The sequence below is a fragment of the Burkholderia lata genome, assembly GCF_902499335.1.
Lineage (GTDB): Bacteria > Pseudomonadota > Gammaproteobacteria > Burkholderiales > Burkholderiaceae > Burkholderia > Burkholderia lata_B.
Window position 1 is genome coordinate 1 of sequence record NZ_CABVQK010000013.1, and the last position, 55778, is coordinate 55778.

Annotated in this window: 54 protein-coding genes, 1 tRNA gene and 1 pseudogene (1 of these 56 running past the window's edge); 21 read left to right on the forward strand and 35 right to left on the reverse strand. The window is 67.4% G+C overall.

What is annotated here, in order from left to right; translation table 11 throughout:
• The 3 genes and pseudogenes from BCO18175_RS28510 to BCO18175_RS28520 form a co-directional block, all read right to left on the reverse strand.
• Positions 1–239: pseudogene (locus BCO18175_RS28510) on the reverse strand (multidrug transporter); the annotation flags it as partial.
• Positions 239–3439 carry an efflux RND transporter permease BpeB gene (bpeB, locus tag BCO18175_RS28515; protein ID WP_174986004.1) on the reverse strand — a complete coding sequence of 1067 codons (3201 nt, stop codon included), beginning with the start codon at positions 3437–3439 and terminating at the stop codon, positions 239–241. The pseudogene BCO18175_RS28510 and the gene bpeB, both read right to left, overlap by 1 nt.
• A 15-nt stretch (positions 3440–3454) precedes the next feature.
• On the reverse strand, positions 3455–4732 hold the full coding sequence (locus BCO18175_RS28520) for an efflux RND transporter periplasmic adaptor subunit (RefSeq protein ID WP_174915319.1): 1278 nt from the start codon (positions 4730–4732) through the stop codon (positions 3455–3457).
• A 403-nt stretch (positions 4733–5135) separates the two neighbouring features.
• Between BCO18175_RS28520 and BCO18175_RS28525 the strand changes: the two genes are divergently transcribed.
• Positions 5136–5777, forward strand: coding sequence for a TetR family transcriptional regulator (locus BCO18175_RS28525; RefSeq protein WP_174967600.1), 642 nt, complete (start codon positions 5136–5138; stop codon positions 5775–5777).
• Between the two features lie 106 nt (positions 5778–5883).
• Here the strand turns inward: BCO18175_RS28525 and BCO18175_RS28530 are convergent, their stop codons facing one another.
• Positions 5884–6561, reverse strand: a complete 678-nt coding sequence (locus BCO18175_RS28530) for a cysteine hydrolase family protein (RefSeq protein ID WP_174986006.1) — start codon at positions 6559–6561, stop codon at positions 5884–5886.
• Between the two features lie 152 nt (positions 6562–6713).
• On the opposite strand from BCO18175_RS28530, the gene BCO18175_RS28535 reads away from it, so the two are divergent.
• A complete protein-coding gene (locus BCO18175_RS28535) occupies positions 6714–7727 on the forward strand; it encodes a helix-turn-helix domain-containing protein (RefSeq protein WP_174986008.1) in 1014 nt (337 codons plus the stop codon).
• A 42-nt stretch (positions 7728–7769) separates the two neighbouring features.
• On the opposite strand, the gene BCO18175_RS28540 is transcribed toward BCO18175_RS28535, so the two are convergent.
• The 6 genes from BCO18175_RS28540 to BCO18175_RS28565 form a co-directional block, all read right to left on the reverse strand.
• Positions 7770–8477, reverse strand: a complete 708-nt coding sequence (locus BCO18175_RS28540) for a CoxG family protein (RefSeq protein WP_174986010.1) — start codon at positions 8475–8477, stop codon at positions 7770–7772.
• 28 nt (positions 8478–8505) lie between these two features.
• Positions 8506–8865: a DUF427 domain-containing protein gene (locus BCO18175_RS28545; protein ID WP_174986012.1), complete on the reverse strand. Its 360-nt coding sequence runs from the start codon at positions 8863–8865 to the stop codon at positions 8506–8508.
• Positions 8866–8997: 132 nt separating this feature from the next.
• Entirely contained in the window at positions 8998–9435 is a 438-nt protein-coding gene (locus BCO18175_RS28550; RefSeq protein ID WP_174986013.1) for a carboxypeptidase-like regulatory domain-containing protein, read from the reverse strand.
• Between the two features lie 104 nt (positions 9436–9539).
• A complete protein-coding gene (locus BCO18175_RS28555) occupies positions 9540–11024 on the reverse strand; it encodes a DegQ family serine endoprotease (RefSeq protein ID WP_174986015.1) in 1485 nt (494 codons plus the stop codon).
• A 100-nt stretch (positions 11025–11124) separates the two neighbouring features.
• Positions 11125–12471, reverse strand: coding sequence for an ATP-binding protein (locus tag BCO18175_RS28560; RefSeq protein WP_174986017.1), 1347 nt, complete (start codon positions 12469–12471; stop codon positions 11125–11127).
• A 3-nt stretch (positions 12472–12474) separates the two neighbouring features.
• Positions 12475–13137 (reverse strand): response regulator, encoded by a 663-nt coding sequence (locus BCO18175_RS28565; RefSeq protein ID WP_039360640.1) that lies wholly within the window; start codon positions 13135–13137, stop codon positions 12475–12477.
• A gap of 186 nt (positions 13138–13323) precedes the next feature.
• Here BCO18175_RS28565 and dacB point away from each other — a divergent pair, with 186 nt between their 5' ends.
• From dacB to BCO18175_RS28580, 3 genes are all read left to right on the forward strand, one after another.
• Complete coding sequence (gene dacB, locus BCO18175_RS28570; protein ID WP_174986019.1) at positions 13324–14856, forward strand: D-alanyl-D-alanine carboxypeptidase/D-alanyl-D-alanine endopeptidase; 1533 nt, start codon at positions 13324–13326, stop codon at positions 14854–14856.
• Between the two features lie 398 nt (positions 14857–15254).
• Positions 15255–16169 carry a sterol desaturase family protein gene (locus BCO18175_RS28575; protein WP_174986021.1) on the forward strand — a complete coding sequence of 305 codons (915 nt, stop codon included), beginning with the start codon at positions 15255–15257 and terminating at the stop codon, positions 16167–16169.
• Positions 16170–16264: 95 nt separating this feature from the next.
• A complete protein-coding gene (locus BCO18175_RS28580; RefSeq protein ID WP_174986023.1) occupies positions 16265–17395 on the forward strand; it encodes an SGNH/GDSL hydrolase family protein in 1131 nt (376 codons plus the stop codon).
• Between the two features lie 81 nt (positions 17396–17476).
• Here the strand turns inward: BCO18175_RS28580 and BCO18175_RS28585 are convergent, their stop codons facing one another.
• From BCO18175_RS28585 to pyk, 6 genes are all read right to left on the reverse strand, one after another.
• A complete protein-coding gene (locus BCO18175_RS28585) occupies positions 17477–18505 on the reverse strand; it encodes an L-threonylcarbamoyladenylate synthase (protein WP_011353063.1) in 1029 nt (342 codons plus the stop codon).
• A gap of 11 nt (positions 18506–18516) precedes the next feature.
• Positions 18517–19713 (reverse strand): 5-(carboxyamino)imidazole ribonucleotide synthase, encoded by a 1197-nt coding sequence (locus tag BCO18175_RS28590; protein ID WP_174986024.1) that lies wholly within the window; start codon positions 19711–19713, stop codon positions 18517–18519.
• A gap of 81 nt (positions 19714–19794) precedes the next feature.
• Complete coding sequence (purE, locus tag BCO18175_RS28595) at positions 19795–20316, reverse strand: 5-(carboxyamino)imidazole ribonucleotide mutase (RefSeq protein WP_006481724.1); 522 nt, start codon at positions 20314–20316, stop codon at positions 19795–19797.
• Positions 20317–20381: 65 nt separating this feature from the next.
• Complete coding sequence (locus BCO18175_RS28600; protein WP_174967591.1) at positions 20382–21272, reverse strand: phosphoribosylaminoimidazolesuccinocarboxamide synthase; 891 nt, start codon at positions 21270–21272, stop codon at positions 20382–20384.
• A gap of 221 nt (positions 21273–21493) precedes the next feature.
• Complete coding sequence (gene fba / locus BCO18175_RS28605) at positions 21494–22558, reverse strand: class II fructose-bisphosphate aldolase (protein ID WP_174967590.1); 1065 nt, start codon at positions 22556–22558, stop codon at positions 21494–21496.
• A 317-nt stretch (positions 22559–22875) separates the two neighbouring features.
• A complete protein-coding gene (gene pyk / locus BCO18175_RS28610) occupies positions 22876–24312 on the reverse strand; it encodes a pyruvate kinase (RefSeq protein WP_011353067.1) in 1437 nt (478 codons plus the stop codon).
• On the opposite strand from pyk, the gene BCO18175_RS40900 reads away from it, so the two are divergent.
• On the forward strand, positions 24311–24439 hold the full coding sequence (locus BCO18175_RS40900) for a hypothetical protein (RefSeq protein ID WP_021164118.1): 129 nt from the start codon (positions 24311–24313) through the stop codon (positions 24437–24439). The genes pyk and BCO18175_RS40900 overlap by 2 nt on opposite strands.
• A 157-nt stretch (positions 24440–24596) precedes the next feature.
• Here the strand turns inward: BCO18175_RS40900 and BCO18175_RS28615 are convergent, their stop codons facing one another.
• From BCO18175_RS28615 to BCO18175_RS28625, 3 genes are all read right to left on the reverse strand, one after another.
• Positions 24597–25793: a phosphoglycerate kinase gene (locus tag BCO18175_RS28615; RefSeq protein WP_174915333.1), complete on the reverse strand. Its 1197-nt coding sequence runs from the start codon at positions 25791–25793 to the stop codon at positions 24597–24599.
• Between the two features lie 279 nt (positions 25794–26072).
• On the reverse strand, positions 26073–26396 hold the full coding sequence (locus BCO18175_RS28620) for an AzlD domain-containing protein (RefSeq protein WP_059523415.1): 324 nt from the start codon (positions 26394–26396) through the stop codon (positions 26073–26075).
• Complete coding sequence (locus tag BCO18175_RS28625) at positions 26393–27148, reverse strand: AzlC family ABC transporter permease (RefSeq protein ID WP_174915334.1); 756 nt, start codon at positions 27146–27148, stop codon at positions 26393–26395. Before BCO18175_RS28625 ends, BCO18175_RS28620 begins: the two co-directional genes overlap by 4 nt.
• Before the next feature lie 193 nt (positions 27149–27341).
• Here BCO18175_RS28625 and BCO18175_RS28630 point away from each other — a divergent pair, with 193 nt between their 5' ends.
• The 6 genes from BCO18175_RS28630 (at position 27342) to BCO18175_RS28655 (ending at position 31912) form a co-directional block, all read left to right on the forward strand.
• Positions 27342–28265: a branched-chain amino acid transaminase gene (locus tag BCO18175_RS28630; protein ID WP_174915335.1), complete on the forward strand. Its 924-nt coding sequence runs from the start codon at positions 27342–27344 to the stop codon at positions 28263–28265.
• 50 nt (positions 28266–28315) lie between these two features.
• Positions 28316–28510 carry a zinc-finger domain-containing protein gene (locus BCO18175_RS28635; RefSeq protein WP_006749970.1) on the forward strand — a complete coding sequence of 65 codons (195 nt, stop codon included), beginning with the start codon at positions 28316–28318 and terminating at the stop codon, positions 28508–28510.
• A 150-nt stretch (positions 28511–28660) separates the two neighbouring features.
• Positions 28661–29698 (forward strand): lipopolysaccharide heptosyltransferase II, encoded by a 1038-nt coding sequence (waaF, locus tag BCO18175_RS28640; RefSeq protein ID WP_174915336.1) that lies wholly within the window; start codon positions 28661–28663, stop codon positions 29696–29698.
• A 115-nt stretch (positions 29699–29813) separates the two neighbouring features.
• Complete coding sequence (locus BCO18175_RS28645) at positions 29814–30260, forward strand: nuclear transport factor 2 family protein (RefSeq protein WP_006749968.1); 447 nt, start codon at positions 29814–29816, stop codon at positions 30258–30260.
• 34 nt (positions 30261–30294) lie between these two features.
• Positions 30295–31332 (forward strand): hydrolase, encoded by a 1038-nt coding sequence (locus BCO18175_RS28650; RefSeq protein WP_174986026.1) that lies wholly within the window; start codon positions 30295–30297, stop codon positions 31330–31332.
• Positions 31325–31912 carry a DUF2946 family protein gene (locus tag BCO18175_RS28655; RefSeq protein WP_174986028.1) on the forward strand — a complete coding sequence of 196 codons (588 nt, stop codon included), beginning with the start codon at positions 31325–31327 and terminating at the stop codon, positions 31910–31912. The genes BCO18175_RS28650 and BCO18175_RS28655 overlap by 8 nt, the downstream gene beginning before the upstream one ends.
• A gap of 39 nt (positions 31913–31951) precedes the next feature.
• Here the strand turns inward: BCO18175_RS28655 and BCO18175_RS28660 are convergent, their stop codons facing one another.
• Positions 31952–33646, reverse strand: a complete 1695-nt coding sequence (locus BCO18175_RS28660) for a M48 family metalloprotease (RefSeq protein ID WP_174986030.1) — start codon at positions 33644–33646, stop codon at positions 31952–31954.
• Positions 33647–33914: 268 nt separating this feature from the next.
• On the opposite strand from BCO18175_RS28660, the gene moaC reads away from it, so the two are divergent.
• Positions 33915–34403 (forward strand): cyclic pyranopterin monophosphate synthase MoaC, encoded by a 489-nt coding sequence (gene moaC, locus BCO18175_RS28665; RefSeq protein ID WP_174986033.1) that lies wholly within the window; start codon positions 33915–33917, stop codon positions 34401–34403.
• Between the two features lie 91 nt (positions 34404–34494).
• A complete protein-coding gene (locus BCO18175_RS28670) occupies positions 34495–35700 on the forward strand; it encodes a hypothetical protein (RefSeq protein WP_174986035.1) in 1206 nt (401 codons plus the stop codon).
• Positions 35701–35821: 121 nt separating this feature from the next.
• Here BCO18175_RS28670 and BCO18175_RS28675 read toward each other — a convergent pair whose 3' ends face one another.
• The 10 genes from BCO18175_RS28675 to BCO18175_RS28720 form a co-directional block, all read right to left on the reverse strand.
• Positions 35822–36172 carry a TonB family protein gene (locus BCO18175_RS28675; RefSeq protein ID WP_089426248.1) on the reverse strand — a complete coding sequence of 117 codons (351 nt, stop codon included), beginning with the start codon at positions 36170–36172 and terminating at the stop codon, positions 35822–35824.
• Between the two features lie 463 nt (positions 36173–36635).
• Positions 36636–38414: a PglL family O-oligosaccharyltransferase gene (locus BCO18175_RS28680; protein ID WP_174986037.1), complete on the reverse strand. Its 1779-nt coding sequence runs from the start codon at positions 38412–38414 to the stop codon at positions 36636–36638.
• A gap of 153 nt (positions 38415–38567) precedes the next feature.
• Positions 38568–39164 carry a pilin gene (locus BCO18175_RS28685; RefSeq protein WP_174967564.1) on the reverse strand — a complete coding sequence of 199 codons (597 nt, stop codon included), beginning with the start codon at positions 39162–39164 and terminating at the stop codon, positions 38568–38570.
• A 97-nt stretch (positions 39165–39261) separates the two neighbouring features.
• Positions 39262–39966 (reverse strand): TerC family protein, encoded by a 705-nt coding sequence (locus BCO18175_RS28690; protein ID WP_174986039.1) that lies wholly within the window; start codon positions 39964–39966, stop codon positions 39262–39264.
• 156 nt (positions 39967–40122) lie between these two features.
• Positions 40123–41004, reverse strand: coding sequence for a succinate--CoA ligase subunit alpha (gene sucD / locus BCO18175_RS28695; protein WP_006477916.1), 882 nt, complete (start codon positions 41002–41004; stop codon positions 40123–40125).
• A gap of 69 nt (positions 41005–41073) precedes the next feature.
• Positions 41074–42240, reverse strand: a complete 1167-nt coding sequence (gene sucC, locus BCO18175_RS28700) for an ADP-forming succinate--CoA ligase subunit beta (protein WP_132022571.1) — start codon at positions 42238–42240, stop codon at positions 41074–41076.
• Between the two features lie 68 nt (positions 42241–42308).
• Positions 42309–42917 (reverse strand): DUF2889 domain-containing protein, encoded by a 609-nt coding sequence (locus tag BCO18175_RS28705; RefSeq protein ID WP_174986041.1) that lies wholly within the window; start codon positions 42915–42917, stop codon positions 42309–42311.
• A gap of 146 nt (positions 42918–43063) precedes the next feature.
• Complete coding sequence (recX, locus tag BCO18175_RS28710) at positions 43064–43933, reverse strand: recombination regulator RecX (protein WP_174986043.1); 870 nt, start codon at positions 43931–43933, stop codon at positions 43064–43066.
• Positions 43933–45006, reverse strand: a complete 1074-nt coding sequence (gene recA, locus BCO18175_RS28715) for a recombinase RecA (protein WP_041492942.1) — start codon at positions 45004–45006, stop codon at positions 43933–43935. The genes recX and recA overlap by 1 nt, the downstream gene beginning before the upstream one ends.
• A 50-nt stretch (positions 45007–45056) precedes the next feature.
• Positions 45057–45197 (reverse strand): hypothetical protein, encoded by a 141-nt coding sequence (locus BCO18175_RS28720; RefSeq protein WP_153488778.1) that lies wholly within the window; start codon positions 45195–45197, stop codon positions 45057–45059.
• On the opposite strand from BCO18175_RS28720, the gene BCO18175_RS28725 reads away from it, so the two are divergent.
• The 4 genes from BCO18175_RS28725 to BCO18175_RS28740 all read left to right on the forward strand — a co-directional run bounded on the left by BCO18175_RS28725 (position 45196) and on the right by BCO18175_RS28740 (position 49594).
• The gene (locus tag BCO18175_RS28725; protein WP_174986045.1) at positions 45196–45924 is read left to right on the forward strand and encodes a response regulator transcription factor; all 729 of its coding nucleotides are present in this window, start codon (positions 45196–45198) and stop codon (positions 45922–45924) included. The genes BCO18175_RS28720 and BCO18175_RS28725 overlap by 2 nt on opposite strands.
• Positions 45925–45941: 17 nt before the next feature.
• Positions 45942–47489 (forward strand): sensor histidine kinase, encoded by a 1548-nt coding sequence (locus BCO18175_RS28730; RefSeq protein ID WP_174915347.1) that lies wholly within the window; start codon positions 45942–45944, stop codon positions 47487–47489.
• A 235-nt stretch (positions 47490–47724) separates the two neighbouring features.
• Positions 47725–49383 carry an MFS transporter gene (locus tag BCO18175_RS28735; RefSeq protein ID WP_174986047.1) on the forward strand — a complete coding sequence of 553 codons (1659 nt, stop codon included), beginning with the start codon at positions 47725–47727 and terminating at the stop codon, positions 49381–49383.
• A gap of 134 nt (positions 49384–49517) precedes the next feature.
• Positions 49518–49594 (forward strand) — tRNA-Met (locus BCO18175_RS28740).
• A gap of 536 nt (positions 49595–50130) precedes the next feature.
• On the opposite strand, the gene BCO18175_RS28745 is transcribed toward BCO18175_RS28740, so the two are convergent.
• Complete coding sequence (locus BCO18175_RS28745; protein WP_174986049.1) at positions 50131–50508, reverse strand: c-type cytochrome; 378 nt, start codon at positions 50506–50508, stop codon at positions 50131–50133.
• 89 nt (positions 50509–50597) lie between these two features.
• On the opposite strand from BCO18175_RS28745, the gene BCO18175_RS28750 reads away from it, so the two are divergent.
• A complete protein-coding gene (locus tag BCO18175_RS28750; RefSeq protein ID WP_174986051.1) occupies positions 50598–50939 on the forward strand; it encodes a hypothetical protein in 342 nt (113 codons plus the stop codon).
• A 2-nt stretch (positions 50940–50941) separates the two neighbouring features.
• On the opposite strand, the gene BCO18175_RS28755 is transcribed toward BCO18175_RS28750, so the two are convergent.
• Together BCO18175_RS28755 and BCO18175_RS28760 are read right to left on the reverse strand one after the other, a co-directional pair.
• Positions 50942–51916 (reverse strand): LysR family transcriptional regulator, encoded by a 975-nt coding sequence (locus BCO18175_RS28755; RefSeq protein WP_174986053.1) that lies wholly within the window; start codon positions 51914–51916, stop codon positions 50942–50944.
• Between the two features lie 181 nt (positions 51917–52097).
• Entirely contained in the window at positions 52098–53069 is a 972-nt protein-coding gene (locus tag BCO18175_RS28760; protein ID WP_174986055.1) for a GlxA family transcriptional regulator, read from the reverse strand.
• A gap of 117 nt (positions 53070–53186) precedes the next feature.
• Between BCO18175_RS28760 and BCO18175_RS28765 the strand changes: the two genes are divergently transcribed.
• On the forward strand, positions 53187–53870 hold the full coding sequence (locus tag BCO18175_RS28765; RefSeq protein WP_174986057.1) for a DJ-1/PfpI family protein: 684 nt from the start codon (positions 53187–53189) through the stop codon (positions 53868–53870).
• Between the two features lie 67 nt (positions 53871–53937).
• Positions 53938–54249, forward strand: a complete 312-nt coding sequence (locus BCO18175_RS28770) for a cupin domain-containing protein (protein WP_174986059.1) — start codon at positions 53938–53940, stop codon at positions 54247–54249.
• Positions 54250–54443: 194 nt separating this feature from the next.
• On the opposite strand, the gene BCO18175_RS28780 is transcribed toward BCO18175_RS28770, so the two are convergent.
• Together BCO18175_RS28780 and BCO18175_RS28785 are read right to left on the reverse strand one after the other, a co-directional pair.
• Positions 54444–55646 (reverse strand): porin, encoded by a 1203-nt coding sequence (locus BCO18175_RS28780; protein ID WP_174986061.1) that lies wholly within the window; start codon positions 55644–55646, stop codon positions 54444–54446.
• 116 nt (positions 55647–55762) lie between these two features.
• On the reverse strand, positions 55763–55778 hold the 3' end of the coding sequence (locus tag BCO18175_RS28785; RefSeq protein WP_254608185.1) for an amidase. 1463 nt of this gene lie beyond the right edge of the window; only the last 16 of its 1479 coding nucleotides appear in the window; its start codon lies off the right edge, out of view; the stop codon is at positions 55763–55765.

Here is a 55778-nt window from a genome sequence, read left to right on the forward strand (position 1 = left end):
GCGATCTCGATCAGCCGCTGCAGGCGCGGATCGACGAAGAACTCGCGCCAGCCGATGGCGGTCGCCGCCTGGCCGTTCGCGCTGCGCGCGCCGGCCGCCCCCGGCTGCGTCGCGTAGACGCCGCCGGCCGGGTACGCCTGTGCGACGGGCGCATCGGGCCGCTTGTAATGCGGCGCCATCGTGCAGCCCGTGGCAAAGAGCGCGACCGCGATTGCAGTCAAAGCGTGTTTTTGCATCATCACTGTCCCTTGTTGCCTTCGTCGCCGTTGCCCGGCTTCTCTTCGTGGTGCGAGTGCTCCTGAGCCAGGCGCAGCGCCTCGTCGACGTCTTCCTTCTCGCCGCTGAAGATCGCGCGGATCTTCACGAAGAACATCGGGATCATGAAGATCGCGAGGAACGTCGCCGTGATCATCCCGCCGATCACGCCCGTACCGATTGCGTGCTGGCTGGCCGAACCCGCGCCGTTGGAGATCGCGAGCGGCATCACGCCGAGAATGAACGCGAGCGACGTCATCAGGATCGGACGCAGCCGCAGGCGCGCCGCTTCCAGCGCGGCCTCGATCGGCCCCATCTTCTCCGTCACCTGGAGTTCGCGCGCGAACTCCACGATCAGGATCGCGTTCTTCGCGGACAAGCCCACGGTAGTCAGCAGGCCGACCTGGAAGAACACGTCGTTCTCGAGGCCGCGCATCGTTGCCGCAAGCAGTGCACCGATCACGCCGAGCGGCACCACCATGATCACCGAGAACGGGATCGACCAGCTTTCATACAGCGCCGCGAGACACAGGAACACGACGAGGATCGAGATCGCGTACAGGATCGGCGCCTGCGAGCCGGACTGGATTTCCTGGAACGACAGGCCGGTCCACGAGTAGCCGATACCGACCGGCAGCTTCTTCGCGAGCCCTTCCATCGCAGTCATCGCCTGACCGGTCGACTTGCCCGGTGCGGCCTGACCCTGGATTTCCATCGCCGACACACCGTTGTAGCGCTCGAGCTTCGGCGAACCGTACGTCCAGTGACCGGTCGCGAACGAACTGAACGGCACCATCCCGCCCGACCCGTTGCGCACGTACCAGATGTTCAGGTCTTCCGGCGTCATCCGGAACGGTGCGTCCGCCTGCACGTAGACCTTCTTGATCCGGCCGTCAGTATCCAGGAAGTTGTTCACGTACTTCGACGCCCAAGCGATCGAGAACGTCTGGTCGATCGCATCCGCCGTCACGCCGAGCGCGTTCGCCTTCTCGCGATCGATGTCGACCTTGTACTGCGGCGTATCGTTCAGGCCGTTCGGACGCACGCCCTGCAGCGTCGGATCCTTCGAGGCCATCCCGAGCAGCTGGTTACGCGCGGCCATCAGTGCATCGTGGCCGAGACCCGCGTTGTCCGTCAGCTCGAAGTCGAAGCCGGCAGCCGTACCGAGTTCAGGAATCGACGGCGGGTTGAACGGGATCACGATCGCGTCCTTGTAGCCCGCGTAGCGCCCGAACATCCGGCCGATCAGTGCCTGCACCTTCTGGTTCGCATGCTGACGCTGCGAGTAGTCCTTCAGGCGCACGAACACGAGACCGGAGTTCTGGCCGCGGCCCGCGAAGCTGAAGCCGTTGACCGTGAACGCCGATTCGACGATTTCCTTCTCGTCCTTCAGCAGGTAGTCGGAAATGTTCGCGAGCGTCTTCGCGGTCGTTTCCTGCGTCGAGCCCGACGGCGTCTGCACGATCACGAACATCAGGCCCTGGTCTTCATCCGGCAGGAACGACTTCGGCAGGCGCACGAACAGCAGGCCAACCGCGACGATCACGACCAGGTAGATGATGAGCCAGCGGCCCGAGCGCTTGATCACGTGGTGCACGCCGACGTGGTACTTGTCGCGGCTGTTGTTGAACGTGCGGTTGAACCAGCCGAAGAAGCCCTTCTTCTCTTCGTGATGCCCTTGCGGGATCGGCTTGAGGATCGTCGCGCACAGTGCCGGCGTCAGAATCAACGCGACGAGCACCGACAGCACCATCGCCGACACGATCGTCAGCGAGAACTGACGATAGATCGCGCCGACCGAGCCACCCGAGAACGCCACCGGGACGAACACCGCCGACAGCACGAGCGCCACGCCGACGAGTGCGCCGGTGATCTGGCCCATCGCCTTGCGAGTCGCCTCCTTCGGTGACAGCCCTTCTTCCGCCATCACGCGCTCGACGTTCTCCACCACCACGATCGCATCGTCCACCAGCAGGCCGATTGCGAGCACGAGGCCGAACATCGACAGCGTGTTGATCGAGAAGCCCACCATCGACATGATCGCGAACGTACCGAGCAGCACGACCGGCACCGCGATCGTCGGGATGATCGTCGCCCGCAGGTTCTGCAGGAACAGATACATCACGAGGAACACGAGCACGATACCTTCGAGCAGCGTCTTGACCACTTCCTCGATCGACAGCTTCACGAACGGCGTCGTGTCGTACGGGTACTTCACGACGAGGCCGTGCGGGAAGAACGGTGCCAGTTCGTCGATCTTCGCGCGCACGGCCTTCGCGGTCGCGAGCGCGTTCGCGTTGGTCGCGAGCTGGATACCGAGTGCCGCGGTCGGCTGACCGTTGTACTTCGTGTCGAAGTTGTAGTTTTCGCCGCCGAGTTCAATCTTCGCGACATCCTTCAGGCGAACCTGCGAGCCGTCCTGGTTGACCTTCAGCAGGATGTTGCCGAACTGCGCGGGCGTCTGCAGCAGCGTCGATTCGGTGATCGTCGCCTGCAGCATCGTGCCCGGCGTGGACGGCGTGCCGCCGATCTGGCCGCCTGCGATCTGCACGTTCTGTGCGGAGATCGCGGTCGACACGTCGACCGGCGTGAGGCCGTAGTTCGTCAGGCGATTCGCATCGAGCCAGATCCGCATCGCGTACTGCGAGCCGAACAGCGTGACGGTACCGACGCCGTTCAACCGGCTGATCGGGTCCTTCACGTGCGACGCCACGAAGTTCGCGAGGTCGTACTTGTTCATGCTGCCGTCTTCGGAGTTGAAGGCGAGCACCAGCAGGAAGCTGCTGCTCGACTTCGTCACCGAAAGGCCGAGCTGCTGCACGACCTGCGGCAGAATCGGCGTCGCGAGCGACAGCTTGTTCTGCACCTGGACCTGTGCAATGTCGGCGTTGGTGCCCGGCGCGAAGGTCAGCGTGATCGTCGCGTTGCCCGAGTCATCGCTGGTCGACGACATGTACAGGAAATTGTCGAGGCCGCTCATCTGCTGCTCGATCACCTGCGTCACCGTGTCTTCCACCGTCTTCGCGGAAGCGCCCGGGTAGTTCGCGGTGATCTGGATCGATGGCGGCGCGATCGTCGGATACTGCGAGATCGGCAGCGTGAAGATCGCTGCAACCCCGGCCAGCATCAGGATGATGGCGATCACCCACGCGAAGATCGGGCGATCGATAAAAAACTTTGCCATGAAACAGGCTCCCTGTTATTGCGCGCTCGAAGCAGCGGCAGCACTCGCCGGCGCAGCGCCCGATGCGGCAGCACCGGAAGCGGCAGCGGCGCCGGAACCGGCGGCAGCCGGCGCGGCGGTGGTGGCGGCGGCGCCCGATGCGGCATCGGCCGCCGGTGCGAGCTGCGCCGGTACCGACTTCACGGTCGCACCCGGGCGCACCTTCTCGCCGCCCTGCACGATCACGTGGTCGCCCGCCTGCAGACCGCCTTCGACGATCCAGTTCTGGCCCTGCATGCCGGTGGTCTTCAGCGGACGCGGCTCGACCTTGTTGCCGGCGTTCACCACCATCGCGATCGCCTGCCCCTTCTGGTCATGCGTGACGCCGATCTGCGGCACCAGGAACGCGTTCTCGTTCACGCCTTCCTCGATCCGTGCGCGCACGAACATGCCCGGCAGCAGCACGCGGCCCGGGTTCGGGAAGACCGCGCGGATCGTCACCGAACCGGTGGCCTGGTCGACCGTCACGTCCGAGAACTGCAGCTTGCCGGCTTCCGAGTAGGTCTTGCCGTCTTCCAGGATCAGCGACACCTTCGCGGCGCCAGGGCCGCTCGTCTTCAGGCGGCCGCTTTGCACGTCCTGACGCAGCTTCAGGCCTTCGAGGCTCGACTGCGTGAGGTCCACATACACCGGGTCGAGCTGCTGCACCGTCGACATCAGCGTCGCCTGGCTCGCCTGCACGTAGGCGCCCGGCGTCACTTGCGAGATGCCGACGCGGCCGGTGATCGGCGAGACGACATCGGTATAGCCGAGGTTGATCTGCGCGGTGTCGACCGCCGCCTTGCCGGCCGCGACGTCCGCCGCGGCCTGGCCCTGCGTGGCCACCGCGTTGTCGTAGTCCTGCTTGCTGACCGCGTTCGCGGCCACCAGCACCTTGTAGCGTGCGACGAGAGCGTTCTGCGTGACGAGGTTCGCCTGCGCCTTCGCGAGCGTTGCCTTCGCGCTGTTCAAGGCGGCGACATACGGCGCCGGATCGATCTTGTACAGACGCTGGCCGGCCTTGACGTCGGTACCTTCGGTGAATTCACGGCGCAGCACGATGCCGTCCACCCGTGCACGCACTTGCGCGACGAGGAATGCGCTGGTGCGGCCCGGCAGTTCGCTGAAGACTGGTACGGCTTGCGGCTGGACGGTGACGACGCCGACTTCCGGCGTTTGCGGCGGCGGTGCCGATTCTTTTTTCCCGCACGCGGCCAGGAAAACGGCGGCCGTCGCGACAGTGATTAAGCGGTATGGAACCCGTTCGACGCGCATGGAGCGACCTCTGTGTATAACCAATGGAATAAGTGCCGCACCCGACCGGAGGGAGCGCAACACGGATGCGCCTCACGGCGCAGATCGAACACCTGAATTACTGGACTGCTAGATACAGCAAGCGGCACGAAACCTCCGTGCCGACAGGTTGCCCCGCAACTGCGGACTGGTACTTTGGCGGGAATCAGCAGAGTGGGATATTAACTGATTGCCACTTGGGTCATTCGATCGTAGGGTGGTATTGTATATACATTCATGAATGTATGTAAAAAGCCCGTTTATGCCCGGCCGGCTGTCCAGTCTTACGAATTGTTACCAGTCGCAAGCATAGCCCGTCTCCACGACGGCGACGAGGGTTGCCGACCCTATATTCACCTACGATCGATTCCAATCAGGCCTGCACATGGTCAGACGTACCAAGGAGGAGGCGCTCGAGACGCGCAATCGCATTCTCGACGCCGCCGAACACGTGTTCTTCGAGAAGGGGGTGTCGCACACGTCGCTCGCCGACATCGCGCAGCATGCCGGCGTGACGCGCGGCGCAATCTACTGGCACTTCGCGAACAAGAGCGACCTGTTCGACGCGATGTTCGACCGCGTGTTTCTGCCGATCGACGAGTTGAAGCGGATGCCGCTCGACGCGCCGGGCGGCAATCCGCTCGAGAAGATCCGTCAGATCCTGATCTGGTGCCTGCTCGGCGTGCAGCGCGACGCGCAGTTGCGCCGCGTGTTCAGCATCCTGTTCATGAAGTGCGAATACGTCGCGGACCTGGAGCCGCTGCTGCAGCGCAACCGCGCGGGGATGAGCGAGGCGCTGCATGCGATCGACGCCGATCTCGCGGGCGCGGTGCGGCTCAAGCTGCTGCCCGAGCGGCTCGATACGTGGCGCGCGACGCTGATGCTGCACACACTCGTCAGCGGTTTCGTGCGTGACATGCTGATGCTGCCCGACGAGGTCGACGCCGAGCAGCATGCGGAAAAGCTCGTCGACGGCTGTTTCGACATGCTGCGCTACAGCCCGGCGATGCTGAAGGACGGCGACTGACCGCGCGGCGAACGCTCGCCCGCGGTTTTCGTTTCATCGGTCGGTGCGCCGGGCCTCGCGCCGACCTTGCCAACGCCCCGCCCGCGCCCTGTTCTCCCCTCCCCGTTCAGGCCGCCTTCGCGCGCTGCGCGCGGGCCCGCTGGTTCGACGCGGCAACCGAATCGCGCTTCGGCATCGGCGCACCGGCGAGTCCCGCGATCCATGCATCAGTCGACATCACGGCCGCGAAATTCGACTGGAACACGACCGCGTACGCGCGGTGAATCTCCTCGGCGCTCACCGCGCCCGCTTCGTTCTCGTACGGCAGCGTGCCCGTCGCGTCATTGAGGTACTCGACATTCAGCCCCGCGTGCGCCGCGTGATAGACCGTCGACGCATTGCAGTTGTGCGTCATGTAGCCGGCCACCGCGAGCGTGTCGATCCCGTGCGCCTCGAGCCACGCGGCGAGATCGGTCCCGGCAAACGAGCTTGCCTGCTTCTTCTCGATCAGGTGCGCATACGGCCGGCCGGCAACGACCGCGTGCAGCGCGACGCCGTCGGAGCCGGGTGCGAAGATCGGCGCGCCGGCCGGCGCGACGTGCTGGACGACGACCACCGGCACGCCGGCCGCATGCGCGGCATCGATCGCGCGGCCGATGTTCGCGAGCGACACGTCGAGCGGCGGATACTCGATCGGCAGGTTGCCCGTCACGTACTCGTTCTGGACGTCGATCACGATCAGCGCGCGGCGGGAAGCCGGCCGGGAAACGGAAGGGGAAGCGGATTGCGGGACGGCGTTCGACATGGCGGGCTCCTGGTCCGGGGGCGCTGCCCCGCCCCCGGATGGGACGGCCAGCGGCGCGATGCGATGCATTGTCGGCGCGCCTCGCTCACGCGGACAGTGGCCCGATAGCCATTCTTCGATAGAATCGGGCCATCGCCATTCCGGAGCCCGCCATGACTGCCGTTGCGCTCACCCGACCCGCCCCGCCCGCGCCGACCGTCGTTGCCGTGATCGCATACGACGGCATCAGCCCGTTCCATCTGTCGGTGCCATCCGTCGTGTTCGGCAAGGAACGCGATGCCGCCGCGTCGCCCGCGTTCGAGTTTCGCGTCTGCTCGGCCGAGCGCGGCCCGCTGTCGACGACGGGCGGCTTCACGATCACCGCGCCGTACGGACTCGACGGGCTCGACGACGCGGACATCGTCATCGTGCCGGCATGGCGCGACCCGGACGAAGCGCCGCCCGACGTGCTGGTCGACGCCGTCCGCGCGGTCGCCGCGCGTGGCGCGCAGCTCGTCGGGCTGTGTCTCGGCGCCTACGTGCTCGCCGCGGCCGGCCTGCTCGACGGCCGCCCGGCCACCACGCACTGGGCATGGGCCGACGACTTCGCGCAACGCTTTCCACGCGTGAAGCTCGATCCGGACGTGCTGTACGTGGACGACGGCAATCTGATGACGTCGGCCGGCACGGCCGCGGGGCTCGACTGCTGCCTGCACGTCGTGCGGCGGCGTTTCGGCTCGGACGCCGCGAATCAGATCGCGCGCCGCCTCGTGATCCCGCCGCACCGCCAGGGCGGGCAGGCGCAATACGTGCCGCAGCCGGTCGCCGCACACCCGCGCGATGCGCGGCTCGCGGGCCTGCTCGACTGGGTGCGCGCGCACCTCGACACCGCGCACAGCGTCGATTCGCTCGCCGAACGCGTGCTGATGAGCCGGCGCACGTTCACGCGCCACTTCCGCCAGGCGACCGGCACGACCGTCACCGCGTGGCTGCAGGCCGAGCGGCTCGCGCGCGCGCAGCATCTGCTGGAAACCACCGGGCAGTCGATCGATGCGATCGCGCAGGCGGCCGGCTACGGATCGAGCGTGTCGCTGCGCCAGCATTTCGCGGGCGCGCTCGGCACCTCGCCGTCCGCGTATCGAAGGGAATTTCGCGGCGCCGGAGCCGGCGCCGATGCCGCGCGGTAACGCGCGCGGCGGGCGGGCCTTGCAGCGGAACCGGCCCGCCGCTCAGCCGCCGTTGATCCAGCGCGCCGCGTAAAGCAGCAGCGCGACGAAGACGATCATCGCGGCCCACGCCCAGACCGGCACCGTGCCGGAGCCGCGATGCGGGAGCGCGCTGGCGGCACGCCCGGTCAGCGCGCCGCCGAGGTGCGGCGGCAGCGAACGCTTCGTCGCGGCCACCAGCGCCGCCGGACGCAGGAACACATGCTGGCGCCGCGGCGCGGCCGAGCGCGCGCGATTCGGTGCGAGACCGTGCTTCGCCTGGACGACCGCGCAGAATTCACGGAAGAAATCGTCGGTCCATTCGCGCAGCGTATTTTCGATCTGCCGCCCCGGCAGTTCGGTGAGCGGGCCGCTCGCCGTCGCCCAGACCACGTACTCGATGCGCGTGGCGTTCGCGTCGTCATCCGGCATCAGCACGAGTTCGACCTGGCCGCGCAGTGCACCGAGCCCGTCGGCCCGCGCCTTGAAGTTGAGCACGCGGCGCGGTTGCCCTTCCGCGTCGCCCTGCTCGGCGGCCACATGCGCACGCACGTCGTAGCGGGCGCGCAGCGGGCCGAGCGGCACCGTGATCGTCAGCGCGAACTCGCCGTCCGCGAGCTTCACGAAGGATTCGCAATGGTCGAAGCTCGCGCGCAGCAACGCGAGATCCTCGAACGCCTCCCGCACGACAAGCGGCGCGAGCGGTACGCGTAATGTGTCGTTCAGTTCCATGACGCCTCCCCGATGAACACGCGCCGCATCAGGACGTCTCGACGAGACTGTCGATCCGCGCGGCGTCGAAGGCGACGTAGTGCGCGAGCCCCAACGCAGCCGCCTTCGGTTCCTCGTAACTCCATGCGGCGTTCTCGATCACGCCGTCTTCCGTCTGCAAGTCGAAGTGCACGGCCTCGCCCCTGAACGGGCAAGCGGACGTGACGCCCGATTTCACGAGCCGGCGCATGTTGACGTCGCCGCGCGGCAGGTAGTGGGTGTCCGGCAGGCCCGTTTCGCGCACGGTCAGCGCGCCGTGCGAATCGGCGTACGTGATGCCGCGATGGATCACGCGCACGCGATGGCGGTTCGGCACGATTTCGAGACGAGGGTCGGCTGCGTCGGACATCGTTTCTCCTTGGGGCGGCCCGGCCAGGCCGGACTCAGGAAACGAAAAAGCCACGGCACGGGTGCCGTGGCTTTCATTATGGGCGAAACCGCAGCCGAATGCGCGACCCCGGCCGGGGCCGCGCGCGGCGCGCTACTGCGCGCTCCACTGGAATGCGGTTTTCGCGCCGCCTTTCGCGCCGACCGTGATGGCGCGGGATTCCTCGTTGCCCTGGTACGACGCGTAAACCGTATAGCGGCCCGGCGGCACCTTCACGAGCATGTACGGCCCGCGCGCGTCGGTCTTCAGCACTTCGGTGCCCTTGCCGTCGACGATCCGCACATGGACGTCGGCCAGGAACTCGCCACCCTTGCCGGTGAACCGCAGCGCCAGCGGCCAGCTCGGCTCGTTGCGCTGGAACGCCGTCGATTCGTCCTGCCCGACGCCGCCGGACACGAAGGTGACGTCGCCCTGCTGGCGCGCGGCGGGCAAGCCGTCCGACTGCGCGTACGCGCCGGTCGCTCCGGCTGCGAGGCCGGCGGCCAGCGCCGCGGCGACGGCAAATCGGGACACGTTGCGTAGATATTGCATGGCTCTCTCCTTGGGGTCGGAACACATACAGGGCGCGGCGTCACGCGTTCGAACGGCGGCGGCGCCCGCCGCGGCCGGCCTGGCCGGCCGTCGGCCGTGGCCGGTCAGCTCAGGTCGACCGGCACGAAGATCTGTGCATTATCGCGCTGGATCAGCAGAGCAAGACTGTTGCCCGCGCCCTTGACCGCGTCGCGCAACTGCTCGGGGCTCGTGACCGGGCGGCCGTTGACCGCGAGGATCACGTCGCCGGGCTGGATGCCCGCGTTGGCGGCCGGTCCGCCGGCCTGCTGCACGATCAGGCCGTGCGACACGTTGTCGGCACTGCGCTCCTGCGGCGACAGCGGACGCACCGCGACACCCAGGCGCCCTTGCTCGACCGGGCCGCCGTCGTTCGACGCGAGCTTCGCGTCGGCCATCGCGCCGAGCGTCACGCTGATCGACTTCTTCGACTTGTCGCGCCAGATCTGCAGGTCGGCCTTCGAACCCGGCTTCAGGTTCGCGATCTGCGCGGGCAGCGACGTCGAATCGGCAACCGGCGAGCCGTTGACCGACAGGATCACGTCACCCGGCTGCAGGCCGGCCTTCGCGGCCGGGCCGTTCGGGTCGACCGAGCTGACGAGCGCGCCATCCGGTTTCTGCAGTCCGAACGAGCTCGCGAGCGTCTGGTTCAGCCCCTGCACGGCGACGCCGAGACGGCCGCGGCTCACGTGGCCCGTCTTCACGAGTTCGTCCTTCACCTTGATCGCCTCGTTGATCGGGATCGCGAACGACAGGCCCTGGAAGCCGCCCGTCTGCGAGTAGATCATCGAGTTGATGCCGATCACCTCGCCCTGCAGGTTGAACAGCGGGCCGCCCGAGTTGCCGGGGTTCACCGGCACGTCGGTCTGGATGAACGGCGTGTAGTTCTCGTCCGGCAACGCGCGCGACTTCGCGCTGATGATGCCCGACGTGACCGTGTTGTCGAAGCCGTACGGCGAACCGATCGCGACGACCCACTGACCGACCTTGCTCTGCGCCGGATCGCCGATCTTCACGGTCGGCAGGCCGCTCGCGTCGATCTTCAGCACCGCGACGTCGGACTGCTTGTCCGCGCCGACGACCTTCGCCCGGTATTCGCGCTTGTCGGTCAGCTTGACCGTGACGACGTTCGCGCCGTCGATCACGTGCGCGTTGGTCAGGATGTACCCGTCGGAGCTGATGACGAACCCGGAACCGAGGCTCGCGCTCGGCTGGTCGTCCGGCTGCGCGTCACCGCCCATGCCCGGCACCTGGCCATAGAAGTGCTTGAAGAACTGGTAGAACGGGTCGCTCGGATCGATCGGCAGCTGCGGCTGCGGCACGCGCCGCGATACCTGCTTCACGACGTGCTTCGCGCTGATGTTCACGACCGCGGGGCCGTAGGTCTCGACGAGCCCGGAGAAATCGGGGATGCCGGTCTTGGCGGCGGCTTCGGCCGGCATCAGCGCGGCAGCCTGCGCGGGCGTAATGATCTGCGGATCGGCGCGGCGGGTGCCGGCGACATAACCGGCGGACAGGGCGGCCGCCACGGCGACCGCGACGGCGCCGCGCGCAAGGAATCGGGTGTTCATCGTAGGACCTCCTCTTTGTTAGGACGCAGCGTAACGACCCTGACTTAAAGGAGGCTTAATCAGCCCTAAGCGGCCGCCGGCGCCCGCCCGGCGCCGTTCTTCACACGGATTCGGACGGTTGCGGCGCCTCGGCCGGCATCTCGGCGCCGCGGAACACGACGCTGACGAGCAGGCCGCCCGCGGCCGCGTCGCCGAGCGACACCGTCGCGCCCTGCTGCGCGGCCACGCGCTTGACGATCGCAAGCCCGAGCCCGCTGCCCGCCACGTCGGTGCGCGCCCGCGCGGAGCTGTCGCGGTAGAAGCGGTCGAACACGCGCTCGCGCTCGTCGGCCGGAATGCCGGGCCCGCTGTCGCCGATCTGCACGCACGCGCGGCCGGCTGCGTCGCGGATCAGCGACACGTCGATGCGGCCGCCGTCCGGCGTGTACTTCACCGCGTTGTCGAGCAGGTTGCCGAACATCACGCGCAGCGCGCCGACGTCCGCGACGACGCTCGCCGCGCGCGTCTCCTCGAAGCCGAGATCGATGTCGCGCCGCTGCGCGAGCGGCGCAAGCGCGGCCACGCATTCGGCGAGCAACGCCTGCAGGTCGACCGGCTCGCGCATCGTCGCGCCGTCCGGTTCGGCGCGTGCGAGCGCGAGCAGTTGCTCCGTGAGACGTGTCGCACGCGACACGCCATCCTGGAGATCCGCGACCGCCTCGCGGCGCGATGCGTCGTCCTTCGCGCGGGCGACGAGCTGCGCCTGGATCTGCACGGCCGCGAGCGGCGTGCGCAGTTCGTGCGCGGCGTCGGCCACGAAGGCCTTCTGCGTATCGAGCGCGGCCGACAACCGCGCGAGCAGCCCGTTCAGCGCCCGCACGAGCGGCTGCACCTCGAGCGGCAGGCGCCCATCAGGCAGCGGATCGAGCGCTTCCGGCCGGCGCGCCTCGACCGCGCGCGTCACGCGGCCGAGCGGCGCGAGCCCGCGCCCGACGATCACCCACACGGCCGCGCCGAGGAACGGCAGCAGCACGATCAGCGGCCACAGCGTGCGCAGCGCGACGTTCGCCGCGAGCCGGTTGCGCACCGACAGCGGCTGCGCGAGCTGCACGACGTTGTCGCCGACGATCGCGCCGTACACGCGCCATTCGCCGCGATCGGTGCGTTCGGTCGAGAAGCCGAGCTCGGCACGCGGCGCGATCGGCGCACGCGGATGCGAGAAGTACATCAGCACGCCGTTGCGGTTCCAGATCTGGATCACGATGCCTTCGTCGCCGTTGGTGCGCGAGCCGAACACCTGCGAGAACGGCTCGGACGGCAAGGCCGCCGCGATTTCCTGCAACTGGTAGTCGAACAGTTCGTTCGCTTCGGCGAGCGCCTGCCGGTAGATGAGCCAGCCCGCGATGCCCACGCCCGCGACGACGATCGCGAGCAGCCAGATCAGCAATTGATGACGAATCGACCTCACGCGTCAGCTTTCCTTGACGACCATGTAGCCGAGCCCGCGCACGTTGCGGATCAGGTCCGAGCCGAGCTTCTTGCGCAGCGCGTGGATGTAGACCTCGACCGTGTTGCTGCCGATCTCCTCGCCCCAGCCGTACATCTTCTCCTCGAGCTGGCTCTTCGACAGCACCGCGCCGGGCCGCGCGAGCAGCGCCTCGAGCAGGGCGAACTCGCGCGCGGACAGCGCGACGGGCACGCCGTCGAGCGTCACCTGATGCGAAGCGGGATCGAGCGTCAGCGCGCCGTGGCGGATCAGCGATTCGCTGCGCCCGGCCTGGCGGCGGATCAGCGCGCGCATCCGCGCGCCCAGTTCATCGAGATCGAACGGCTTGACGAGGTAGTCGTCGGCGCCCGCGTCGAGCCCCTTCACGCGATCGGCCACCGCGTCGCGCGCGGTGACGATCAGCACCGGCAGCGCCAGCCCGCGCGCGCGCAACGTGCGCAGCACGTCGATGCCGTCGCGCTTCGGCAGGCCGAGATCGAGCAGCAGCAGGTCGTACGTCTCGCCGCCGAGCGCCGTCAGTGCGGCATCGCCGTCCTGCACCCAGTCGACCGCAAAGCCGTCCGAGCGCAGCGCCTTGCGCACGCCTTCGGCAATCATTCGATCATCTTCGACAAGCAGAATCCGCATCGGGACAGGTATCCATGGGGCGAGTCAAACACGCCGACCATTGTAGCGCCGCGAACCGGGCGCGCGGCACCGTGCAATGCAACAGAAAGGCGGATTGCAAGGGGGCTGTCCGGACTTGTCTCTACAATGTGCGCTTTCGCGCCGCGCGCGCCCTGCCCGAACGTCGTGCTTCTCCCGTATTCGCTCATGCCGATTTCCGATCTTTCCACCCGGTTCGCCCCCCGCGCCCGCGTCTGCCTGCGGGCAGCCGCCATCGTCGCCACCTGCACTGCCCTCGCCTTCGCGCCTGCCGCGCAGGCCCGCAAGAAATCCCACAAGGAAGCGCGCAAGACCACGGTCGTGTCGCCCGCCGCGCGCGCGGCCGGCCTGCCGGCGTCCGTGCTCGTCGCACTGCAGCGCGCGAAGGTGCCGGCGTCGGCGATGAGCGTCGTCATCGAGCGCGTCGGCGATCCGGAGCCGCTGATCTCGTGGAATGCGAGCCGGCCGATGCTGCCCGCCTCGACGATGAAGCTCGTGACGACCTTCTCGGGCCTGTCGATCCTCGGCCCCGACTACCGCTGGCGCACGACCGCCTACACGGACGGCACGATCGACCCCGACGGCACGCTGCAGGGCAACCTGTACATCAAGGGCACCGGCGATCCGAAGCTCGTGCCCGAAGAGCTGATCGACCTCGTCGACAAGCTCCGCAAGGCCGGCGTCAAGCGCGTGGCCGGCGGCCTCGTGCTCGACAAGAGCTACTTCGCGGCGTCGACGCGCGATCTCCCTTCGTTCGACGATGACGCGAGCGCGCCGTACAACGTCGGCCCCGATCCGCTGCTGTACGCGTTCAAGGCCGTGTCGTTTACGGTCACGCCGGGCGACGACGGCAAGGTGGCCGTCGACGTGCTGCCGCCGCTCGCGGATCTGTCGATCGACAACCAGCTGGTCGAAGGCACGGGCTCGTGCAGCGCGGCCGCCGCGGCCGCGCGCCCGACGCTGACGGCCGGCAGCGGGATCATGACCGCGTCGTTCGCCGGCGACTATCCGCTGCGCTGCGGCGCGCACACGACCAACCTCGCGATCCTCGATCACACGACGTTCTTCGCGCGCGGCTTCCTCGCGCTGTGGCAGCAGGACGGCGGCACGATCACGGGGCCGGTGAGCGAAGGCAAGGTGCCGACCACCGCACGGCCCCTCGCCGTGCATCACAGCCCGGTGCTCGGCAGCATCGTCTACGACATCAACAAGTTCAGCAACAACGTGATGGCGCGCAACCTGTTCCTGACGATCGGCGCAGCCAGCGGCAAGCCGCCCGCGACGCCCGAGCAGTCGAGCCGTGCGATCCAGGCGTTCCTGCAGAAGAACGGCATCGCGATGCCCGACCTCGTGCTCGAAAACGGCTCGGGCCTGTCGCGCGAAGAGCACGTGAGCGCACAATCGCTCGCCGCGCTGCTGCAGGCCGCGAACGCGAGCCCCGTCGCGCAGGCCTTCATCGATTCGCTGCCGATCGCCGGCATCGACGGCACGATGAAGAACCGCCTCACCAACGCCGGCGTGCTCGGCAACGCGCACATCAAGACCGGCACGCTGCGCGACGTGCGCGCGATCGCCGGCTACGTCGCCGGCGCCGACGGCCAGAGCTACATCGTCGTCAGCTTCATCAACGACGATCACGCGGAAGCCGCACGCGCCGCGCACGACTCGCTGCTCGAGTGGATCTACGCGGGCGCGCACTGACGCTTCCGCGCACCGCGACTCGGTGCGGTGGCGCCGGCTGCCGGCTCGCGTCGACCTGCACCGGCCACGGGGCGGCACCGCACAGCGGGTCGCCCTGTCTTGCGGTCGGGGCGGCCTGCCGCCGCCCCCCGCACACCGAATCCCGTCCCCTCCGGTTTGAAACGGCAGCCGCCACCCGCGCGCGACGCACCGCGCGCCAACCGCGCCCACAAAACAGGGCCACACCGCCCGGCCCCGTGCCGCACGGCTTCCGTAAAAACCCTGTCCTCAGAGGGAACCCTCTACGCTCCCCCCTCGCCTAGCGCGTGGCGATTGCGTAGGCTGTTGGCCTGACCGATACATACAACGGGCCATACGCCCGGCCTCAAGGCTTGCAGGGGAAAGAAGGAGACACGCCCATGCGATTCGACGTCGAATTGCTTCTGCTCGCGCTGGCGCCCGTCTTCCTGCTCTGCATCGCGTGGGAGGCCTGGCACCTCGCCCGCACTCGTGCGCAGGACCACGTCTATGCGTGGCGCGACACGCTGTGCAACGCGGCGCTCGCGCTGATGCACCAGGGCGCCGACAAGATCGCGTGGCTGTTCGTGATCCCCGTCTATGCGTACTGCTACCAGCACTATCGCCTGTTCACGTGGCACGACGGCTGGCTGTCGTTCGCGGTGCTGTTCGTCGCGCAGGATTTCCTCTACTACGTGTTCCATCGTGCGAGCCATCGCGTGCGCTGGCTGTGGGCCGCGCACGTCGTGCACCACTCGTCCGAGCGGATGAATTTCTCGACCGCGTTCCGCCAGAGCCTGATGTACCCGGTCGCGGGAATGTGGGTGTTCTGGCTGCCGCTCGCGTTCGCCGGCTTTCCGCCTCAACAGGTCGTCGGTATCGTGCTGATCAACCTCGCGTTCCAGTTCTTCGTGCACACGCAGGCAATCGGCAAGCTGGGCTGGCTCGAATACGTGCTGAACACGCCGTCGATCCACCGCGCGCACCATGCGCGCAACCCGCGCTACATCGACCGCAATTACGCAGGCGTCCTTGTGATCTGGGATCGCCTGTTCGGCAGCTTTGTCGAGGAAACGCCCGACGATCCGCCGCAGTACGGGATCGTCGAGCGGCTCGGCTCGAACAACCCGCTCGTCGCGACGTTCCACGAGTGGGTATCGATGGCCGGCGACGCGTTGCGCGTCGACGGCTGGCGCAACAAGCTGCGCGCGATTTTCGGCCCGCCCGAGTGGGCGAGCGCTTATCATGCGCAGATTGCCGAGGCCGCGAACCCTGATCCACGCACCGTGCCGCTTGCGGCTGCGCGAGACCAATAAACCGTTTCAGCCAACGGCCGCCGCGCAGCCCGGAACCGAGCAGGCACGCGGCAGATGAGAAACACATCAGGCCATATCTACGAGGAGATCGAACGATGCAGACACAACAACACGCACCTTCCCGCACCCGTCAGCGCATGCTGCGCACCGCGCAAGTCGCGATCGCCGGCGCCGCGCTCGCGCTGCTCGCCGCATGCGGCGGTGGTGACGACAACAACAGCAACAGCGCATCGAACACGCCGCCGTCGGGCGTGAAAATGCAGCTCGTATCGTTCGGCGACAGCCTGTCCGACGCGGGCACCTACTCGCAGATCAAGCTCGGCTTCGGCGGCGGCCGCTTCACGACCAACCCGGGCCAGGTGTGGACGCAGAACGTCGCGCAGTACTACGGCGACACGCTGCAGCCCGCGAACCAGGGCGGTTTCGGCATTCCGCTGCAGGCCACCGGCGGTCTCGGCTACGCACAGGGCGGCTCGCGCGTGACGCTGCAGCCGGGCATCGGCCATGCGGACGCCAGCGTGCCGAACGCCGACTACGCGCAAGCGACCACGACGCCGATCGCCGACCAGGTCAAGCAATACGTGTCGCAGCACGGCAGCTTCAACGCCGGCCAGATCGTGCTGCTGAACGGCGGCGCGAACGACATCTTCTACCAGGTCGCGGCGCTGCAGGCCGGCGCGATCACGCCGACGCAACTGCAGCAGAACATCGGCGCCGCCGCGCAACAGCTCGCGGGCATCGTGCAGCAGATCGTCGCCGCCGGCGCGACGCACGTGTTCGTGTCGAACGTGCCGGATATCGGCGGCACGCCGCTCGCGCTGCAAGGCGGCTCGCAGACGACCCTCACGCAACTGTCGATGCTGTTCAACGGCACGCTCGCCGCGACGCTGCAGGCACTCAAGGTCGACACGACCAAGTACGTGCTGCTCGACACGTTCACGTGGCAGGACGGCATCCTCGCGAACTACAAGGCGAACGGCTTCGCCGTGTCGAACACCGACACCGCCTGTAACCTGAAGGCGATGGTGCAGGCTGCCACGCAGTATGGTGTCGCGAATGCGACCGCATTCGGCTCGTCGCTGTTCTGCTCGCAGCAGACCTACACGGTCGCGAACGCGGACCAGACCTACATGTTCGCCGACACGGTCCACCCGACGACGCGCCTGCATGCGCTGTTCGCGCAGTACGTCGAGCAGCAGATCGCGAAGTCCGGCGTCGGCAAGTAAGCAGCCGGCCACGCGCCCAAACGAAAACGCCCGACCGGTTCGCCGGTCGGGCGTTTTTTCATTCCAGTGCCGAAATTGGCGTCAGTCGCGCGCTTCGAACGCGGCCGCCGCACGGCCGAGGCGGTCGTTGACCGCGATCCATTCCACGGTCTCGGGCAGCTTCTCGACGAGAATCCGCGCAACCTGCGCGCGATCGAGCGCACGCAGCATTCCGTACAGGTCGCGCGCATACGCCTGCGGATCTTCCGGCGCCGCGACGAAATGCACGCCGTCGGCCTGCGCCCAGCGTCCCGCGCGCGATGCTCGTGCGACGAGCGCGACACGCTCGCCGTCGGTTTGCGCAGCCGCAAGCAGCGGTTCGAGCGCGTCGAACGGCAGCAGCGCGAGCGGCGTGCGCGGTGCGTAATGCGCCTTCAGCGTGCCCGACGCGCGCGGTGCGGTCGCGTCGCTGCCGTCCGGCAGCCGCGGCGCGCGGCCGAGCACATCGGCAATCTGCTGCGGCGTCACGTGGCCCGGGCGCAGCAGCGCCGGGAAACCGCGCGACAGGTCGAGAATCGTCGATTCGATGCCGACTTCCGATGCGCCGCCGTCAAGCACGTGCACGGTGTCGCCGAATTCGTCGCGCACGTGCTGTGCGGTGGTCGGGCTCACATGGCCGAACCGGTTCGCGGACGGCGCAGCCACGCCGCCATGCCCGCCGCGCCGTGCGCTGAACGCGGCCAGCAGTGCCTGCGCGACCGGATGCGACGGGCAGCGCAGCCCGACCGAATCCTGGCCGCCGCTCACGGCGTCCGGAATGCGCGCATGACGCTTCAGGATCAGCGTCAGCGGGCCCGGCCAGAAAGCATCGATCAACGCCTGCGCGTCGGCCGGCAGATCGTCGGCCCAGTAACCGGGATCGCCGCCCGGCGGCAGATGCACGATCACCGGATGATTCGCGGGCCGCCCCTTCGCCGCGTAGATGCGCGCGACGGCCTCGGGATTCGCCGCGTCACCGCCAAGCCCGTAGACGGTTTCGGTCGGAAATGCGACGAGCTGGCCCGCATCGAGCAGCGCGGCGGCCGCGTCGATCTGCGCGGCCGTCACGGAGTTCGGGAGATCGATGGACATCGGCTGGCGCCTCAGTCGAGCGGCACGCGCAGCAGCTGCGCGCACGCGGTGGCCGCGGCAACGGCTTCGTCGCGCGTCTCGGCCGTGAAGTTCACGTGGCCCATCTTGCGGCCGACGCGCGCGTCTTCCTTGCCGTACAGGTGCAGGTGCGCGGTGGGCATCGCCGCGACCGTGTCCCACGGCGGCGTGACGGCATCGGCCGCCGCACCGTTCGGGAACCACACGTCGCCGAGGATGTTCAGCATTGCGGCCGGCGAATGCTGGCGCGGGTTGCCGAGCGGCATGCGCGTCATCGCGCGTACCTGCTGCTCGAACTGGCTCGTTGCGCACGCATCGACCGTGTAGTGGCCGGAGTTGTGCGGGCGCGGCGCCATCTCGTTCGCGACGAACGAACCGTCTTCCAGCACGAAGAATTCGACGCACAGCACGCCGACGTAGCCGAGCGTATCGGCAATCCGCACGGCTGCCTGCTGCGCCTCTTCGACGCGCGCGGCATCGGCGGCCGGCGCGGGCACGACCGTCAGCGCGAGGATGCCGTTGTGGTGCGCGTTCTGCGCGAGCGGGAACGCGGCCGAGCGGCCGTCCGCGCCGCGCGCGATCAGCGCCGACACTTCGTATTTCAGCGGCAGGCGCTTCTCGAGCACGCACGGCACGCCGTTCAGCGCAGCATGGGCATCGCGCACTTCCTGCGCGGTGCTCACGCGCACCTGGCCCTTGCCGTCGTAGCCGAGGCGCGCGGTCTTCAGGATGCCCGGCAGCACCGCGTCGAGCGCGGCATCGTCGAGCGCGGCGAGCGCCGCCGCCGATTCGATCACGACATGCGGCGCGACGGGCACGCCCGACGCTTCGATGAAGCGCTTCTCCGCGATCCGGTCCTGCGCGACCGCGACGCAGCGGCCGGCCGGCGCGACGAACGTCGTGCGCGCGAGGAAATCGAGGCTCGCGGCCGGCACGTTCTCGAACTCCGTCGACACCGCGTCGCACAGGTCGGCCAGTTCGGCGAGCGCGGCTTCGTCGTCGTAGGTCGCGCGCAGGTGGCGGTCGGCGACCGCGCCGGCGGGGCTCGTCGGATCGGGATCGAGCACGGCGACGCGATAGCCCATCGACTGGGCGGCAAAGCAGAACATGCGGCCGAGCTGGCCACCGCCAACCATGCCCAGCCACGCGCCGGGCAGGATCGGGGAAACGGAATCAGGAGTTGCGGTCATGTCAGTGGTCGGTCGCGGCGGGCGCTGCCCGCCGCAGTGGGGAGGGTCAGGCAGCCGCGACGCGCGGCCGCCGGTGCGCCGTCATTCCAGCGGCGGCAGCACCATCGCGTGCGCGGCTTCGTTCTGGCGCACGCGGAACGCGGCGAGGCGGTTCGCATAGTCGACCGAGTTGCCGGACAGGATCGACACCGCGAACAGCGCGGCATTCGCGGCGCCGGCCTCGCCGATCGCGAACGTCGCGACGGGCACGCCCTTCGGCATCTGCACGATCGAGTGCAGCGAATCGACACCCTTCAGGTACTTGCTCGCGACCGGCACGCCGAGCACCGGCACCGTGGTTTTCGCGGCCAGCATGCCGGGCAGGTGCGCGGCGCCGCCGGCGCCCGCGATGATCGCGCGCAGCCCGCGCTCGCGCGCCTTCTCCGCATAGTCGAACATCTCGTCGGGCATCCGGTGCGCGGACACGACCTTCGCTTCGTACGGCACGCCGAATTCCTGCAGGATGGCGACCGCATGCTTCATCACGTCCCAATCGGAACTCGAACCCATCAGCACGCCGACGAGCGGCGCGCTGTGCGTGTGGGCAGTCTGGATTTCACTCATTTGTTCAGTTCCTGTCGACCAGAGTTAGTGCTTCAGCACCTACTCTGGTCCCATGCAAAGCCCGCTCAGGCGAGCGCCTGGCCCGTGATGCGCTCGAGCGCTTCCTGGTACTTCGCGGCCGTCTTCTCGACGACCTCGGCCGGCAGCGCCGGTGCCGGTGCCGTCTTGCCCCACGGCTGCGCCTCGAGCCAGTCGCGCACGAACTGCTTGTCGAACGACGGCGGGTTCGTGCCGACTTCGTACTGGTCGGCCGGCCAGAAGCGCGACGAATCGGCCGTCAGCACTTCGTCCATCAGGTACAGCTGGCCGTGGTTGTCGAGGCCGAATTCGAACTTCGTGTCGGCGATGATGATGCCGCGCGTCGCCGCGTAGTCGGCCGCTTCCTTGTACAGCTTGATCGAGATGTCGCGGATCGTCGCGGCCAGCTCGGTGCCGATGCGACGCTCGGTTTCCTCGAACGTGATGTTCTCGTCGTGCTCGCCCATTTCGGCCTTCGCGGCCGGCGTGAAGATCGGCTCGGGCAGCTTCTGCGCGTTCTGCAGGCCTTCCGGCAGCTGCACGCCGCACACGGCGCCCGACGCCTGGTATTCCTTCCAGCCGCTGCCGGCCAGGTAGCCGCGCACGACCGCTTCGATCATGATCGGCTCGAGGCGCTTGACGACCACGCCGCGGCCCTTCACCTGCTCGACCTCGTCGGCCGCGACGACGGCTTCCGGCGCGTCGCCCGTCAGGTGGTTCGGCACGATGTGCGCGAGCTTGTCGAACCAGAAGTTCGCCATCTGGTTCAGCACGCGGCCCTTGTTCGGAATCGGCTCGCCCATCACCACGTCGAAAGCCGACAGGCGATCGGTCGTGACGATCAGGAGCTTGTCGTTGCCGACCGCGTAGTTATCGCGGACCTTGCCGCGACCGAGGAGCGGCAGCGAGCGGAGCGTGGATTCGTAGAGGGTAGACATCGTCTTTTCGCAGATAAGGAGCCAAACAAAAAGGGAAACGCCGTTCCCCGCGGCAGGCGGGAACGGCGGTCTTGCAATACGTCGGCGAACCGGCCGGGCGACAGCGCCCGGGCGGTTGCCGGCCGGCCCTCGTTCGGCCGGACGGAACGGCTGCGGGGCCGGATCAGATCCGGCTGGACAGCCTTGCCTTTGCCTTTCGGCGCGGCAATCGTACTACAGTCTCAGCGCACGACCTGTGCGAGCGCGCCGGACTTGTACTGCTCGGCGATCTTGTCGAGCGACACCGGCTTGATCTTGCCGGCCTGGCCTTCGCAGCCGAACGCGAGGTAGCGGTCGACGCAGACCTGCTTCGCCGCTTCGCGTGCGGGCTTCAGGTAGTCGCGCGGATCGAACTTGCCCGGGTTCTCGAACAGGTAGCGGCGGATCGCACCGGTGATCGCCAGACGCAGGTCGGTGTCGATGTTGATCTTGCGCACGCCGTGCTTGATGCCTTCCTGGATTTCCTCGACCGGCACGCCGTAGGTTTCCTTCATGTCGCCGCCGAATTCGCGGATCTCGGCCAGCAGTTCCTGCGGCACCGACGACGAACCGTGCATCACGAGGTGGGTGTTCGGAATGCGCGCGTGGATTTCCTTGATGCGCTGGATCGACAGGATGTCGCCCGTCGGCTTCTTCGAGAACTTGTACGCGCCGTGCGACGTGCCGATCGCGATCGCGAGTGCATCGCACTGCGTGAGCTTCACGAAGTCGGCGGCCTGCTCCGGATCGGTCAACAGCTGCTCGCGGGTCATCGTGCCTTCCGCGCCGTGGCCGTCTTCCTTGTCGCCCTTCATCGTCTCGAGCGAGCCGAGCACGCCGAGTTCGGCCTCGACCGTCACGCCGATCGAGTGCGCCATCTCGACGACCTTGCGCGACACGTCGACGTTGTACTCGTACGACGCGACCGTCTTGCCGTCGGCTTCGAGCGAACCGTCCATCATCACGCTGGTGAAGCCGCTGCGGATCGCGCCCATGCAGACCGCCGGCGACTGGCCGTGATCCTGGTGCATCACGACCGGAATGTGCGGGTACGACTCGATTGCCGCTTCGATCAGGTGGCGCAGGAACGGCTCGCCCGCGTACTTACGCGCGCCGGCCGACGCCTGCATGATCACGGGCGCGCCAACCTGGTCCGCCGCCGCCATGATCGCCTGGACCTGCTCCAGGTTGTTCACGTTGAAGGCCGGCAGGCCATAACCGTGCTCTGCCGCGTGGTCCAGCAATTGACGCATTGATACGAGAGGCATTGTGGAACTCCTTGGAATGAAAACCGGTGCGCCCTGACGCCGGCGCGGCGCTCGCTCCCGGTCGAACCCGGGGTGGCACGGCGCGGCTGAGCGTCGAATAGCCGCATTTTATCGCGAAGCGCCTCCGATTCCGACCGCCCGGTGGCGCCGACTCGCAATTTGTTACGTTCGCACGGCACAATGCGGGCAAAAAAGAGAAAAAAAGCCGCGCGGGGCTTCGGACCCCACGCGGCTTTCGCGTGAAAAACGGTGTCGGATCAGTTTTTCAGCCGACCCGTGCGGGCGGCCCTCAGGCCGGCCCGATGCTCAGCCGGCGCTCAATAGTGCTCGCCGACCCGCACGATCTTCAGCGTGTTGGTGCCGCCCGCCTGCCCCATCGGCTCGCCGACGGTCAGCACGACCATGTCGCCGTGCTGCACATAGCCCTGCTTGACGACGATTTCGAGCGCCGCCTGGAGCGCCGAGTCGCGGTCGCTGTTGAAGTCGACGTGCAGCGGCGTCACGTTGCGGTACAGCGCCATCGTGCGCTCGCTGCCGACGCGCGGCGTCAGCGCGAAGATCGGCACGTGCGTGTAGTGACGCGACATCCACAGCGCGGTCGCGCCCGATTCGGTCAGCGCGATGATCGCCTTCGCGCCCAGGTGGTACGCGGTGAACAGCGCGCCCATCGCGATCGACTGGTCGATCCGCGTGAACGTGCGGTCGAGGAAATCCTTGTCCAGCTCGACGTGTTCCGATTTTTCCGCCTCGACGCACACGGCCGCCATCGTCTCGATCGTGACGACCGGGTACTTGCCGGCGGCCGTCTCGGCCGACAGCATCACCGCGTCGGTGCCGTCGAGCACCGCGTTCGCGACGTCCGACACTTCCGCGCGCGTCGGCACCGGCGCGTGGATCATCGATTCCATCATCTGCGTCGCGGTAATCACGAGCTTGTTCGACTCGCGCGCCATCCGGATCATCCGCTTCTGCAGCGCCGGCACGGCCGCGTTGCCCACTTCCACCGCGAGGTCGCCGCGCGCGACCATGATGCCGTCGGACGCGTCGAGGATGCTCTGCAGCGCCGGAATCGCTTCCGCGCGCTCGATCTTCGCGATCATCTTCGGCTTGATGCCGTAAGGCGCGCCCGCGATGTTCGCGAGCTGGCGCGCCATTTCCATGTCGGTCGCGTTCTTCGGGAACGACACCGCCACCAGGTCCGCGCCGAGCGACATCGCGGTGCGGATGTCTTCCATGTCCTTCGCGGTCAGCGCGGGTGCCGACAGGCCGCCGCCCTGGCGGTTGATGCCCTTGTTGTTCGACAGCTCGCCGCCCACCTTGACGATCGTGTGGATCTCGTCGCCGAGCACGCGCTCGACGGTCAGCACGATCAGGCCGTCGTTCAGCAGCAGCAGGTCGCCCGTGCGCAGGTCACGCGGCAGTTCCTTGTAGTCGAGGCCGACGCGCTCGTCGTTGCCGAGTTCGCAGCCCGCATCGAGGATGAAGGCCTGGCCCGGCTCGAGCGTCGTCTTGCCGTTCTCGAACTTGCCGACGCGAATCTTCGGGCCCTGGAGGTCGGCCATGATCGCGATCTCGCGGCCGACCTTGCGGGCGGCCTCGCGCACCATCTCGGCGCGCTGGCGGTGATCGTCGGCCGTGCCGTGCGAAAAATTGAGCCGCACGACGTCGAGGCCCGCCTGCATCATCTGCAGCAGAATCTCCGGCGAACTGGAAGCCGGGCCGATCGTGGCGACTATCTTGGTGGCGCGCTGCATGAAACTCCTCATCTGGATCAAGGTGGATGCGCTGGGTGAAACGCTGCGAGAGCCGGAAGCGGCAGGCCCAGCGGCCGCCGTTCCGGGGGGCGTGCCGGTGCTTGCGCCCGGCATCGCTTTGTTCTGAATTTCGTGGTGCTGTTCGGCCGCGTCGCCGGCGGCCGCCGGTGCGCGCGGGGTGGAGTTCGCCCGCGCGGGCGCGCGTTTGCGCTTGCCCGCGCCGGCCGGCTGCTCCGCTTTCGCGGAGCGCGCGGCCTTCATCACCCCTGCGCGCGCCGCCACGCTCAGGCCGCCCGCGTTTCGAGCACTTCCACCGCCGGCAGCTTCTTCCCCTCGAGGAACTCGAGGAAGGCGCCGCCGCCCGTCGAGATGTAGCTGACCTGGTCATGGATGCCGTACTTCGCGATGGCCGCGAGCGTGTCGCCGCCGCCCGCGATCGAGAACGCGGACGATTTGGCGATCGCTTCCGCGAGCGTCTTGGTGCCGTTGCCGAACTGGTCGAACTCGAACACGCCGACCGGGCCGTTCCACACGATCGTGCCGGCCTTCTCGAGCTGGCTTGCGAGCGCCTTGGCCGTATCCGGGCCGATGTCGAGGATCATGTCGTCCGCTTCGATGTCGGCGACCTGCTTCACCGTGGCCACGGCCGTCGGCGAGAATTCCTTGGCCGTCACGACGTCGGTCGGGATCGGCACCGATGCGCCGCGCTCGCGCGCTTCGTCGATGATCGCCTTCGCCTCGTTGACGAGGTCGGCTTCCGCGAGCGACTTGCCGATCGACAGGCCGGCCGCGAGCATGAACGTGTTCGCGATGCCGCCGCCGACGATCAGCTGGTCGACCTTGCCGGCCAGCGACTTCAGGATCGTGAGCTTGGTCGACACCTTCGAGCCGGCGACGATCGCCACCAGCGGGCGGGCCGGGTTGCCGAGCGCCTTGCCGAGCGCGTCGAGTTCGGCGGCCAGCAGCGGGCCCGCGCACGCGACCGGCGCGTACTTCGCGATCCCGTGCGTGGTCGCTTCCGCGCGGTGCGCGGTGCCGAACGCGTCGTTCACGTACACGTCGCAGAGCTTCGCCATCTTCTGGGCGAGCTCGTCCGAATTCTTCTTCTCGCCCTTGTTCACGCGGCAGTTCTCGAGCAGCACGACCTGGCCCGGCGCGACATTCACGCCGTTCTCGACCCAGTTCGAGACGAGCGGCACGTCACGGCCGAGCAGCTCGGCGAGGCGCGTCGCGACCGGCGCGAGCGAATCTTCCGGCTTGAATTCGCCTTCGGTCGGACGGCCGAGGTGCGACGTGACCATCACGGCCGCGCCGGCGTCGAGCGCGGCCTGGATGGCCGGCACGGACGCACGCACGCGCGTGTCCTCGGTGATGTTGCCCTGGTCGTCCTGCGGGACGTTCAGGTCGGCACGAATGAATACCCGCTTGCCGGCGAGCTGGCCGGCGGCGATCAGGTCGGTAAGACGCTTGACTTGGCTCATGTTGAACAAATTGAAGTAGTGGATGGGGAAAGGGGGTTCACGCTGGACGTGCGCGGGCTGCCGCGAAAGGGCGCCGGATGCGGCCGTGGCTGGCGGTTCGCATGACGCGCACGGGTAAAAAATCTCGAACGGGCATTCTAGCCGATCCACCCGGCAGACTGACCCGGCAGCGGCGAATTCCGCCTATTTGGGATCGCGAGCGGGAACGGACACATTGCCGCAACGCAGCAATGCACGCGCGCGAGCGGCCGGCACCCGGCGGGCCTGAACGGCGGGGCATCAGAAGATCAGGCGCAGCGCGGTGAACACGAGCATCCCGACGACGATCGTGCCGAGCATGCTGCGCCGCCACAAAAACCAGCCGAGGCCGGCGAGCGCCGCGTAGAACGGGTGATTGGACAGCGCGAACGACAGCCCGGCCGGCGTTTCGAGCACGTCGGGCAGCACGACGGCGACCAGTGCCGCCGCCGGCGCGTAGCGCAGCGCGCGCTGCGCGCGTTCGGGCAGCACGGTGCGTTCGCCGCCGATCAGGAACAGCGCGCGCGTGACGGCCGTGACGATCGTCATCCCGATGATGACGATCCAGATTTCCGTCGCGCTCATTCGATCTCCTTCTCGTGCACGGTTTCGGTGCGGATGCGCCGCCAGTCGGCCCGCTCGACGAAGAAATCGGCCGTGCAGCCGGCCGCGAGCGCGGCGAGCACCGCGAGCGGCAGCGCGAGCCGGTACGGCAGGTCGAACGCGACCAGCGACACGACACCGGCAACCGCGACGGCCGCGAGCGTCGAGCGATTCGCGACCGCCGACACCATGATCGGGATCAGCGCGAGCGTGCCGGCCAGTTCCAGCCCCCAGCTCGCGGGGAAGAAGCTCGCGAGCAGGATGCCGGCGAGCGACGACACCTGCCACGACAGCCAGCTCGCGAGCGCCATCCCCCAGAAATACGCCTCCTTGCCGGGCACGTGGCCGTAGGCGAAGCCCTGTTTCTGGAACAGCAGGTAGATCACGTCGCCGTTGAAATAGCCGATCGCGAGGCGCCGCCACAGCGGCAGGTAGGAAAAATGGGGAGCAAGCCCGGCGCTGAAGATCACGAAGCGCGTGTTGACCATCGCGGCCGTGAGCAGGATGGTCCAGATCGGCAGCTTCGCCGCGAGGAGCGGCAGCACCGCGAGCTGCGACGAGCCCGCGTAGACGAGCAGCGACATCGCGCTCGCCTGCCCGAGGGTCATTACCGACTTGCTCATCGCGATACCGGTGACGAGCCCCCACGAGAAAATCGCCATCAGCGTCGGGGAATAATCGCGCGCGCCCTGGATCAGCGCGAAGCGGTCGGTGGCGGACAATCGAGCGAGCATGGGAAGCGGGCCGCAGCGGGCGGTTCGTCGGGGCGCCGGCGCCTCCTGCCGGTACGACCCGTCGTTATTGGAATCGGTACCGGGCGATTATAGCGCCGGCCCCGCGCCGACCGACCGGATCGCCTTCAAATGACGCTAAAATAAGCGTCTTTCCGGCTCAACGCTGCATACAACCGCATCCCAGGAGAAATCTATGTCAATGGCCGACCGCGACGGCAAGATCTGGATGGACGGCAAGCTGATCGACTGGCGCGACGCCAAGATCCACGTCCTGACCCACACGCTGCACTACGGCATGGGCGTCTTCGAGGGCGTGCGCGCGTACAAGTCGGCCGACGGCAGCACCGCGATCTTCCGCCTGTTCGAGCACACGAAACGTCTGCTGAATTCGGCGAAGATCTTCCAGATGGACGTGCCGTTCGACCGGGAAACGCTCGAAGCCGCGCAGCTCGAAGTCGTGCGCGAGAACAAGCTCGAGTCGTGCTACCTGCGCCCGATCATCTGGGTCGGTTCGGAAAAGCTCGGCGTGTCCGCGAAGGGCAACACGATCCACGTCGCGATCGCCGCATGGCCGTGGGGTGCGTACCTCGGCGAGGAAGGCCTCGCGAAGGGCATCCGCGTGAAGACGTCGTCGTTCACGCGCCACCACGTGAACGTGTCGATGGTCCGTGCAAAGGCGTCGGGCTGGTACGTGAACTCGATCCTGGCGAACCAGGAAGCAACGGCCGACGGCTACGACGAAGCGCTGCTGCTCGACGTCGACGGCTACGTGTCGGAAGGCTCCGGCGAGAACTTCTTCCTGGTGAACAACGGCAAGCTGTACACGCCCGACCTGTCGTCGTGCCTCGACGGCATCACGCGCGATACCGTCATCACGCTCGCGAAGGACGCCGGCATCGAAGTGATCGAGAAGCGCATCACGCGCGACGAGGTCTACACGGCCGACGAAGCGTTCTTCACCGGCACGGCCGCTGAAGTCACGCCGATCCGCGAGCTCGACAACCGCACGATCGGCAGCGGCGCGCGCGGCCCCGTCACGGAAAAGCTCCAGTCGGCGTTTTTCGATATCGTGTCGGGCAAGAACGCGAAGTACGCGCACTGGCTGACGAAGGTCTGAGCGCGCCGCGCCACCGACCGCCCCACAAAAGAGTGATAAGAGAAAGTCTCATGAGTGAAATCAAGGAAATGCCGCTGGTCGAGCTGACGGCCAAGGATCTTCCCGCGTACTGCCCGAACCCGGCCATGGCGCGCTGGAGCGCCCACCCGCGCGTCTTCATCGACGTCTCGCACGGCGAAGCACGCTGCCCGTACTGCGGCACGCGCTACAAGCTGCGCGACGGCGAGGTCGTCAAGGGCCACTGAGCCCCGGCGGCCGGGCCTGCAGGCTGATGCAGGCCCGCCGACCCGCAAGGCGGCGCAGCCGGATGGCCGGCGCGCCGCCCTTCTCCATTCTGGCAACCCGAACGCGGCGCCCGAGCGCCGTGCTTCATTACGACATCGGAAGTCGACCTGATGCGTCGAGCGCTGGTTATCGCACCGAACTGGATCGGTGACGCATTGATGGCGCAGCCGCTTTTTGCGCTGCTGAAGAAAAACCATCCCCGCATCGCGATCGATGCCGTCGCGCCCTCATGGGTCGCGCCCGTGCTCGAACGGATGCCCGAGATCCACGATGTCTACGCGACCGATCTCGCGCACGGCAAGCTGCAGCTGCTGCGCCGCTGGCAGCTCGCGAGCGACCTGCGCGACGTCGGCTACGACGCGGCGTACGTGCTGCCGAATTCGCTGAAATCCGCGGTGATCCCGTGGCTCGCGAACATCCCGCTGCGGATCGGCTATACGGGCGAGCACCGCTATGGGCTGCTCAACGTGCGGCACGCGAACCCGGACAAATCGGGCGAGCGGCCGCCGATGACGACCCACTACGCGGCGCTCGCGTACGCGCCGGGCGCGAAGCTGCCCGAGTCGATGAAGACGCTGCCCGCGCCGCGCCTCGACGCCGACCTGAACGAGACGGCGCGTGTGTCCGCGCGTTTCAATCTCGATACGCGCAAGCCGCTCGTCGTGTTCTGCCCCGGCGCCGAATACGGCCCGGCCAAGCGCTGGCCGCCCGAACACTTCGCATCGCTCGCCAACATCGTCCATCAGTCGTTCCCGTACACGCAGATCGTCGCGCTCGGCTCGCAGAAGGATGCGGCGGCCGCGCAGGCGATCGCCGACCACGCGCCGAACGTGCGCAACCTGTGCGGGCAGACGTCGCTGTCGGAGGCCTGCGCGCTGATCGCGCGCGCGAACGCGGTGGTCACCAACGATTCGGGGCTGATGCACGTTGCCGCCGCGCTACGCCGGCCGCTCGTCGCGCTGTACGGATCGACCGATCCGCGCCACACCCCTCCGCTGTCGGACCTGGCGAAGGTACAATGGCTTCATCTCGAATGCAGTCCCTGCTTCGAACGCGAGTGCCCGCTCGGCCACCTGAAGTGCCTGCGCGAACTCGGTCCCGAGCAGGTATTCGGCGATTTGCGCGGCATGCTCGTCGGGCAGCGCTGACCCTGGCCGGCAGCGTCGCACGACGCGCCGGGCAATCCGATTCACCGGTGTACGGCGGCTCCATCCGGGCCGCCGTGCTGAATACGGCGCGCGACGCGCGCGAGAGATAACCCCGATGCCACGTTTTGCCCGCCTCTTCGAAGCCGCCGCCGATACGCTGAACGCCTACTACCAGGCCGTCGCAGATGCCAATCTCGACGCGCTGCTGGGATTGTGGATCGACGAGGATTTCGCCAGCTGCGTATGGGCGGACGGCGAGCATCTGCACGGCCTCGACCAGATCCGCAGCGGGCTCGCCAACCGGCTCGCCACGCGCCCCGTGACGATCGAGCCGCTCGACATCCGCGTGTACGACAGCCTCGGCACGGTCGTCTATACGATCGCCGAAGCGCATCAGCAGGCCGACCTGACGGCCGAACCCGACATGGTTTTCGCGACGTACGTGATGATTCACGAACGTGGCGAGTGGCGCATCGCGCATATTCACGCGAGCCCGATTCCCGAACAAGCGGCCGGACAATTCGCCGCGAAGATCCGTCACGGGCAGGGTCCGCTGCACTGACGAAAAGACGAAGCAACGCATACGCGGGGCGATCATGAGTACGGCTTCTCCGCCCACCTCGCCGCTGACCGGGGCTCCGGCCCCCGACGACGACATTCTGCGCTATCGCGCACCACGCTGGCTGCCTAACAGCCATGCGCAAACCATCGTGCCCGCGCTGTTCGCGCGGCGCCCCCTCGTCGCCTACCGACGAGAGCGATGGGAAACCCCCGATCACGACTTCATCGATCTCGACTGGGTCGCCCATCTCGACAGCGCGGCGCCGCGGCCCGATGCGCCGCTGTTCGTGCTGTTCCACGGCCTCGAAGGCAGCTCCGGCTCGCACTACGCGCTCGAGATGATGGCCGCCGCGCGCGCGAAGGGCTGGCACGCCGTCGTGCCGCACTTCCGCAGTTGCAGCGGCGAGATCAACCGCCAGCCGCGCTTCTACCATCTCGCCGACAGCGCCGAGGTCGACTGGATCCTGCGCCGGCTCGCCGCGCAGCATCGCGGGCCGCTCGTCGCGGCCGGCGTGTCGCTCGGCGGCAACGTGCTGCTGCGCTGGCTCGGCGAGCATCGCAGCGACACGTCGATCCTGCGGGCAGCCGCCGCGATCTCGACGCCGATCGACGTGCACGCCGGCGGGCGCGCACTGTCGCAAGGCTTTGCGATGGTCTACACGCGCAGCTTCCTGAAGACGCTCAAGCGCAAGGCGCTTGCGAAGCTCGACCAGTACCCGGGGCTGTTCGACCGCGAAGCGATGCTGCAGGCCGTGACGATGCGCGACTTCGACGAAGTCGTGACCGCGCCGCTGCACGGTTTCGCGGATGCGGACGACTACTGGACGAAGGCGACGACACGGCCGCTGCTGCCCGCGATCGACGTGCCGACGCTGATCCTCAACGCCCGCAACGACCCGTTCCTGCCCGAATCGGCGCTGCCGGGCCCGGCCGACGTATCGCCGGCCGTCGAGCTCGACCAGCCCGCGGCCGGCGGGCACGCGGGATTCATGACCGGGCCGTTCCCCGGCCGCCTCGACTGGCTGTCGGCGCGGGTGTTCGGCTATTGCTCCAAATTCGTCGACCATGGATGACATCGTCAGGCAGGCCCTCGCCAAATGGCCGAACGTGCCGCACTGTACCGGCTGGCTGCTGCTCGACCGGCGCGGCGAATGGCGGCTGCGCGACGACGCGGCCCAGGCGGCCGGCGAGCTCGGCTCGCCGATCCGGCATGCGGCACTGAACGCGTTCATCGGCCGCAACTACGAATGCGATGCGCAGGGCCAGTGGTTCTTCCAGAACGGGCCGCAGCGCGTGTATGTCGAGCTGGCCTATACGCCGTGGGTCGTCCGGCTCGCCGAACGCGACGGGCAGCTCACACTCACCGACCAGACGGGCACGCCGTTCGAACCGGGCGAAGCCTGGCTCGACGACGCGGGTGGCGTGCTGTTTCGCGCGGCCGGCACGCCGCCGCGCATCGCGGCGCTGCACGATCACGATCTCGGGCTGTTCGCCGATCACGCGGATTTCGACGCCGCGCCGCCCGTGCTGCGCTGGCGCGACGACCGCACGTTGCCGCTCGGCAGCATCGTGTCCACCGACGTGCCCGCGCGGTTCGGCTACGTCGCAAGCCCGGCGCAACAAGCCCGCGACACGGCTGACAGCGGCAACTGACCCGCAGCGGCCTCGCCCGCGTTCGCCGCACGCCGGCCGCTACCCGCGGCCGTTCTTCTCGTCTTCACGCTCTTCCTTGTAACGCGCCTCGAATTCCAGCAGCCGCGCGCCGATCATCGACTGCTCGTAGAACGACACGTCCTTCGCGTCGCGCGCTTCCTTCAGCTGGCGAATCGCCGACGGCCACGCGCCGTCGAGCGCCAGCTTCTCCGCGAGCGCGCGGCGCCGCGCCAGCAGGTCGCCCTTGCCGTCGCTCGCCTTCGCGAGATAGTCCCACCAGTCCGGCTGCTCGGGGTCGGCCTTCGCCTGCGCGCGTGCCTGCGCCTGCGCTTCGGCGAAACGGCGCGCCGCGATCAGTGTCTGAAGATGCGCGACGATCGCGGCGTGCGACGCCGGCCAGCGCCGCTGCGCGAGCGCCGCGAGCCGCACCGCGTCATCGGTGCGCCCCGCGCGGCGCGCGATGTCGGCGGCCAGCACGTCGAGGCTCGGCGAGCTCGTCGCCGGATCGTCCTCGCGCCGCTCGCGCGCGTCGAACGCGGTGCGTGCCGACGCAAGCGCCTTGCCCGCTGCGTCATAGTCACCGAGCAGCGCGTCGGCAAGCGCGATGCCGTACCAGTTCGCCGCGACGTTCGGCGCGGTGCGATCGTCGATCTCGGACTGCATCCGGCGCGCTTCGGCCGCGATGTCGGTCGGTGCGCGGTTCTGCAGCACGCGCAGCCGCGCGCGCACGAACCCGTACTCGGGTGACTGGCGTGGCTGCCGGTACGGCGCGCGGCGCGCGCGATCCTCCATGTCGGCGATCCGCTCGCCGGTCAGCGGGTGTGTGCGCGCATAGGCCGGCACGCCCGCATCGCCCATCGACGCGCGGTCGAGCCGCTCGAAGAAGCCCGGCATCCCGTACGGGTCATAGCCCGCGCCCGCGAGCAACTGGAAGCCGACCCGATCGGCCTCGCGCTCGGCCGAGCGCGAGAAGCGCAGCTGGTTGTCCACCGCGTAAGCCTGCCCGCCCACCGCGATCGCGCTGCCGAGGTCGCCGCTTCTCGCGAGCACGCCGGCCAGCACGCCGAGCAGCATCGTCGCGAGCGCCGTGTAGCCGGTCTTCTCGTTCGCACCGATCATCCGCGCGATGTGCCGCTGCAGCACGTGCCCCATCTCGTGGCCGACCACCGACGCGAGCTCCGACTCCGTCTGCGTCGTGACGACGAGCCCGCTGTTGATCCCGATGAAGCCGCCCGGCATCGAGAACGCGTTGATCTGCGGATCGCGCACCGGGAACAGGTCGAAGTCCGGCGTGTAGCCGCCGATGAAGCGCGCGGCTGCCGCGGCCGCGAGCCGCGCCGCCATCGCGTTCAGGTAGTCGCGCACGAGCCAGTCGTCGAGATAGTCGGGATCGCGCCGCACTTCGCGCATCACGCGTTCGCCGAGCCGGCGCTCGGCCTGCGGTGTCAGCGAACCGCCGGAACCGTCGCCCAGGTCGGGCAGCTCGAGCGCGCGCAGCGGCGCACGCAGGCTCGCGGCCGGCGCCGATGCGCCGCCCGCGTCCGAAAACCGGCTCTCCGCGCCGCCGTAGGTGCCGAATACGCCGGCCGCGATGCCGGACGGCACGGTGGAAATCGACCGGTCGCCGCCGGCCGCCGATTCGAGCGGCGGCGCGGACACACTCTGCGCATGGCCGCTCGGCGGCAATGCGAGCACAGCCGACAGCGACACGGCAAGCAACTGTTTGACACGCATGGCAGGATGAAAGCGACGCCGTCCCGCGCGCCGGGCGCGCATCGCGGCGTTTGGTCTGAATATTCGGGTCATTGTACCGGCGACATCGCGACTGTCCCGTGCGGCATGGGCACCAACTGCGCACCCGGCGCCGCGAATGCCACTGCTATGATAGGCGCCCGTTGAAACGTTGGATCGGATCGGGGGGACTGGATTCAGCGCCCTGCTCGATCGCAACGCAGATCGACGGACGTGCTCGCGCGAGCACGCCGTTCCACTGGAGCATGACATGTCAGGACTCACCCATTTCGACGCCGCAGGCCATGCACACATGGTCGACGTCGGCGGCAAGCAGGAAACCCAACGCATCGCGATCGCGCGCGGCACGATCCGGATGCTGCCGGCCACGTTCGCGCTGATCCGCGACGGCAAGGCCAAGAAAGGCGACGTGCTCGGCGTCGCGCGCATCGCGGCCATCCAGGGTGCCAAGCGCACGGCGGACCTCATCCCGCTGTGCCATCCGCTCGCGCTGACGCGCGTGGCCGTCGACTTCGAACTCGACGACGCGCAACCGGCCGTGCACTGCGTCGTGCAGGTCGAAACGTTCGGCCGGACCGGCGTCGAGATGGAAGCGCTGACCGCCGTACAGGTCGGGCTGCTGACCGTCTACGACATGTGCAAGGCCGTCGATCGCGGGATGGTGATTACCGATGTGAGCGTGCGTGAGAAACGCGGCGGGAAGTCGGGGGACTGGAAGGCGGAAGACGCGGCGGGTTGAGCGCCTGCGGCGACAGCAGCCATTTACGAGGCATCGTCGGCCGTAACGATGCCCCGTTCGAACGATAAAAAACCAGAAGAACACAGCACAAATGAAGAACCTCACGCTGAAACACGGCGCGCCGCTGCTGTGCGCGCTCGCCCTGTTGCCGGCCGCCGCATCGGCCGCCGGCACCTGCCCCGCCGCCGACACCGCCGCGCGCGCGGCCATCGATGCCCAGCACCGCGTCCAGCAGGTCCGTATTCCGCCGAGCGACGGCAGCGGTGTCGACATTCCGCCGCCGCTGCGCGACGCGCTGCGTGCGTACAAGCAGGCGCTCGTCGGTACGATCGATGCGCGGCTCGCGTGCAGCGACGAGCAGGTCGACCCGGCCGCACTGAAGCGCACGCTCGCGGCCGCGCTCGGCGTGCCGGCCCGGCCCGTCCAATCGAAAGACGGCGAATCGGCGTTCGGCCGCAATCCGGACGTCGACGTCGAGCGCGGCGGCACGTCCCGTCCGTTGCTGTTCGTGCGCGCCGGCCTCGACATCGCATGCGGCGACGACAACCTGCTGACCGCTTACGCATGGGAAAACGGCGCCTGGCGACGCGTGCTGCGCTGGCAGGCCGACGGCTACCAGGACATCGGCGGCGCGTACGGCAGCGGCTTCTGGTTCTCGGCGCTGCCAGGCGGGCAGGTCGCGGTTGTCCACGGTACACCGTCGTGCGCGTCGCGATGGAGCCAGTTCGCCGCGGACGTGGTCGCACCGGCCAACGGCTCGGCCGCGCAACGCACGGTGTTCCATTCCGAGAACGGCTACGTGATCGATGAGAACCCGATCCGGTTCAAGGTGCGCCCCGACGGCTTCGAGGTACGCGCGACGGTCGGCTCGATGGACAGCGAAGTGATGACGCGGCCCGGCGTCTTCCGCTATCGCGTCGACGGCGGCACCGTTCAGCGCGTACAACCCGTCGCGCTCAACGGCCGCGATTTCGTCGACGAATGGCTGAAGGCGGACGATGCGCTGGCGCGCGAATGGAGTGAGCCCGCCGCCGCAGCGGCAGCGCTGAAAGGCCGGCAGGCGTTCGACAAGGCCGGCAAGGCGGCAGGAAGGGGGTTCGCGTACGGCCCGGTGCGCAGCTGCTCGGACAGCAAGGACCGCTTTCAGGTTGAACTCGATCTGACGGGCACCACCGGGGAAACGGTCGCGCGGCACTATGCGCAGATTCGCCAGGAGCGCAACGGGTTCACGCTGCTCGGGCTGAGCACGGCAGCCGAGCCGGCTTGTCGCGGCGCGAACCTGATGCCGCAGCACTGAACGTCGGGCGCTTGCGTCGCAATGGCCGCGCGCATCGACTGTCAGCGGCCATGCACAACGAAGCGACTGGCAGGCAACGAAACCGGACGGCAACCCGCACGCAGGCCGCGCCGCCCGCGCATCACTGGCCGCGCTGCGGCTCGAACACGAACGGTTGGGTCAGCAGGAACGGGTTCGCGGTCGCGCCCGTCTGCACGCACGTCGCGTGCGTCATCGCGTCGACGGCCGCGCGATCGGCCGCCGCATTGCGGCTGCTCGTCGTCACGGTGACGTTCTGCGCTTCGCCGGACGTCGTCATCAGCGCGCGCACGAGCACGGTCGCCGGGCGCGTGAGCGGCTTCGCGGTATCCGGATAGACGGCGCGTGGAATGTGACAGGTCAGCTTGCTTTCCTGCGACGACGACAGCATCGCGCAGCCGGAAAACAGCATCGCGACGGCGGGCAGGATCAGGTAAGTCGAGCGAATAGCCATGGTCGAATATCGTTCTTCATCACGGTTCCGGACGCTCGCGCCGCGCACCGGGAAACCTCGCCCGGCCGCATCGCATGCGTCACACTGCGCCGCGGCCATCGGACCGGCGCCCCGTTACGGCCGCACGGCCGATCGATGCTCGGCCGCGATCCTGCGTGGCGGACTTCCCGGGTAGCCGGGTTCTGCCGCTGTTCGCGCTTGCCCAATCCCGATACGGGCCGGTACGCAAGCGCTTTCGCGCATTGTGCACGCGCGGCCCGGCGAGCGGCCGCGATTTGACAATGATTGACGCGAATCTCCCGGCCTTCAGCCGGAATCCGCGCAATCCGCGAGGTAATCGATACGCGGCCGAATTCGCGCGATTGGCCGGGTTCGCGCCGGGCTGTAGCGCCCGACGCTCGCCGCGGTTTCCTCACGGCGCGGCACCTGCCGGAATTCCCCGTTCCGGCAGGTGCCGCACGCATCAATCCGAATCGTCGTCGTCCTCGTCGTCGGCCGCATCGGCAGGCACTTCGCCGTATTTCGCGACGACCGCCGCCTTGAACGTCTTCAGCGCCGGCTGCTGGTCGCACAGCTTGTACAGCGCCGCCAGTTGCTGCGGCCAGTCCTTCAACTCCTTCGCAAACACGTGCAGGCGCGCGACGGTGTCGAGCGCATCGGCTTCGCGGCCGGCCAGCGCCTGCAGCGCTGCATAGCGGCGCAGCACCGTCTCTCCGGGCAGCAGCGCGATCGCCCGCTCATGCGCGGCGAGCTTGGCCGGCAGGTCGTCCGCCGAAATCGGGAGCAGCGTGGCCGCACCGTATTCGCCCCACGCGCCGAACAGCAGCGACGGCGCATCGCGGTACTGCGCGGCCGGATCGCTGCCGTAATACAGCACTTCCGCGCGCTGGTAGTCGCGCAGCACCGGCACCGCCGCCAGCACACCGCCGACCGACAGCACCGCGAACAACCCGAATGCCGCGCGCCCCGGCAGGACGCGCAGCGGCTTCACTTCGAGCAGCCCGATCACGAACATCGCCGGCAGCAGGAAGAACATGTACTGCTGCGGATACTCGACCAGCGCGTGCATCAGCAGGATGCCGATCAGCGCGAAGCCGAACACGCGCATGCTCGACTGCGGCGCGCGCACCGCACGCACGAACCACGTCACGAGCGCGACGACGAGCACACCCAGACCGACGAGGCCGGACTTCGCGAGCAGGTCGATGAAGATGTCGTGCGAGTTGTTCGCGATCTCGACGCCGCCGAGCGAACGCACGAGCGCGAACTGGTGCGACGGGAACTCGCCCCAGCCGACACCGAGCAGCGGATGCTCGCGGAACATCGCGAGCCCGTACTTCCACAGCGCGAGGCGCGGCGCGATCTGCCCTGCGTCGCGCATCCGGTCGGCCGCGGATTCCGCGAGATTCAGGTGATAGTGCACGTTGGCCCAGCGCACCGCGACGTTCACCGCGATGAACGCCACCGCGAGCACGACCGGGATCAGCCACGCGCGCGCATTGCCCGGCGCGCGGCGCGATTCGAGCCACGCCATCCAGAAGCCCGCGACGACCATCACCGCAACCTGCAGCCACGGCCCGCGCGACACCGTCAGCGCAAGACCGACCGACAGCCCGATCGACAGCACGAACCACGCCCAGACCGCGAGCCGGCGCGTCTGCACGAGATACAGCGCGCCCGCGAGCGCGAACGCGATGTAGCTGGCCAGATGGTTCGCCTGCGCCATGTTGCCGTACGGGCGGCGATCGACCGCGACGTTGTACATCACGACGAACGGCGACAGCGCCGACTCGAGGTGAAACAACTGCACGATCTGGGTTCCGACGGCGAACACGCCGCCGACGAGCAGCGCGCCGGCCATCATCCGCGACACGGCCTCGGCCAGCCCTTCGCGCGCGAGCGCATAGCCGGCCTGCATTGCGACCAGCGCGGCGGCGAGATAGCCCACCGCCAGCCAGTTCATCGACGGCACCTTGAGCGCGATCAGCGCGACCTGCGCGATGAGCACCACGGCGAACCCGAGCGGCGCGACGAACGCGGCCGGCGCGGCAAACGGCTCGGCCGGGCGACCGGTGCGCGCGAGCAGCACGACGGACACCCCCACCAGCAGATACAGCACCAGCGCGGAAAACTCGGAATAGAAAGTCGGGATCGGATACGTGTGATTCGTGATCGCGTACGGCACGATCAGGGCGACAGCCAGCGCAACGAGCGGCAACGAACGGGAAAAAGTAGAAGGCATGAGCGAACCGGATGTCAGCAACCGGCGCACTATACAAAACTTTGCCTCCTCTGTGCGGGGCCTTCGCGCGGCGACCCGGCACGGGGCGGCCGCCCCGGCCGGCTGAAGTGGCGGCCGGCATGCTGCCCGCGCCGCCCTGCTCCGCCGCCGGCACTACGCGCGGCACTCCGCCGGTGCATATTTCGCAGGCAGCGTCGCGGCGTCACCCGGCAACGGCCCGGCCCCCGGTGCCGGCAGCGACGACGCATCCTTGCCGGCCGCGAAGCACTCCCATGCGATCGCACCGGCCTGCATCGCGCCCTTTTTGAGCGGCACGCGCGCGGTGGGCGCGTCGGCCTTGTCCGGCGCGGACGGTACGAGCACCAGCGTATTGGCGCCGGCCGTGGTGACGCGGGTGGTGAAGGCGACCGTGATCTGGCCGGTCTCGCCGTCGATCGCGACGGATTCGACGTTGCGGGTCGCGGCCGGCGGGCTGTAGCCGCCGTCGAGGCTCGCGCCGCTTGCGGCGTTGTCGGCCACGGCAAGCCGCGCGGACGACGCAAGCGCGAGCCCCTCGCCGACGCGCGAGCGCGCGAGGTAATCCTGGTACGCGGGAATCGCATAGGCCGCGATCACGCCGACGATCGCCAGCACGATCATCAGCTCGATCAGCGTGAAGCCGGCCGGCCGCCAGCGCGGCGACGGCCGGTTCGCGCGCCGCAGATCGGCGGCAACGCGACGGAACAGGGAAACGGAAAAGGCTTCGAACATGGCAGGCTCCGGAAACGAAAAACGCCTGCCGATAAAGGCAGGCGTCTCGATCGTAGCCAGCGGGCCGTGAATCCGGCAGTCAGCCGGACGGCCAATGTCAGTGCGCGTGCGGCACGTCGCGGCGCTTCCTGAGCGTGTAACCGATCGCCACGACGAACAGCGCGCCCGCGATGCTCGCGCCGTAGAGCGCCGCCGGCGTATCGAGCACCGGCCAGCGATCGCCGACCGGGTCGTTCACGATCAGGCCGCCCGCGATCCAGCCGAGCAGCCCGGCGCCAAGTGCCACGACAATCGGGAAACGGTCGAGCAGCTTCAGCACCAGCGTGCTGCCCCACACGATGATCGGCACGCTGACGAGGAGCCCGAAGATCACGAGCGGGATCCGGTGCGACGGGTCGGCCTGCTCGGCCGCGCCGGCGATCGCGATCACGTTGTCGAGGCTCATCACGGCATCGGCGATCACGATCGTCTTCACCGCGTCCCATAGCCGGCTGGCCGGCTTGATGTCGTCGTGCGCGTCGCTGGCCGGCGCCATCAGCTTGATGCCGATCCACAGCAGCAGCAGCCCGCCGCCGAGCTTCAGGAACGGCACGTCGAGCAGCGCGACCGCGAACGTGATCAGCGCGACGCGCAGCAGGATCGCGCCGGCGGTGCCCCACACGACACCGCGCAGGCGCTGGTTCGCGGGCAGGTTGCGGCAGGCGAGCGCGATCACGACCGCGTTGTCGCCGCCGAGCAGGATATCGATGATGATGATCTGGAATACGGCGCCCCAGTGGAGCGACGTCAGGAATTCGAGCATGGCGTGACGGGCAGGACGGCGGCCGCCCGCGGGCGGCCCGGTTCATCGCCGGCACATGCGCGATGCATGCCCGGTGCTTACGAATTCATTGCGCGAGCATAACAAAAAACGCCGGCAAAGCCGGCGTTTTTCGCAGGACGAACCCAGGCGGAAATATTACAGCGCCTTCTTCAGCAGACGGCCCATTTCCGACGGGTTGCGCGTGACGGTGATGCCGCACGCTTCCATGATTTCCAGCTTCGCTTCGGCCGTATCCGCACCGCCCGAGATCAGCGCGCCGGCGTGGCCCATGCGCTTGCCCGGAGGCGCCGTGACGCCAGCGATGAAGCCGACGACCGGCTTCTTCATGTTGTCCTTGATCCACTCTGCCGCATTGGCTTCGTCCGGACCACCGATTTCGCCGATCATCACGACCGCATCCGTATCCGGATCGTCGTTGAACATCTTCATCACGTCGATGTGCTTCAGACCGTTGATCGGATCGCCGCCGATACCGACTGCCGACGACTGGCCGAGGCCGAGTGCCGTCAGCTGCGCAACGGCTTCATACGTCAGCGTGCCCGAACGCGACACGACGCCGATGCGGCCCTTGCGGTGGATGTGACCCGGCATGATGCCGATCTTCAGCTCGTCCGGCGTGATCGTGCCCGGGCAGTTCGGCCCGAGCAGCAGCGTCTTGCGGCCTTCACGGCGCATGCGGTCCTTCACTTCGATCATGTCGCGGACGGGGATGCCTTCCGTGATGCAGATCGCGAGATCCAGATCGGCTTCGACCGCTTCCCAGATCGCAGCAGCTGCGCCTGCGGGCGGAACGTAGATGACCGACACGGTCGCGCCGGTTTCTGCCTTCGCTTCCTTGACGCTTGCGTAGATCGGAATGCCTTCGAAGTCTTCGCCGGCCTTCTTCGGGTTCACGCCCGCGACGAATGCTTCGCGGCCGTTTGCGTACTCACGGCAGGCGCGCGTATGGAACTGACCGGTTTTGCCGGTAATGCCCTGCGTGATGACCTTCGTGTCCTTGTTGATCAGAATCGACATGTATTTTGACCTCTGTTCGATTGGCGTCGCGAACGAACCGCGCCGCCATGCGTGTTCATTAGCGCGCGCTTACTTGCCTGCGGCAGCCGCGACGACCTTCTGCGCAGCTTCTTCCATGCTGTCCGCCGAGATGATCGGCAGGCCCGAATCGGCCAGCATCTTCTTGCCGAGGTCCTCGTTCGTGCCCTTCATGCGCACGACGAGCGGCACGTTCAGGTTCACGGCCTTCGAACCGGCGATCACGCCTTCCGCGATCACGTCGCAGCGCATGATGCCGCCGAAGATGTTCACGAGGATCGCCTTCAGATCCGGGTTCTTCAGCATCAGCTTGAACGCTTCCGTGACCTTCTCGGTCGTCGCGCCACCGCCGACGTCCAGGAAGTTCGCCGGCTCGCCGCCGAACAGCTTGATGGTGTCCATCGTCGCCATCGCCAGGCCTGCGCCGTTCACGAGACAGCCGATGTTGCCGTCGAGCGAGATGTACGCGAGGTCGAACTTCGACGCTTCGATTTCAGCCGGATCTTCTTCGTCCAGGTCGCGGTAAGCGACGATTTCCGGGTGGCGGAACAGCGCGTTCGAGTCGAAGTTGAACTTCGCGTCGAGTGCGATGACCTTGCCGTCGCCGGAGACGTTCAGCGGGTTGATTTCAGCCAGCGATGCGTCGGTTTCCCAGAATGCCTTGTACAGGCCTTGCAGGATCGCGCGTGCTTGCGGAATCGAAGCAGCCGGCACGCCGATCTTCGCGGCGAGGTCGTCGGCTTGCGCGTCGAGCAGGCCCGTCGACGGCTCGACGATGACCTTGTGGATCAGTTCCGGGTGCTTTTCGGCAACTTCCTCGATGTCCATGCCGCCTTCGCTCGAACCCATCAGAACGATCTTTTGCGTCACGCGATCGACGACGAGGCTGACATACAGTTCCTGCTTGATGTCGGCGCCTTCTTCGACCATCAGACGGTTGACCTTCTGGCCTTCCGGGCCCGTCTGGTGCGTGACGAGCTGCATGCCGAGGATCTGGTTCGCGTATTCGCGAACCTGCTCGATCGACTTCGCCACCTTCACGCCGCCGCCCTTGCCACGGCCACCCGCGTGAATCTGAGCCTTCACGACCCATACCGGGCCGCCGAGCTCTTCTGCCACCTTGACGGCCTCGTCAACCGAGAACGCCGGCTTGCCGCGCGGTACCGCGACTCCGAATTTCCGCAGGATTTCCTTACCCTGGTACTCGTGAATCTTCATGCGTGATTCCCTTCAGTCTGAGAGTTGAATGAAAAGTCGCTTTAGACGCTTCTTCGAATGATTTCCGTTCATTCCTTCGTGCTGCCTTCACCGGGCACGTCCGGCCGTCTCGCGCCATACCAGCGCGGGTAGTACTGCCGCACGACCTCGCCGTCGAACCGCAATGCCCGGCAGCGGCCGAGCTGGAAAGGCGCTTCGTCGTGCACGCCGCCGTGATCCGGCCCTTCGCCCCCCTCCTCGCGCACGTTCCACACATCACCGGCGAACGCCTGGATCGCTGCCGTCGGCAGCACGGCGCACAGTTCGGTGAGATGGGAGCAGCCTGCGACGCCGGCGAGCAGCCGGTTCGCATTGCGGCGGAAATTGCGGAAGAGATTGAGCCCGATCAGGGCCCGATAGGCGGGAGAGGCGGATTGACAGTGACCAGGATAGGGAACCCATTCCGAAGACGCTTCGGCGTCGACGACATTGAGGTCACGATCGATAGTCACGCGCAGCCAGAGTTCGTGGATCGGCAGGCCCTGGGGCCGGATGCCCGACGCAAGCGCGACATCGCGCGGCTTGTGGTCGGTCAGGCAGGCTTCGATGTCCCACAAGCCGTCGCCGCGCTCATACGCTTCCGCTCGGATTGCGCGTTGATGTCGCAACTGACGGGGCACGGGCTCGGATAGCGGCATGCTGGAGGTTGAGGCCGAAGAGGAAAACCCGTGGATTTTAGCATATTGGGTATTTGAGACAGTTTGACGCGACGGCGGGTATTCCCGCCTGTCCGGAAGTGGTTGCGTTGCAGCAAAATCGCGCGCCACGCGCGCGATCGGAGCAGTCAGTCGTCGATCGGGAAATCGTCGCCGACCTTCAGCAACTTCACGATGGTCGCGCTCGAGAAGCCGCGTGCGGCGAGAAAGCGCGCCTGCTTCGCACGTTCTGCCGGCGTTTGCGGCAGTGCACCGAATTTCTTGCGCCAGACCGCCTGCGCACGCGCCCATTCGGTCTCGCGGAGCTGGGCATTCACCTCCTCGACGAGCGTGTCGCCCACCGCATGACGCTTCAGCTCGCTGACGATGCGCGCGACGCCCACACGCGACGCGCGACGATGCACGAGACTCTCGGCAAAGCGTGCATCGGACAGCCAGCCTTCCTGTTCCAGCGCATCGAGTACGGGGTCGACGGATTCGTCTTCGCCGACGTAGGGCGCGAGCTTGCGCGCGAGTTCCGTACGGCTGTATTCGCGGCGGGATAGATAGCCGAGCGCGCGGCCCTTCAACGATCGCTGAGGCTTCGACGACTTGCGCTCGGTAGCGCCCGGAGCGTCGCTTGACGAAGCACTGGAAGAAGCACCCGACGCGCGACGTGTGCGGCGCGGATGCTGGCTGCTGCGCGTATAGACATCTTCCCTGGCCGGCGCCGATGCATCGGCTGCGCGATCGCCCGGGAAGCTGACACCGGAAACACGACGGCGGGAGCGGTCGTGCGCGTCGAACGATTCATCGTCGTCGAACGGATCGTCCGGTGCGGCAATCTCAAACGAAACGAGGGCATCGTCGGATGCCCTCGTCGCGGTGCGGTTCGCGGCATTGCTGCCCGCGCCCCGCCGATCGGCGCCCGAGGATCCGGCTCGCCGGCCGGAGCGACCTGCCGTTTCGGGCACGTCGCTCTCCTCCGGCTCGCCAGCCTGACCTCGGCGCCCGACCATCACTCTTCTTCGTCCATCGCCTCGGCTTCGTCCTGGCCTGCACCATCGGGCATGGCGACCACGCCGAGCGATTCGCGAATGCGGTTCTCGATCTCGCGTGCGATTTCCGGATTCTCGCGCAGGAATTCACGCGCGTTGTCCTTGCCCTGGCCAATCTTCTCGCCGTTGTAGCTGTACCAGGCGCCCGCCTTGTCGACGATCTTCGCCTGCACGCCGAGATCGATGATCTCGCCCTGACGCGAAATGCCTTCGCCATACAGGATGTCGAAGATCGCTTCACGGAACGGCGGCGACACCTTGTTCTTGACGACCTTCACGCGGGTTTCGTTGCCGATCACCTCGTCGTTCTTCTTGATCGAGCCGATCCGGCGGATGTCGAGACGCACCGACGAGTAGAACTTCAGCGCATTACCGCCCGTCGTGGTTTCCGGGTTGCCGAACATCACGCCAATCTTCATCCGGATCTGGTTGATGAAGATCACGAGGCAGTTCGTACGCTTGATCGTGCCGGTCAGCTTGCGCAGCGCCTGCGACATCAGGCGGGCCTGCAGACCCGGCAGCGAATCGCCCATCTCGCCTTCGATTTCGGCCTTCGGCACGAGCGCCGCGACCGAGTCGATGACGATCATGTCGATCGAGCCCGAGCGCACCAGCGCGTCGGTGATTTCAAGCGCCTGCTCGCCGGTGTCCGGCTGCGAGATCAGCAGCTCGGGCACGTTCACGCCGAGCTTCGCTGCATATTGAACGTCGAGCGCGTGCTCGGCGTCGATGAACGCTGCGGTGCCGCCGATCTTCTGCAGTTCGGCGATGACCTGCAGCGTGAGCGTGGTTTTACCGGACGATTCCGGACCGTAGATCTCGACCACCCGGCCGCGCGGCAGGCCGCCGACGCCGAGCGCGATATCGAGACCGAGCGAGCCCGTGGACACGACCTGGATGTTCTCGGTCGCCTCGCCGTCGCCCATGCGCATGATCGAGCCCTTGCCGAACTGCTTTTCGATCTGGGCAAGCGCGGCGGCCAGCGCCTTGCTCTTCTCGGCGGTCATCCCGGAGCCCTTCTTGCTATCTTCCATGAATCGTCCTTTGCTATGATGAGCAGCGTCTGTTAAAGGCGCGCCCGCTTTCAAGCGCCGCCCACGAATGCAGACACTGTATAAAAAAACAGTGTTTTGTGCAAGCCCGCAATGCAGGCTGCGTTGTACACGAATAACTTCGGAGACAGCCGGCCGGCGCGAACGCCCTGCCGGCCATCGGTCAGCACCATGCGAATTCTCATCGCGGAAGACGACAGCATACTCGCGGACGGCCTCACCCGGTCACTCCGCCAATCGGGCTATGCGGTCGACCACGTGAAGACTGGCGTCGACGCCGATACGGCGCTGTCGATGCAGACATTCGACCTGCTGATCCTCGATCTCGGGCTCCCGAAAATGCCCGGGCTCGACGTACTCAAACGCCTGCGCGCCCGCAATTCCAACCTCCCCGTGCTGATCCTGACGGCCGCCGACAGCGTCGACGAGCGCGTGAAGGGGCTCGACCTCGGCGCCGACGACTACATGGCCAAGCCGTTCGCGCTCAACGAGCTCGAGGCGCGCGTGCGCGCGCTGACCCGGCGCGGCGCGGGCGGCGGCCCGACCGTCGTGCGCCACGGCTCGCTCGCGTTCGACCAGGTCGGCCGCATCGCGTATGCGAACGACCAGGTACTCGACCTCTCCGCGCGCGAGCTCGGCCTGCTCGAAGTGCTGCTGCAGCGGATCGGCCGGCTCGTGTCGAAGGAACAGCTCGTCGACCATCTGTGCGAATGGGGCGAGGAAGTCAGCAACAACGCGATCGAAGTCTACGTGCACCGGCTGCGCAAGAAGATCGAACCCAGCGGCGTACGGATCTCGACCGTACGCGGCCTCGGCTATTGCCTCGAGAAGGTCACGCCCGCCGCGCCGGCCGACACGGCCGCGCCCCAGCCCGCGGTGGCCGGCACGCCGCTGCGCTGAACCCGCGCGTCGCCGCGATGGCCACGCCGGCCCACACCCGCCACCCGACCGGCGCGCCGTCATCGGCCGCCGACGAGGCGCGCGATGCGCGCTACGAGAACCCGTTCGCGCCGCCCGACGAAACCGATGCGCCCGAGGCACCACGCCCGCGCTCGCTGTTCGGCGAGATCCTCGACTGGATGCTCGCGCCGCTGCTGCTGCTGTGGCCGATGAGCATCGCCGTCACCTATCTGGTCGCGAAGACGATCGCGAACGGCCCGTTCGATCGCGCGCTCGAGACCAACGCATACGTGCTCGCTCGGCAGATCCACCCGGTGAACGGCGTGGCCGAGCTGACGCTGCCGGAGCAGACGCGCGACTTCCTGCGCGCGGACAACGTCGACAGCGTTTACTTCCAGGTGCTCGGCACACGCGGCGAACTGGTCGCGGGCGAAGCCGACATGCCGCTGCCGCGCGACGAGGACCGCCCGCCGCCGGGCGTCGTCATGTTTCGCGACGACCTGCTGCGCGGCAACGACGTGCGCGTCGCGTATACGACGGTCGCGCTGCCGCAATCGGGCAGCCCGCAGCCCGTGCTCGTGCAGGTCGGCGAAACGCTGGACAAGCGCAACGCGCTCGCGAACGACATCATCAAGGGCGTGATCCTGCCGCAGTTCGTGATCCTGCCGCTCGCGATCCTGCTGGTCTGGTTCGGGCTGTCGCGCGGGCTCGCGCCGCTCAACGCGCTGCAGGCGCATATCCGCGCGCGGCGGCCCGACGACCTGTCGCCCGTCGAGGCGCAGCGCGCGCCGCCCGAGATCGAGCCGCTCGTTACGTCGTTCAACGACCTGCTCGCGCGCCTCGAACAGAACATGGCGCTGCAAAAGCGCTTCATCGCCGACGCCGCGCACCAGATGAAAACGCCGCTCGCGGGCCTGCGCACGCAGGCCGAGTTCGCGCTGCGCCACCCCGTCCCGCCCGACGTGCAGCGCTCGCTCGAGCAGATCGCGACGAGCTCCGAGCAGGCCGCGCGGCTCGTCACGCAACTGCTCGCGCTGGCTCGTGCCGAGAACCGCGCGAGCGGGCTGACGTTCGAGCCGGTCGAGATCGCCACGCTCGCGCGGCGCGCGGTGCGCGACTGGGTGCAGGCCGCGCTCGCGAAACGGATGGATCTCGGCTACGAAGGGCCGCCGGACGATACGCCGCTCGACGTCGACGGCAATCCGGTGATGCTGCGCGAGATGCTCGGCAACCTGATCGACAACGCGATCCGCTACACGCCGGACGGCGGCCGCATCACGGTGCGCGTGCGTACCGAGCCCGCGGCGCGGCTCGTGCATCTCGAAGTCGAGGACACGGGGCCCGGCATCCCGGCCGCCGAGCGCGAGCGCGTCGTCGAGCGCTTCTACCGGATCCTCGGCCGCGAAGGCGACGGCAGCGGCCTCGGGCTCGCGATCGTGCGCGAGATCGCCACGCAGCACGGCGGCACGCTGACACTCGACGATCACGTCTACCAGCACGCACCGCGCCTCGCCGGCACGCTCGTGCGCGTCAGCCTGCCGTTGACCGAAACGGCCCCGGATTAACCCTGACGCGCGCCGCCGCGACACGCCGAGATTGCATCGAAACCGTCAATTTACCGGACGTTATATGCATTTAGCAGCACGATAGGCAAAAAAACAACCAATTCGGCGCGGGTTAACGTGCAGACCTTTTGCACGCTCGAGTCAGTCGGCCGTAAGTTTCCGTACCAATAATCCTCGACAGGCCCGTCCACCCAAGGCGGCCGCATATCTATATCAAGGGACTTGGAGACGACTCATGGCAACGTTAGGCGGGCAAATTTCGCACGCGCCGATGACGGGCGAAGAGAAGAAGGTGATCTTCGCGTCGTCGCTCGGCACCGTGTTCGAGTGGTACGACTTTTACCTGGCCGGCTCGCTCGCGGCCTACATCAGCAAGAGTTTCTTCTCCGGCGTCAACCCGACCGCCGCCTTCATCTTCACGCTGCTCGGTTTCGCCGCCGGCTTCGCGGTGCGGCCGTTCGGCGCGATCGTGTTCGGCCGCCTCGGCGACCTCGTCGGCCGCAAGCACACGTTCCTCGTGACGATCGTGATCATGGGCGTCTCGACGTTCGTGGTCGGCTTCCTGCCCGGCTACGCGTCGATCGGCATCGCCGCGCCGGTGATCTTCATCGCGATGCGGCTGCTGCAGGGTCTCGCGCTCGGCGGCGAGTACGGCGGCGCGGCGACCTACGTCGCCGAGCATGCGCCGGCCAACCGTCGCGGCTTCTACACCGCGTGGATCCAGACGACCGCCACGCTCGGCCTGTTCCTGTCGCTGCTCGTGATCCTCGGCGTACGCACGTTCATCGGCGAGGAAGCGTTCGGCAGCTGGGGCTGGCGCGTGCCGTTCGTCGCGTCGATCCTGCTGCTCGCCGTGTCGGTATGGATCCGGATGCAACTGAACGAATCGCCGGTGTTCCTGCGCATCAAGGCGGAAGGCAAGACGTCGAAGGCGCCGCTGACCGAAGCGTTCGGCCAGTGGAAGAACCTGAAGGTCGTGATCATCGCGCTCGTCGGCCTGACCGCCGGCCAGGCCGTCGTGTGGTACACGGGCCAGTTCTACGCGCTGTTCTTCCTCACGCAGACGCTGAAGGTGGACGGTGCCAGCGCGAACATCCTGATCGCGATCGCGCTCCTGATCGGCACGCCGTTCTTCCTGTTCTTCGGTTCGCTGTCGGACAAGATCGGCCGCAAGCCGATCATCCTCGCGGGCTGCCTGATCGCGGCACTGACCTACTTCCCGCTGTTCAAGGCGCTCACGCACTACGCGAACCCGCAGCTCGAGATCGCGACGCAGAAGGCGCCAATCACGGTCATCGCCGATCCGGCCGCCTGCTCGTTCCAGTTCAACCCGGTGGGCACGTCGAAGTTCACGAACTCGTGCGACGTCGCAAAGAGCGCGCTCGCGAAGGCCGGCCTGAACTACGAGAACGTCGCGGCACCAGCCGGCACGACGGCCCAGATCAAGGTGGGCGACACGGTGATCCCGGCCTATGAAGGCAAGGCGGCCGACGCGAAGGCGCAGGGCGCTGCGTTCGACAAGACGCTCGGGTCGACGCTGAAGGCGGCCGGCTACCCGGCGAAGGCCGACCCGGCGCAGCTCAACTGGCCGATGACGATCGTGATCCTGACGATCCTCGTGATCTACGTGACGATGGTCTACGGCCCGATCGCCGCGATGCTGGTCGAGATGTTCCCGACGCGGATCCGCTACACGTCGATGTCGCTGCCCTATCACATCGGCAACGGCTGGTTCGGCGGCTTCCTGCCGGCGACCGCGTTCGCGATCGTCGCGGCGAAGGGCAACATCTACTCGGGCCTCTGGTATCCGATCGTGATCGCGCTGGCCACGTTCGTGATCGGCCTGCTGTTCGTCAAGGAGACGAAGGACTCGAACATCTACGCGCAAGATTGAGGTCGACGGGCGGGTTCCGGTGAACGGCAACCCGCCCCGCGACGAGGCCGGCACGGGCCGCCGGCACCCTTTTTCACGGATGATGAAAAAAGGTGTTGACAGCCAGGCCGGCATTCTCCATAATTCATTTCTTCGGCGAATTAGCTCAGTCGGTTAGAGCGACGGAATCATAATCCGCAGGTCCGGGGTTCGAATCCCTGATTCGCCACCAAATGCGAGAGCCGCTGTTTCCAAAGGAACAGCGGCTTTTTCATTTGCTCCGCAAAATTCACCTGAAACGGGCGCCAGCAAGCGAACCTCCCCAGGTACGACGCGATTTTGAGAGTGCGGGTGCGACACGCCACGGTTACCTTCCGTGGAGAGTCGTCCGTGCCCCCACCCGACCACCCGCGCCGACTCGACCGATTGCGACTTTCACCGCAAAGCGCCACTCAAGCTGCGCCCGCTGCGTCGGAAGACCGTGGTGATCCACGACGTGGTCCACCAACTGCCTCTTCAGCGTGGCCGCAGCCACATTTCTACGGTGATGTCCGCAGGATGAACTTGCCCAGTTCAGGCTGCCCGACGCCATCTCGATCTACCCCACCGAGCATTGCTTGCGCTTCATCGCCAACCTCCCGCTCCTCTTGAGCAAATTGCGTCCGAAACGCCAGCACTCATTTGTGCGCAGGATTTCCGGCGCCGATCAGCTCACTTTCGCTCCGAATTTCTGGACGATTGCAGAAAGTCGCGAAGCGGCACGGAGCATTATTTCTTCAATATTACGCCAGCCATATATTCATTCAGATCGCGAAAATCCTTAACCGTCCATGCGAATGCTGGCAGCCTTACACCGTTCTCTCGCAACGTCCTAGGAATCAAATCCCCGTTTGGACGGAGTATTACGGATGAGACAATGACGCCCGGATATTCAAGCAGGCGTTTCTTGAACGCTGGCGTTGTAAGATCAGGCGTCGGAGGGGTGCTCTTATTAGCCAATGGCCCCGTGCCTTTAATATCCGATCCATGGCACATGGCGCATCTCTTCAGAAAAATCCGCTCCCCGTTGATACCGTCTGCGAAGGACACAGACGGCACCAGAAGCGACACCATCAACGCGGCGATGAAATCCCCCTTAACCTTCATACACTCCTTGCTCCCAGCGGGATCAGAACAGGGTTTCGCACCGCGAATATCGTCACGGCAACCCCAGATTTTCGACCTCGAATTCATACATGCGAGTTGCCAATCGGGACGAATGCGACAATCCATTCATGTCAGATTTTTATAAACCGACCTGCTTTTTTCGGGACAAATTTTTGACGGGAAAGGATTTTTTGTCAAACTGGAAAAACATCCCTGATTCGCCACAAAATAAAAAAACCACTGCTCTGAAAGGAACAGCGGCTTTCGCATTTGCATCGTCCGATGCGTCGGTTCCGCTTTCGAGAGCAGACCTTCGCGCCACCTCAACCAGGCAACTCGTCTACGCGAGCCTGAATCTCCGCATCGATATGCGGCCGTTCCGATCGGGCGCGAATCGCACGGCCGCTCTCACAGGCCCGCGCGGCACGTAAGACTACGCCGCCACCGAACTACGCTGCTGCCGCGCCGCCTGCGCCCCCACCCGCCCGCGCCAGTTCTCCCCACCTTCCAGCGACGGCGTCGACTCGAACACCTCCGCGACCCAGTCGGCGAACACGCGTACCTTCTGCGACAGATGCCGGTTGTGCGGATAGACGATCGAGATCGGCTTCGGCTTCGGATTGCAGTCCGGCAGCACCTCGACCAGCGAGCCGTCGAGCAGGTTCGGCAGCACCATGAACAGCGTCGGCTGGATCATTCCGAACCCTTCGAGCCCGCACGTCACATAGGCATCCGAATCGTTGACCGTGACGCTCCCGTTCATCCGCACCTCGAACGGTTTGCCGTCGATCATGAACACCCACGGAATCGCCCGCGCGCCGTGGCTCGAACGGAAATTCACCGCGTGGTGTTCGGCGAGATCGGCAATCTCGTGCGGCTCGCCGTGACGTGCGAGGTAATCGGGCGACGCGCAGGTCACGCGCTTCAGCATCCCGATCCGCCGCGCGACCATCGACGAATCCTCGAGCGGGCCCACCCGGATCATGCAGTCGATGCCCTCCTCGACCGGATCCACGTAGCGGTCGGAGAGGCCCAGTTCAAGCGTGATGTCCGGGTAGCGCTGCCGGAAAATCGACAGCGACGGCAGTACGATGCGCCGCCCGAGCGAACTCGGCATATGAACCCGCAGCACGCCGCTCGGCTTGCGGTTGCCGGTCTGGAAACTCGCGTCGGCCTCCGCGATCTCCGAGATGATCTTCATGCAATGCTCGTAGTACGCCGCACCTTCCGGCGTCAGCGACAGCCTGCGCGTCGTCCGGTGCATCAGGCGCACGCCGAGCAGCGCCTCGAGGTTCTGGATGATGGTCGTCACCGACGCACGCGGCATCGCGAGCGTGTCGGCCGCGCGCGTGAAGCTGTTCGCGTCGACCACGCGGGTAAAAACTTCCATTGCCTGGATTCGGTCCATGCTGCTCCCCCTTCGAATCGCCAACGAAACAGAATAGAGCGTGCGACGGGCGCGGCACAAGCCCCCACACATTGTTCTCCGATCCTGAATAGTTTTGGCGTTTCGGACTGGAAAACGATCGATTTCCGTTCAGTCTCACCCGGCGATCGTTCCGGCCCCGATCGCAGCCGCCCGCCGTGCGTTACCGCACGAATCGGTCGCGATATCCCTGCGGCGACACACCCAGCACGCGCACGAAACAGCGTCGCAGCGTCTCCTCCGAGCCGAAGCCGCAACGCGCGGCGATCCGCTTGACGGGCCATGCCGTTTCGCCGAGCAGGCGCTGCGCGGCCTCGACGCGAATCTGCTCGACCGCGCGCGCAGGCGTGCGGCCGGTTCCCGCGCGGTAGTGGCGCACGAAGCTGCGCTCGCTCATGCGCACGCGCTCGGCCAGCGCGGGCACCGACAGGTCGTCCGCCAGGTGCTCGGCCATCCACGCGTGCAGTTCGCCGAACCGGTCGTCGGTGCGCTGCATCGACAGCATCGTGCTGAACTGGGCCTGCCCGCCCGGGCGCTTCAGGAACACGACGAGTTCGCGCGCGACGTCGAGGGCGGTCGCGCGCCCGAGATCCTCCTCGACCAGCGCGAGCGCGAGATCGATGCCGGCCGTCACGCCGGCTGAGGTCCACAACGCGCCTTCGCGGATGAAGATCGGATCGGATTCGACGCGCACGTTCGGATAGCGCGCCGCGAATTCGTCGCAGCGCGCCCAGTGCGTGACCGCACGCCGCCCGTCGAGCAGGCCGGCCTCGGAGAGCAGGAATGCGCCGGTGCAGACCGATGCCACGCGCCGTGTGCGCGCCGCCTGCTGCTGCACCCAACGCACCAGCCGTGCATCCTTCGATGCCGCATGCACGCCCTTGCCGCCGGCGACGATCAGCGTATCGGGATGGCGCGCAGCCGAGCGCAGCGATTCCGCCATCACGACCAGGCCCGACGACGTCTCGACCGGCCCCGCCTCGGCCGCGATGACGCGCGGCGCATACGGCGCCGGCTGGCCGCGCTCCAGCGCAAGCTCGTTGACGGACGCAAACACCTGCAGCGGCCCCGACACGTCGAGCAATTGGGCACGAGGGAACGCGAGGACCAGGATCGAACGCGGGGCGGCTGGCATGGCGATTGGCTGAAAACGTGGGTGATATGGCAATTTCGCCAAACACTACGCGCCTAGAATCGATCTGTCCATCTCGTGCCGACAACGGCGCGCTCCCCTTCCAACCGGAGTCTTCGCATGTCCCTGCATATCGGCTTTCTCGTGTTTCCGGGCGTCCAGCAACTCGATCTCACCGGCCCGCACGACGTGCTCGCGTCGCTGCCCGACGCAACCGTCCATCTGGTCTGGAAGTCGCGCGACACCGTCGCGTCGAGCAGCGGGCTCGCGCTCGCGCCGACCTGCACGTTCGACGATTGCCCGCCGCTCGACGTGATCTGCATTCCGGGCGGGATCGGGATCAACGCGCTGCTGCTCGATGCCGAAGCGATCGCGTTCGTGCAGCAGCGCGCAGCCACCGCGCGCTACGTGACGTCGGTCTGCACGGGTGCGCTGCTGCTGGGCGTCGCCGGCCTGCTGCGCGGGCGGCGCGCGACGACGCACTGGGCGTTCCACACGCTGCTCGAACCGCTCGGCGCGGTGCCGGTGCGCGAGCGCGTGGTACGCGACGGCAACCTGATCACGGGCGGCGGCGTCACGGCCGGGATCGACTTCGCGTTGACGATCGCCGCGGAGCTGGCCGGCGATGAAGAAGCGCAGGCGATCCAGCTGCAGCTCGAATACGCGCCCGCACCGCCGTTCGACGCCGGTTCGCCCGACACCGCGCCGGCAGCGGTCGTGAAGCGCGTCACCGAACGGTCGGCGGCCGGCTTCGCGAAGCGCAAGGAGACGATCGAACAAGCGCTGCGCGCGATGTCGCGCTGAATATGGGCACCGGGAAATCGACTCGAAGACTGGAAGACGACGCGCATCCGCGCCGGAGAACACATCGATGAACATCATCCGCAGCGCCGCGTTCACCGCGGACCGCGCGTGGGGCGCGCTCGACATCGCGAACCTGAACGGCATCACGGTCCGCCTGCACTGGACCGACCAGCCGTATCGGTGGCACGTGAACGACGACGAGGAAGTGTTCGCAGTGCTCGACGGTCGCGTCGAGATGCGTTATCGCGAAGCAGGCGTCGAGCACGCGACGGTGCTCGAAACGGGTGACGTATTCCATGCGGCGGCCGGCACCGAGCACGTCGCGCATCCGCTCGGCGAAGCACGCATCCTCGTGATCGAAACCGCAGGCAGCGTCTGACGGCCGGCGGCCGTGCGCCGATGCCGCGCGGACCGCAGCCGCCTCCGCGCGGCGGGTTTCATCCGGTGATCGTCCCGGTGGCCTGCGACGCGATCAGCTTCGGTTGCGGCGTGCACACGCACCGGCACGAGTCGTGTTCGAGCGTGACGACCTTGCCGTTCACGGTCAGCATCCGCTCGCCGCGGCCACCTCCGTCAGAACTTGTGTCGCAGGCCGACGCGCGCCTGGAACTGCCGGTCGTTCGCCGATGCGCCGGGCCCGTTGATCGCGGCAACCGCCGGGCGTCCGGTCGAGTCGGTACCCGACGCGCGCTGGTAGACGGCGGTCAGGTACACGTCGGTGCGCTTCGACAGGAAGTAGTCGAGCCCCGCCGCGACCTGGTGGTACGTCGCGCCGTCACGCCCGTTCACGCCGCCGCCGCGCGTGTAGTCGTACGCGACGCCGCCGAACAGGTAGGGCGTGAACTGGTAGCGCACGCTGGCCTCGACGTTGTTGAACACCGCATTGCCGGACACGCCGCCGGGATTCGGCCCGGACGACAGGTCGCCGAGCTGGCGGAACGATGTGTTCGTGTACATCGCGCCGAGCGTGACCGCGCCGATCGCATAGGTGCCGCCCGCCGCCGCGACCTGCAGCGTGCGCGCCGATGCATAGCCTGAATACACGGGCGACAGCATGTTGTTACCCGGCACGCCGCCCGTGACCGGCACCGGGCTGCCGGTCGTGCCGAAGAACGACACGTTCGGGTTGCGCGCATTCAGGTAGCCGGCCGCGACCACGAGCGGCCCGCGCGCGTAGCCGGCCGTCATCGACCACACCTGGTTGCGCGTCGCCGCGCCCGCGATGCCGCCCACGCCGTACATCGCTGCGAAGCGGAACCCGCCGTAGTCGTTGCTCGTGAACTTGATCGCGTTGTTGGTCGAGTTCGCGTTGTTCACGTTGTCGAGGTCGCCGGGGTGCGCAACCATGTAGCCGCCGAACAGCGCGGCGGCCTCGAGCGGCCCGAGGAAGTCGACGTTGGTGTCGTACTGCCGCCCGAGCGTGACGGTGCCGAACGGCCCCGACAGCCCGACGAACGCCTTCTTGCCGAAGATCAGCCCGCCCTGCCCGAGCTTGCCCGTGCTCGGGTCGAAGCCGTTCTCCAGCGTGAAGATCGCCGCCAGCCCGCCGCCGAGATCCTCGACGCCGCGCAGCCCCCAGCGGCTCGCCTGCTGCACGCCGCCCAGCATCCGCCACGCGGGCTTGCCGCTCACCGTGCCGTTCGGGCCGGCCACCGCGAGGTTGCTCGTGTAGGTGAGCCCCTCGTCGATAATGCCGTACAGCGTCACGCTGCTCTGTGCGTGCGCCGCACCCGCGATCAGCGCGACACCCGCGCCTGCCAACAGCCGTTGTTTCATCGGAAGGTCTCCATTGCGCGGGTCGAATGGCAAAACGCAGGCGTGCGCGTCCCCCGCAGGCGCGCGGCCTGCTCCGGTGCGAACCGGAACGGTTGGATGTGGGGCGGAAAAGGCGGTCAGCGCATCGCGTCG

Excerpts from the sequence above, each read along its gene's own strand:
- bpeB (WP_174986004.1), bottom strand. The coding sequence starts at position 3,439 with ATGGCAAAGTTTTTTATCGATCGCCCGATCTTCGCGTGGGTGATCGCC.
- BCO18175_RS28520 (WP_174915319.1), bottom strand. The coding sequence starts at position 4,732 with ATGCGCGTCGAACGGGTTCCATACCGCTTAATCACTGTCGCGACGGCC.
- BCO18175_RS28525 (WP_174967600.1), top strand. The coding sequence starts at position 5,136 with ATGGTCAGACGTACCAAGGAGGAGGCGCTCGAGACGCGCAATCGCATT.
- BCO18175_RS28530 (WP_174986006.1), bottom strand. The coding sequence starts at position 6,561 with ATGTCGAACGCCGTCCCGCAATCCGCTTCCCCTTCCGTTTCCCGGCCG.
- BCO18175_RS28535 (WP_174986008.1), top strand. The coding sequence starts at position 6,714 with ATGACTGCCGTTGCGCTCACCCGACCCGCCCCGCCCGCGCCGACCGTC.
- BCO18175_RS28540 (WP_174986010.1), bottom strand. The coding sequence starts at position 8,477 with ATGGAACTGAACGACACATTACGCGTACCGCTCGCGCCGCTTGTCGTG.
- BCO18175_RS28545 (WP_174986012.1), bottom strand. The coding sequence starts at position 8,865 with ATGTCCGACGCAGCCGACCCTCGTCTCGAAATCGTGCCGAACCGCCAT.
- BCO18175_RS28550 (WP_174986013.1), bottom strand. The coding sequence starts at position 9,435 with ATGCAATATCTACGCAACGTGTCCCGATTTGCCGTCGCCGCGGCGCTG.
- BCO18175_RS28555 (WP_174986015.1), bottom strand. The coding sequence starts at position 11,024 with ATGAACACCCGATTCCTTGCGCGCGGCGCCGTCGCGGTCGCCGTGGCG.
- BCO18175_RS28565 (WP_039360640.1), bottom strand. The coding sequence starts at position 13,137 with ATGCGGATTCTGCTTGTCGAAGATGATCGAATGATTGCCGAAGGCGTG.
- dacB (WP_174986019.1), top strand. The coding sequence starts at position 13,324 with ATGCCGATTTCCGATCTTTCCACCCGGTTCGCCCCCCGCGCCCGCGTC.
- BCO18175_RS28575 (WP_174986021.1), top strand. The coding sequence starts at position 15,255 with ATGCGATTCGACGTCGAATTGCTTCTGCTCGCGCTGGCGCCCGTCTTC.
- BCO18175_RS28580 (WP_174986023.1), top strand. The coding sequence starts at position 16,265 with ATGCAGACACAACAACACGCACCTTCCCGCACCCGTCAGCGCATGCTG.
- BCO18175_RS28585 (WP_011353063.1), bottom strand. The coding sequence starts at position 18,505 with ATGTCCATCGATCTCCCGAACTCCGTGACGGCCGCGCAGATCGACGCG.
- BCO18175_RS28590 (WP_174986024.1), bottom strand. The coding sequence starts at position 19,713 with ATGACCGCAACTCCTGATTCCGTTTCCCCGATCCTGCCCGGCGCGTGG.
- purE (WP_006481724.1), bottom strand. The coding sequence starts at position 20,316 with ATGAGTGAAATCCAGACTGCCCACACGCACAGCGCGCCGCTCGTCGGC.
- BCO18175_RS28600 (WP_174967591.1), bottom strand. The coding sequence starts at position 21,272 with ATGTCTACCCTCTACGAATCCACGCTCCGCTCGCTGCCGCTCCTCGGT.
- fba (WP_174967590.1), bottom strand. The coding sequence starts at position 22,558 with ATGCCTCTCGTATCAATGCGTCAATTGCTGGACCACGCGGCAGAGCAC.
- BCO18175_RS40900 (WP_021164118.1), top strand. The coding sequence starts at position 24,311 with ATGAAACTCCTCATCTGGATCAAGGTGGATGCGCTGGGTGAAACGCTG.
- pyk (WP_011353067.1), bottom strand. The coding sequence starts at position 24,312 with ATGCAGCGCGCCACCAAGATAGTCGCCACGATCGGCCCGGCTTCCAGT.
- BCO18175_RS28615 (WP_174915333.1), bottom strand. The coding sequence starts at position 25,793 with ATGAGCCAAGTCAAGCGTCTTACCGACCTGATCGCCGCCGGCCAGCTC.
- BCO18175_RS28620 (WP_059523415.1), bottom strand. The coding sequence starts at position 26,396 with ATGAGCGCGACGGAAATCTGGATCGTCATCATCGGGATGACGATCGTC.
- BCO18175_RS28625 (WP_174915334.1), bottom strand. The coding sequence starts at position 27,148 with ATGCTCGCTCGATTGTCCGCCACCGACCGCTTCGCGCTGATCCAGGGC.
- BCO18175_RS28630 (WP_174915335.1), top strand. The coding sequence starts at position 27,342 with ATGTCAATGGCCGACCGCGACGGCAAGATCTGGATGGACGGCAAGCTG.
- BCO18175_RS28635 (WP_006749970.1), top strand. The coding sequence starts at position 28,316 with ATGAGTGAAATCAAGGAAATGCCGCTGGTCGAGCTGACGGCCAAGGAT.
- waaF (WP_174915336.1), top strand. The coding sequence starts at position 28,661 with ATGCGTCGAGCGCTGGTTATCGCACCGAACTGGATCGGTGACGCATTG.
- BCO18175_RS28645 (WP_006749968.1), top strand. The coding sequence starts at position 29,814 with ATGCCACGTTTTGCCCGCCTCTTCGAAGCCGCCGCCGATACGCTGAAC.
- BCO18175_RS28650 (WP_174986026.1), top strand. The coding sequence starts at position 30,295 with ATGAGTACGGCTTCTCCGCCCACCTCGCCGCTGACCGGGGCTCCGGCC.
- BCO18175_RS28655 (WP_174986028.1), top strand. The coding sequence starts at position 31,325 with ATGGATGACATCGTCAGGCAGGCCCTCGCCAAATGGCCGAACGTGCCG.
- BCO18175_RS28660 (WP_174986030.1), bottom strand. The coding sequence starts at position 33,646 with ATGCGTGTCAAACAGTTGCTTGCCGTGTCGCTGTCGGCTGTGCTCGCA.
- moaC (WP_174986033.1), top strand. The coding sequence starts at position 33,915 with ATGTCAGGACTCACCCATTTCGACGCCGCAGGCCATGCACACATGGTC.
- BCO18175_RS28670 (WP_174986035.1), top strand. The coding sequence starts at position 34,495 with ATGAAGAACCTCACGCTGAAACACGGCGCGCCGCTGCTGTGCGCGCTC.
- BCO18175_RS28675 (WP_089426248.1), bottom strand. The coding sequence starts at position 36,172 with ATGGCTATTCGCTCGACTTACCTGATCCTGCCCGCCGTCGCGATGCTG.
- BCO18175_RS28680 (WP_174986037.1), bottom strand. The coding sequence starts at position 38,414 with ATGCCTTCTACTTTTTCCCGTTCGTTGCCGCTCGTTGCGCTGGCTGTC.
- BCO18175_RS28685 (WP_174967564.1), bottom strand. The coding sequence starts at position 39,164 with ATGTTCGAAGCCTTTTCCGTTTCCCTGTTCCGTCGCGTTGCCGCCGAT.
- BCO18175_RS28690 (WP_174986039.1), bottom strand. The coding sequence starts at position 39,966 with ATGCTCGAATTCCTGACGTCGCTCCACTGGGGCGCCGTATTCCAGATC.
- sucD (WP_006477916.1), bottom strand. The coding sequence starts at position 41,004 with ATGTCGATTCTGATCAACAAGGACACGAAGGTCATCACGCAGGGCATT.
- sucC (WP_132022571.1), bottom strand. The coding sequence starts at position 42,240 with ATGAAGATTCACGAGTACCAGGGTAAGGAAATCCTGCGGAAATTCGGA.
- BCO18175_RS28705 (WP_174986041.1), bottom strand. The coding sequence starts at position 42,917 with ATGCCGCTATCCGAGCCCGTGCCCCGTCAGTTGCGACATCAACGCGCA.
- recX (WP_174986043.1), bottom strand. The coding sequence starts at position 43,933 with ATGGTCGGGCGCCGAGGTCAGGCTGGCGAGCCGGAGGAGAGCGACGTG.
- recA (WP_041492942.1), bottom strand. The coding sequence starts at position 45,006 with ATGGAAGATAGCAAGAAGGGCTCCGGGATGACCGCCGAGAAGAGCAAG.
- BCO18175_RS28725 (WP_174986045.1), top strand. The coding sequence starts at position 45,196 with ATGCGAATTCTCATCGCGGAAGACGACAGCATACTCGCGGACGGCCTC.
- BCO18175_RS28720 (WP_153488778.1), bottom strand. The coding sequence starts at position 45,197 with ATGGTGCTGACCGATGGCCGGCAGGGCGTTCGCGCCGGCCGGCTGTCT.
- BCO18175_RS28730 (WP_174915347.1), top strand. The coding sequence starts at position 45,942 with ATGGCCACGCCGGCCCACACCCGCCACCCGACCGGCGCGCCGTCATCG.
- BCO18175_RS28735 (WP_174986047.1), top strand. The coding sequence starts at position 47,725 with ATGGCAACGTTAGGCGGGCAAATTTCGCACGCGCCGATGACGGGCGAA.
- BCO18175_RS28745 (WP_174986049.1), bottom strand. The coding sequence starts at position 50,508 with ATGAAGGTTAAGGGGGATTTCATCGCCGCGTTGATGGTGTCGCTTCTG.
- BCO18175_RS28750 (WP_174986051.1), top strand. The coding sequence starts at position 50,598 with ATGCGAGTTGCCAATCGGGACGAATGCGACAATCCATTCATGTCAGAT.
- BCO18175_RS28755 (WP_174986053.1), bottom strand. The coding sequence starts at position 51,916 with ATGGACCGAATCCAGGCAATGGAAGTTTTTACCCGCGTGGTCGACGCG.
- BCO18175_RS28760 (WP_174986055.1), bottom strand. The coding sequence starts at position 53,069 with ATGCCAGCCGCCCCGCGTTCGATCCTGGTCCTCGCGTTCCCTCGTGCC.
- BCO18175_RS28765 (WP_174986057.1), top strand. The coding sequence starts at position 53,187 with ATGTCCCTGCATATCGGCTTTCTCGTGTTTCCGGGCGTCCAGCAACTC.
- BCO18175_RS28770 (WP_174986059.1), top strand. The coding sequence starts at position 53,938 with ATGAACATCATCCGCAGCGCCGCGTTCACCGCGGACCGCGCGTGGGGC.
- BCO18175_RS28780 (WP_174986061.1), bottom strand. The coding sequence starts at position 55,646 with ATGAAACAACGGCTGTTGGCAGGCGCGGGTGTCGCGCTGATCGCGGGT.